Annotated in this window: 51 protein-coding genes (1 of these 51 cut by a window edge); 28 read left to right on the top strand and 23 right to left on the bottom strand. The window is 59.4% G+C overall.

Annotated features, from left to right (window positions below; all coding sequences use genetic code 11):
• The 3 genes from ACG2K1_RS06675 to ppsA form a co-directional block, all read right to left on the bottom strand.
• On the bottom strand, positions 1 to 578 hold the 5' portion of the coding sequence (locus tag ACG2K1_RS06675) for an acetoin reductase (RefSeq protein ID WP_395428553.1). Its footprint begins 199 nt before the window's first position; the window shows 578 of its 777 coding nt (coding positions 1-578); it begins with the start codon at positions 576 to 578; its stop codon lies beyond the left edge, outside the window.
• Between the two features lie 223 nt (positions 579 to 801).
• Complete coding sequence (nrdA, locus tag ACG2K1_RS06680) at positions 802 to 3,081, bottom strand: class 1a ribonucleoside-diphosphate reductase subunit alpha (protein WP_395428554.1); 2,280 nt, start codon at positions 3,079 to 3,081, stop codon at positions 802 to 804.
• A 407-nt stretch (positions 3,082 to 3,488) separates the two neighbouring features.
• Entirely contained in the window at positions 3,489 to 5,876 is a 2,388-nt protein-coding gene (gene ppsA, locus ACG2K1_RS06685; RefSeq protein ID WP_094030873.1) for a phosphoenolpyruvate synthase, read from the bottom strand.
• Between the two features lie 407 nt (positions 5,877 to 6,283).
• Between ppsA and ACG2K1_RS06690 the strand changes: the two genes are divergently transcribed.
• On the top strand, positions 6,284 to 7,102 hold the full coding sequence (locus ACG2K1_RS06690; RefSeq protein WP_009424978.1) for a pyruvate, water dikinase regulatory protein: 819 nt from the start codon (positions 6,284 to 6,286) through the stop codon (positions 7,100 to 7,102).
• A gap of 325 nt (positions 7,103 to 7,427) precedes the next feature.
• Here ACG2K1_RS06690 and ACG2K1_RS06695 read toward each other — a convergent pair whose 3' ends face one another.
• Together ACG2K1_RS06695 and ACG2K1_RS06700 are read right to left on the bottom strand one after the other, a co-directional pair.
• Positions 7,428 to 8,807: a sodium:alanine symporter family protein gene (locus ACG2K1_RS06695; protein ID WP_009424976.1), complete on the bottom strand. Its 1,380-nt coding sequence runs from the start codon at positions 8,805 to 8,807 to the stop codon at positions 7,428 to 7,430.
• A gap of 167 nt (positions 8,808 to 8,974) precedes the next feature.
• Entirely contained in the window at positions 8,975 to 9,625 is a 651-nt protein-coding gene (locus tag ACG2K1_RS06700; RefSeq protein WP_009424975.1) for an HAD family hydrolase, read from the bottom strand.
• A gap of 210 nt (positions 9,626 to 9,835) precedes the next feature.
• On the opposite strand from ACG2K1_RS06700, the gene ACG2K1_RS06705 reads away from it, so the two are divergent.
• The 18 genes from ACG2K1_RS06705 to ACG2K1_RS06790 all read left to right on the top strand — a co-directional run bounded on the left by ACG2K1_RS06705 (position 9,836) and on the right by ACG2K1_RS06790 (position 28,161).
• A complete protein-coding gene (locus ACG2K1_RS06705; RefSeq protein ID WP_395428555.1) occupies positions 9,836 to 11,548 on the top strand; it encodes an AMP-binding protein in 1,713 nt (570 codons plus the stop codon).
• Positions 11,549 to 11,596: 48 nt separating this feature from the next.
• Positions 11,597 to 12,685, top strand: a complete 1,089-nt coding sequence (locus tag ACG2K1_RS06710; protein ID WP_395428556.1) for a methyltransferase — start codon at positions 11,597 to 11,599, stop codon at positions 12,683 to 12,685.
• Positions 12,686 to 12,688: 3 nt separating this feature from the next.
• Positions 12,689 to 13,420 (top strand): glycosyltransferase family 2 protein, encoded by a 732-nt coding sequence (locus tag ACG2K1_RS06715; RefSeq protein ID WP_395428557.1) that lies wholly within the window; start codon positions 12,689 to 12,691, stop codon positions 13,418 to 13,420.
• Positions 13,420 to 14,358 (top strand): glycosyl transferase family 2, encoded by a 939-nt coding sequence (locus ACG2K1_RS06720; RefSeq protein WP_395428558.1) that lies wholly within the window; start codon positions 13,420 to 13,422, stop codon positions 14,356 to 14,358. The genes ACG2K1_RS06715 and ACG2K1_RS06720 overlap by 1 nt, the downstream gene beginning before the upstream one ends.
• A 15-nt stretch (positions 14,359 to 14,373) precedes the next feature.
• Positions 14,374 to 14,814 carry a thioesterase family protein gene (locus tag ACG2K1_RS06725; protein ID WP_009424969.1) on the top strand — a complete coding sequence of 147 codons (441 nt, stop codon included), beginning with the start codon at positions 14,374 to 14,376 and terminating at the stop codon, positions 14,812 to 14,814.
• Between the two features lie 86 nt (positions 14,815 to 14,900).
• A complete protein-coding gene (locus ACG2K1_RS06730) occupies positions 14,901 to 15,494 on the top strand; it encodes an outer membrane lipoprotein carrier protein LolA (protein ID WP_009424968.1) in 594 nt (197 codons plus the stop codon).
• A 149-nt stretch (positions 15,495 to 15,643) separates the two neighbouring features.
• Positions 15,644 to 16,567: a hypothetical protein gene (locus ACG2K1_RS06735; protein ID WP_009424967.1), complete on the top strand. Its 924-nt coding sequence runs from the start codon at positions 15,644 to 15,646 to the stop codon at positions 16,565 to 16,567.
• Positions 16,568 to 16,644: 77 nt separating this feature from the next.
• Complete coding sequence (locus tag ACG2K1_RS06740; protein ID WP_395428559.1) at positions 16,645 to 17,796, top strand: beta-ketoacyl-ACP synthase III; 1,152 nt, start codon at positions 16,645 to 16,647, stop codon at positions 17,794 to 17,796.
• 70 nt (positions 17,797 to 17,866) lie between these two features.
• A complete protein-coding gene (locus ACG2K1_RS06745) occupies positions 17,867 to 18,280 on the top strand; it encodes a hypothetical protein (RefSeq protein WP_009424965.1) in 414 nt (137 codons plus the stop codon).
• 63 nt (positions 18,281 to 18,343) lie between these two features.
• Positions 18,344 to 19,342: a BtrH N-terminal domain-containing protein gene (locus ACG2K1_RS06750; protein WP_395428560.1), complete on the top strand. Its 999-nt coding sequence runs from the start codon at positions 18,344 to 18,346 to the stop codon at positions 19,340 to 19,342.
• A gap of 119 nt (positions 19,343 to 19,461) precedes the next feature.
• Positions 19,462 to 20,358 carry an ABC transporter ATP-binding protein gene (locus tag ACG2K1_RS06755; RefSeq protein WP_009424963.1) on the top strand — a complete coding sequence of 299 codons (897 nt, stop codon included), beginning with the start codon at positions 19,462 to 19,464 and terminating at the stop codon, positions 20,356 to 20,358.
• Positions 20,355 to 21,605: an ABC transporter permease gene (locus ACG2K1_RS06760; RefSeq protein WP_395428561.1), complete on the top strand. Its 1,251-nt coding sequence runs from the start codon at positions 20,355 to 20,357 to the stop codon at positions 21,603 to 21,605. Before ACG2K1_RS06755 ends, ACG2K1_RS06760 begins: the two co-directional genes overlap by 4 nt.
• Before the next feature lie 45 nt (positions 21,606 to 21,650).
• Entirely contained in the window at positions 21,651 to 21,941 is a 291-nt protein-coding gene (locus tag ACG2K1_RS06765; protein ID WP_009424961.1) for a phosphopantetheine-binding protein, read from the top strand.
• Positions 21,938 to 22,972, top strand: a complete 1,035-nt coding sequence (locus tag ACG2K1_RS06770; protein WP_395428563.1) for a beta-ketoacyl synthase N-terminal-like domain-containing protein — start codon at positions 21,938 to 21,940, stop codon at positions 22,970 to 22,972. Before ACG2K1_RS06765 ends, ACG2K1_RS06770 begins: the two co-directional genes overlap by 4 nt.
• Positions 22,954 to 23,694, top strand: coding sequence for a hypothetical protein (locus tag ACG2K1_RS06775; protein ID WP_395428564.1), 741 nt, complete (start codon positions 22,954 to 22,956; stop codon positions 23,692 to 23,694). Before ACG2K1_RS06770 ends, ACG2K1_RS06775 begins: the two co-directional genes overlap by 19 nt.
• Positions 23,695 to 23,799: 105 nt before the next feature.
• Positions 23,800 to 26,118 (top strand): MMPL family transporter, encoded by a 2,319-nt coding sequence (locus tag ACG2K1_RS06780; RefSeq protein ID WP_395428565.1) that lies wholly within the window; start codon positions 23,800 to 23,802, stop codon positions 26,116 to 26,118.
• Positions 26,119 to 26,425: 307 nt separating this feature from the next.
• Entirely contained in the window at positions 26,426 to 26,959 is a 534-nt protein-coding gene (locus ACG2K1_RS06785; RefSeq protein ID WP_009424957.1) for a hypothetical protein, read from the top strand.
• Positions 26,956 to 28,161, top strand: coding sequence for a beta-ketoacyl-ACP synthase (locus ACG2K1_RS06790; RefSeq protein WP_009424956.1), 1,206 nt, complete (start codon positions 26,956 to 26,958; stop codon positions 28,159 to 28,161). Before ACG2K1_RS06785 ends, ACG2K1_RS06790 begins: the two co-directional genes overlap by 4 nt.
• Positions 28,162 to 28,259: 98 nt before the next feature.
• On the opposite strand, the gene ACG2K1_RS06795 is transcribed toward ACG2K1_RS06790, so the two are convergent.
• The 5 genes from ACG2K1_RS06795 to ACG2K1_RS06815 form a co-directional block, all read right to left on the bottom strand.
• The gene (locus tag ACG2K1_RS06795; RefSeq protein ID WP_009424955.1) at positions 28,260 to 28,799 is read right to left on the bottom strand and encodes a hypothetical protein; all 540 of its coding nucleotides are present in this window, start codon (positions 28,797 to 28,799) and stop codon (positions 28,260 to 28,262) included.
• 203 nt (positions 28,800 to 29,002) lie between these two features.
• Complete coding sequence (locus ACG2K1_RS06800) at positions 29,003 to 29,263, bottom strand: acyl carrier protein (RefSeq protein WP_094031205.1); 261 nt, start codon at positions 29,261 to 29,263, stop codon at positions 29,003 to 29,005.
• Between the two features lie 27 nt (positions 29,264 to 29,290).
• Complete coding sequence (locus ACG2K1_RS06805) at positions 29,291 to 29,554, bottom strand: phosphopantetheine-binding protein (RefSeq protein ID WP_009424953.1); 264 nt, start codon at positions 29,552 to 29,554, stop codon at positions 29,291 to 29,293.
• The gene (locus ACG2K1_RS06810; protein ID WP_395428566.1) at positions 29,551 to 30,309 is read right to left on the bottom strand and encodes a lysophospholipid acyltransferase family protein; all 759 of its coding nucleotides are present in this window, start codon (positions 30,307 to 30,309) and stop codon (positions 29,551 to 29,553) included. The genes ACG2K1_RS06805 and ACG2K1_RS06810 overlap by 4 nt, the downstream gene beginning before the upstream one ends.
• Positions 30,306 to 31,058, bottom strand: a complete 753-nt coding sequence (locus tag ACG2K1_RS06815; protein WP_395428567.1) for a beta-ketoacyl synthase chain length factor — start codon at positions 31,056 to 31,058, stop codon at positions 30,306 to 30,308. The genes ACG2K1_RS06810 and ACG2K1_RS06815 overlap by 4 nt, the downstream gene beginning before the upstream one ends.
• Before the next feature lie 178 nt (positions 31,059 to 31,236).
• On the opposite strand from ACG2K1_RS06815, the gene ACG2K1_RS06820 reads away from it, so the two are divergent.
• Genes ACG2K1_RS06820 through ACG2K1_RS06830 form a run of 3 tightly spaced genes read left to right on the top strand, consistent with a single transcriptional unit; the run spans position 31,237 to position 33,720 of the window.
• Positions 31,237 to 31,722: a thioester dehydrase gene (locus ACG2K1_RS06820; protein ID WP_395428568.1), complete on the top strand. Its 486-nt coding sequence runs from the start codon at positions 31,237 to 31,239 to the stop codon at positions 31,720 to 31,722.
• Between the two features lie 40 nt (positions 31,723 to 31,762).
• Positions 31,763 to 32,491: a 3-oxoacyl-ACP reductase FabG gene (gene fabG, locus ACG2K1_RS06825; RefSeq protein WP_009424949.1), complete on the top strand. Its 729-nt coding sequence runs from the start codon at positions 31,763 to 31,765 to the stop codon at positions 32,489 to 32,491.
• A complete protein-coding gene (locus ACG2K1_RS06830; protein WP_395428569.1) occupies positions 32,485 to 33,720 on the top strand; it encodes a beta-ketoacyl-ACP synthase in 1,236 nt (411 codons plus the stop codon). Before fabG ends, ACG2K1_RS06830 begins: the two co-directional genes overlap by 7 nt.
• 228 nt (positions 33,721 to 33,948) lie before the next feature.
• On the opposite strand, the gene trmA is transcribed toward ACG2K1_RS06830, so the two are convergent.
• Positions 33,949 to 35,043, bottom strand: coding sequence for a tRNA (uridine(54)-C5)-methyltransferase TrmA (gene trmA, locus ACG2K1_RS06835; RefSeq protein ID WP_009426342.1), 1,095 nt, complete (start codon positions 35,041 to 35,043; stop codon positions 33,949 to 33,951).
• A gap of 258 nt (positions 35,044 to 35,301) precedes the next feature.
• Between trmA and ACG2K1_RS06840 the strand changes: the two genes are divergently transcribed.
• From ACG2K1_RS06840 to pnp, 3 genes are all read left to right on the top strand, one after another.
• Positions 35,302 to 35,979 carry a response regulator transcription factor gene (locus ACG2K1_RS06840; RefSeq protein ID WP_009426340.1) on the top strand — a complete coding sequence of 226 codons (678 nt, stop codon included), beginning with the start codon at positions 35,302 to 35,304 and terminating at the stop codon, positions 35,977 to 35,979.
• 22 nt (positions 35,980 to 36,001) lie between these two features.
• Positions 36,002 to 37,408 carry a HAMP domain-containing sensor histidine kinase gene (locus tag ACG2K1_RS06845; RefSeq protein WP_009426339.1) on the top strand — a complete coding sequence of 469 codons (1,407 nt, stop codon included), beginning with the start codon at positions 36,002 to 36,004 and terminating at the stop codon, positions 37,406 to 37,408.
• 327 nt (positions 37,409 to 37,735) lie between these two features.
• Positions 37,736 to 39,841: a polyribonucleotide nucleotidyltransferase gene (gene pnp, locus ACG2K1_RS06850; protein ID WP_395428571.1), complete on the top strand. Its 2,106-nt coding sequence runs from the start codon at positions 37,736 to 37,738 to the stop codon at positions 39,839 to 39,841.
• 259 nt (positions 39,842 to 40,100) lie between these two features.
• On the opposite strand, the gene ACG2K1_RS06855 is transcribed toward pnp, so the two are convergent.
• From ACG2K1_RS06855 to ACG2K1_RS06895, 9 genes are all read right to left on the bottom strand, one after another.
• Complete coding sequence (locus ACG2K1_RS06855) at positions 40,101 to 40,709, bottom strand: 4'-phosphopantetheinyl transferase family protein (protein ID WP_395428572.1); 609 nt, start codon at positions 40,707 to 40,709, stop codon at positions 40,101 to 40,103.
• Between the two features lie 656 nt (positions 40,710 to 41,365).
• Positions 41,366 to 41,899, bottom strand: a complete 534-nt coding sequence (locus ACG2K1_RS06860; protein ID WP_395428573.1) for a hypothetical protein — start codon at positions 41,897 to 41,899, stop codon at positions 41,366 to 41,368.
• Positions 41,900 to 41,978: 79 nt separating this feature from the next.
• A complete protein-coding gene (gene pth, locus ACG2K1_RS06865; RefSeq protein WP_009426333.1) occupies positions 41,979 to 42,551 on the bottom strand; it encodes an aminoacyl-tRNA hydrolase in 573 nt (190 codons plus the stop codon).
• Complete coding sequence (locus ACG2K1_RS06870) at positions 42,548 to 42,850, bottom strand: RnfH family protein (RefSeq protein WP_009426332.1); 303 nt, start codon at positions 42,848 to 42,850, stop codon at positions 42,548 to 42,550. Before ACG2K1_RS06870 ends, pth begins: the two co-directional genes overlap by 4 nt.
• Positions 42,843 to 43,274: a type II toxin-antitoxin system RatA family toxin gene (locus ACG2K1_RS06875; protein ID WP_395428574.1), complete on the bottom strand. Its 432-nt coding sequence runs from the start codon at positions 43,272 to 43,274 to the stop codon at positions 42,843 to 42,845. The genes ACG2K1_RS06870 and ACG2K1_RS06875 overlap by 8 nt, the downstream gene beginning before the upstream one ends.
• 130 nt (positions 43,275 to 43,404) lie before the next feature.
• Entirely contained in the window at positions 43,405 to 43,608 is a 204-nt protein-coding gene (locus ACG2K1_RS06880) for a DUF2788 domain-containing protein (protein WP_009426330.1), read from the bottom strand.
• A gap of 92 nt (positions 43,609 to 43,700) precedes the next feature.
• Positions 43,701 to 44,873 (bottom strand): O-succinylhomoserine sulfhydrylase, encoded by a 1,173-nt coding sequence (metZ, locus tag ACG2K1_RS06885; protein WP_094031183.1) that lies wholly within the window; start codon positions 44,871 to 44,873, stop codon positions 43,701 to 43,703.
• Between the two features lie 182 nt (positions 44,874 to 45,055).
• The gene (gene lolD, locus ACG2K1_RS06890) at positions 45,056 to 45,733 is read right to left on the bottom strand and encodes a lipoprotein-releasing ABC transporter ATP-binding protein LolD (protein ID WP_009426328.1); all 678 of its coding nucleotides are present in this window, start codon (positions 45,731 to 45,733) and stop codon (positions 45,056 to 45,058) included.
• Complete coding sequence (locus ACG2K1_RS06895; protein WP_395428575.1) at positions 45,726 to 46,973, bottom strand: lipoprotein-releasing ABC transporter permease subunit; 1,248 nt, start codon at positions 46,971 to 46,973, stop codon at positions 45,726 to 45,728. The genes lolD and ACG2K1_RS06895 overlap by 8 nt, the downstream gene beginning before the upstream one ends.
• 120 nt (positions 46,974 to 47,093) lie before the next feature.
• Between ACG2K1_RS06895 and ttcA the strand changes: the two genes are divergently transcribed.
• Entirely contained in the window at positions 47,094 to 48,023 is a 930-nt protein-coding gene (ttcA, locus tag ACG2K1_RS06900) for a tRNA 2-thiocytidine(32) synthetase TtcA (RefSeq protein WP_395428576.1), read from the top strand.
• 138 nt (positions 48,024 to 48,161) lie between these two features.
• Here the strand turns inward: ttcA and ACG2K1_RS06905 are convergent, their stop codons facing one another.
• The 3 genes from ACG2K1_RS06905 to ACG2K1_RS06915 all read right to left on the bottom strand — a co-directional run bounded on the left by ACG2K1_RS06905 (position 48,162) and on the right by ACG2K1_RS06915 (position 52,714).
• Positions 48,162 to 48,938, bottom strand: a complete 777-nt coding sequence (locus ACG2K1_RS06905) for a TrmH family RNA methyltransferase (RefSeq protein WP_395428577.1) — start codon at positions 48,936 to 48,938, stop codon at positions 48,162 to 48,164.
• A gap of 156 nt (positions 48,939 to 49,094) precedes the next feature.
• Entirely contained in the window at positions 49,095 to 51,878 is a 2,784-nt protein-coding gene (gene gyrA, locus ACG2K1_RS06910) for a DNA gyrase subunit A (protein ID WP_395428673.1), read from the bottom strand.
• Positions 51,879 to 51,988: 110 nt separating this feature from the next.
• Positions 51,989 to 52,714, bottom strand: a complete 726-nt coding sequence (locus tag ACG2K1_RS06915) for an SDR family NAD(P)-dependent oxidoreductase (RefSeq protein WP_395428578.1) — start codon at positions 52,712 to 52,714, stop codon at positions 51,989 to 51,991.
• 62 nt (positions 52,715 to 52,776) lie between these two features.
• Here ACG2K1_RS06915 and coaBC point away from each other — a divergent pair, with 62 nt between their 5' ends.
• Both coaBC and ACG2K1_RS06925 read left to right on the top strand, forming a co-directional pair.
• On the top strand, positions 52,777 to 53,967 hold the full coding sequence (coaBC, locus tag ACG2K1_RS06920) for a bifunctional phosphopantothenoylcysteine decarboxylase/phosphopantothenate--cysteine ligase CoaBC (RefSeq protein ID WP_395428579.1): 1,191 nt from the start codon (positions 52,777 to 52,779) through the stop codon (positions 53,965 to 53,967).
• Between the two features lie 378 nt (positions 53,968 to 54,345).
• Positions 54,346 to 56,166, top strand: coding sequence for an ABC transporter ATP-binding protein/permease (locus tag ACG2K1_RS06925; protein ID WP_395428580.1), 1,821 nt, complete (start codon positions 54,346 to 54,348; stop codon positions 56,164 to 56,166).
• Positions 56,167 to 56,270 lie beyond the last annotated feature (104 nt).

The following is a 56,270-nucleotide window of genomic DNA, read 5'->3' on the forward strand; positions in this document are numbered from 1 at the left end:
TCCCACATCGGGGTGTCGGCTACGCCGGGGCAGTAGGCGTTGACGCGGATACCGTAGGGCGCAAGCTCTTTGGCGGTGGAGTGGGTGAAAGAGCGCACGGCGTGTTTGGTGGCGCAGTAAAGGCTGAGCATTTCGTAGGATTCGTGGCCGGCGATGCTGCAGGCGTTGATGATTTTGCCGATGCCTTCCTGCTTTTTCATCTGTTCGGCGGCGGCCTGGGTGCCGTAAATCACGCCTTTGATGTTGATGCCGAGCACACGGTCGATTTCCGCGTCTTCAATGCCGAGAAACGCACCCACGGATTCGACGCCGGCGTTGTTGACGAATACGTCCAAGCGGCCGAACGCTTTCACTGCTTCGTTCACCAGCCTGAACTGGTCGGCACGCACGGCGGAATTGCCTTCGACGGCGATGTTTTCAAAACCGGCGGCATCAAACTCTGCTTTGGTTTTGGCGAGATTGGCGGCGTTGATGTCGTGCAGGACGATACAAAAGCCGTCTTCGGCCAGACGCTTGGCGATGGCTTTGCCCAAACCTGCGGCGGAGCCGGTTACTGCTGCTACTTTTTTCACGTTCATAGTCGGTACCTTTCTGTCAGTACGGGTGGAAAAAACGGAAACGGTATATTTTGTGCGTACGCTTAAAGCGTTTTTTATCGGTGTTCTGGCGGCCTGAAAAGAGGAAAAATACGGTAGGTTGCATTTCCCGATGATTTTCCGCCTTTCAGACTGCCTTTGCATCAGAAAGGCCGTCTGAACGTCCGAAATGTCGGATGCAAGTATCCGACCTACGCGAAAAACATCAAATCTTACAAGCCCCGCCGGCGCAGCCGTCGTCTTGGATGTCGGTTTGGGTGTCGTCGGCACCGTCGCGGGTGTTGTGGTAGTACAAAGTTTTCACGCCGTATTTGTAGGCGGTGAGCAGGTCTTTGAGCATTTGTTTCATAGAAACTTTGTTGCCTTCGAATTTGCCCGGGTCGTAGGCGGTATTGGCGGAAATCGACTGATCGACGAATTTTTGCATCACGCCGACAAGTTTCAAATAGCCTTCGTTGCCCGGAAGCTGCCACAGGGTTTCGTAGGCGTCTTTCAGGGTTTCAAACTCCGGTACGACTTGTTTCAGGATGCCGTCTTTCGATGCTTTGACCGTTACCAATCCGCGCGGCGGCTCAATGCCGTTGGTGGCGTTGGCGATTTGCGAACTGGTTTCAGACGGCATGAGTGCAGTCAGGGTGGAGTTGCGTAGGCCGTATTTGACAATGTCGGCTCGCAGGCTTTCCCAGTCACACAACAGCGGTTCGCTGCACACAGCATCCAAGTCTTTTTTGTAGGTGTCGATGGGCAATTTGCCTTGAGAATAAACGGTTTGGTTGAACAACGGGCATGCGCCGTATTCTTTGGCAAGGTTCACCGATGCTTTGAGCAGGTAATACTGCATGGCCTCAAAGGTGCGGTGGGTCAGACCGAGCGCGGAATCGTCGCTGTAACGGACGCCGTTTTTCGCCAGATAGTAGGCATAGTTGATGACACCGATGCCGAGCGTACGGCGGTTCATGGTCGCGGTGCGGGCGGCTTCGACCGGATAGTCTTGGTAATCCAACAGGGCATCGAGTGCGCGCACGGTCAAATCGGCAAGCCCTTCCAGCTCGTCCAAGCTGTTTAATGCGCCCAAGTTGAAGGCGGACAAGGTACACAAGGCGATTTCACCGTTCGGATCGTTGATGTTGTCCAGCGGTTTGGTCGGCAGGGCGATTTCCATACACAGGTTGGACTGGTGCACGGGTGCGACGCGCGGGTCAAACGGGCTGTGCGTGTTGCAGTGGTCAACGTTTTGGATGTAGATGCGGCCTGTACCGGCGCGCTCCTGCATCAGTGCGGAGAAAAGGTCGGTGGCGAGCAGGGTGCGCTTGCGGATATTGGGATCTTGCTCGTATTGGGTGTACAGCCGCTCAAATTCGTCTTGGTCGGCGAAAAAGGCTTCATAAAGGCCGGGTACTTCGTTGGGCGAAAACAGGGTGATGTTGCCGCCTTTAATCAGGCGGGTGTAAAGCAGGCGGTTGATTTGTACGCCGTAATCAAGCTGGCGGATGCGGTTGTCTTCCACGCCACGGTTGTTTTTGAGCACCAGCAGGCTTTCGGCTTCGATGTGCCAAAGCGGGTAGAACAGGGTGGCCGCGCCGCCGCGCACGCCGCCCTGCGAGCAGGATTTGACCGCTGCTTGGAACATTTTGAAAAACGGAATGCAGCCGGTATGTTGCGCTTCTCCGCCGCGGATTTCGCTGCCCAAACCGCGAATACGTCCGGCGTTAATGCCGATGCCCGCGCGTTGGGAAACGTATTTCACAATCGCGCTGGTGGTGGCGTTGATGGAATCGAGGCTGTCGTCGCACTCAATAAGCACGCACGAGCTGAACTGGCGCGTAGGCGTACGCACGCCGCTCATGATGGGCGTGGGCAGAGATACTTTGAATGTAGATACCGCGTCGTAAAAACGCTTCACATACGAGAGGCGCGTGTCTTTCGGATATTTGGAAAACAGGCACATCGCCACGAGGATATAGAGAAACTGCGGCGTTTCGTAAATCTGGCGGGTAACGCGGTTCTGCACCAGATATTTGCCTTCGAGCTGCTTCACGGCCGCGTAGGAAAAAGTCATGTCGCGGCTGTGGTCGATGTAGGCGTTGAGTTCGTCAAACTCTTCACGGCTGTAGTCTTCAATGATGTGGCGGTCGTATTTGCCCGCTTCGGTGAGTTTTTTTACATGGTCGAAGAGGTGCGGCGGCTCGAATTCGCCGTAAGCGATTTTACGCAGATGGAAAATGGCCAAGCGCGCGGCCAGATACTGATAATCCGGAGTGTCTTGCGAAATCAGGTCGGCAGCGGCCTTGATGATGGTTTCGTGGATGTCGTCGGTGCGGATACCGTTGTAAAACTGAATGTGCGATTTGAGCTCGACCTGCGAAACGGAGACATTGCTCAATCCTTCCGCCGCCCAGGTTACGACGCGGTGGATTTTGTCCAAATCAATGTTTTCCAAACAGCCGTCGCGTTTGGTTACTTTCATGTTTTCTGCGGCATTCATCGGAAATCCTTAAAACGGTAAAAAATACTAGATATAGTATGAATCGGGGGCTCGGACTACAATATATCGTGTTTCGGCCGTCTGAAACAGGCTTGACAAACCGGCGGCAAAACGCTTTTTCCCGGCAGTGAAAACGGGGAAAACGGCGGAGGTTTGATATGGCGGGAATCTTTGGTGCGGCGCTGATGAAAAAACCGGCAAAGTTAAAAAATGTAAGCGCAAACCGGCCGCGCAGCTACCCGACCCGGTCTGTCCTGTTCCTTATGCATCATCATCCGTATCGTCTGCAAACAATCGAGATTAGGCCGTCTGAACTGCTTTTTCCCGGCACGGGTTTTAGACGGCCTCCCGGCAAAAACGGCCGCATCCGTCTTTCAGGATGCGGCCGTCTGAACGCTACTGCCGGATTATTTGTTCACTTCTTTCGCCAGATACAGCCAGGTTTCGATAACGGTATCGGGGTTCAGCGAAATGGTGTCGATGCCCTCTTCCACCAGCCATTTGGCGAAATCGGGATGGTCGGACGGCCCCTGACCGCAGATGCCGACGTATTTGTTGTGCTTGCGGCAGGCGGAGATGGCCAGATGCAGCATCACTTTAACGGCGGGGTTGCGCTCGTCGAAGGTGGCAGCGATGGGGCCGCCGCTGTCGCGGTCGACGCCGAGGGTGAGCTGGGTCATGTCGTTCGAGCCAATGGAGAAACCGTCGAAGTATTGCAGAAACTGCTCGGCCAGAATGGCGTTGCTCGGCACTTCGCACATCATAATCAGGCGCAGGCCGTTTTTTCCGCGCTCCAAGCCGTTGGCTTTGAGGGCTTTGACGACGGCTTCGGCTTCGGCCAGGGTGCGTACGAAGGGGATCATGATTTCGACGTTGGTCAGCCCCATGTCATCGCGCACGCGCTTGAGGGCTTGGCATTCGAGGGCAAAGCATTCGGCGAAGTCTTCGGAGATGTAGCGCGCCGCGCCGCGGAAGCCGAGCATGGGGTTTTCTTCGTGCGGCTCGTAGCGGCTGCCGCCGATCAAGCCCATGTATTCGTTGGATTTGAAATCGGACATGCGGACGATAACCTTGCGCGGGAACACCGAAGCAGCCAGCGTAGACACGCCCTCGGCGATTTTGTCGACGTAGAAATCAACAGGCGAGGCATAACCGGCGATGCGGCTTTCGATTTCCTCTCGGATGTCTTCGTCCTGTTTGTCAAACTCAATCAGGGCTTTGGGGTGGATGCCGATTTGGCGGTTGATGATGAACTCCATACGCGCTAAACCGATACCTTCGCTGGGCAGGCTTGAGAAGGAGAAGGCCAGCTCGGGATTGCCGACGTTCATCATGATTTTGACGGGCGCTTCGGGCATATTGTCCAAAGCAACATCGGTTACCTCCACCGGCAGCAGGCCGTCGTAAATCAGGCCGGTATCGCCTTCGGCGCAGGAAACGGTGACTTCCTGACCTTCTTTAAGAACGGAAGATGCGTTGCCGCAGCCGACAACGGCGGGAATGCCCAGTTCGCGGGCGATGATGGCGGCGTGACAGGTGCGGCCGCCGCGGTTGGTGACGATGGCGGCGGCACGTTTCATCACCGGTTCCCAATCAGGGTCGGTCATGTCGGTAACGAGTACGTCGCCTTCTTTGACGGTATCCATTTCGGAGGCGTCTTTAACAAGACGCACTTTGCCTTGTCCGACTTTCTGACCGATGGCACGGCCTTCGCACAGCACGGTTTTGTCGCCGCCGATGCTGTAACGGCGCAGGCTGCGGCTGCTCTCTTCCTGCGATTTCACGGTTTCGGGACGGGCTTGCAGGATGTAGATTTTGCCGTCGATGCCGTCGCGTCCCCATTCGATGTCCATCGGGCGGCCGTAGTGTTCCTCGATAATCAGGGCGTATTTGGCCAGCTCGGTGATTTCTTCGTTGCTGACGGAAAACTGTTTGCGCTGCTCGGCGGGCACGTCCACCACCTGAACCGATTTGCCGGCCTGCGCTTTTTCGGTGAACACCATCTTAATGAGTTTCGAACCCATGGTTTTGCGCAGGATGGCGGGACGGCCTTCGCGCAGGGTCGGTTTGTGGACGTAAAACTCGTCGGGGTTCACCGCACCTTGGACGACCATTTCGCCCAAGCCGTAAGACGAGGTAACGAACACGACCTGATCGAAGCCGCTTTCGGTATCGAGGGTAAACATCACACCGGAAGCGCCGTGGTCGGAGCGCACCATGCGCTGCACGCCTGCGGACAGGGCGACGATGTCGTGGGCGAAACCTTTGTGGACGCGGTAGGAAATGGCGCGGTCGTTGTAGAGCGAGGCGAAAACGTGTTTCATCGCCTCTTTGACGTTATCCAGGCCGTTGATGTTCAGGAAGGTTTCCTGTTGGCCGGCAAAAGAAGCGTCGGGCAGGTCTTCGGCGGTGGCGGAAGAGCGCACGGCAACGGAAATCGCGTCGGTGCCCGCTTCGGCCGTCATTTTGTTCCAAGCCTCTTCAACCGCTTTATCCAATTCTTCGGGGAACGGCGTTTCCAAAATCCATTGGCGGATTTCTTTGCCCACGCGCGCCAGCTCGGCCACATCGTTGACATCCAGCGCGGCCAGCGCGGCGGAAATGCGTTCGTTCAGGCCGTTGTGCGCCAAAAACGCGCGGTAGGCATCGGCCGTGGTGGCAAAACCGCCCGGCACGCGCACGCCTTTGCCGCTCAGTTGGCTAATCATTTCGCCAAGGGAGGCGTTTTTGCCGCCGACGCTGTCCACGTCGGTCATACGCAGATTTTCAAACCAGATAACGTAATTTGCAGCCATTTGTGTCGTCCAAATCAAAGGTTATAAAACGTAAAGAATCCAGCGCGGCATTTTAACCAGCCTGCGCCGCCGTGTCATGTGTTTTCTCCTGCCGCAGCCGGTTTGAGGCCGTCTGAAAACAAGGCACGGGCGCAATGTAGCGGCGTGAAACTCCGCATCGGCGCTGTGCCTGTTTTTGTTATTTTCAGTCGTAAGCACCTGTCCGCGCAGCCGCTACGCATCCGGAATCGGCAGGTTTTGCCGCCATATTCCGCCACGCACGGCCGAGCGCGCGGCACAAAAAGCCAAAAACATCCGCCGCGAACAGGCATGTAACGCAGTGTAGTTTTTCCACACGCTTCAATTTCAGACGGCCTCTTGCTATCATCCGCGCCCCTTGTTTCCACCACCGAAAAGCGAGCACAACCATGTCGCGCCGACCCGCCTTCTTCATTTCCGACCGCACCGGCCTCACCTCCGAAAGCATGGGCGAAGCCCTGCTCGACCAGTTTCAGGACATCAAATTCAAGCGCTCCACCTACCCCTTCGTCGACACGCCCGACAAAGCCCGCGCCATGGTGCAGATTATCGAAACCGCCGCACAGCAGACCGAGCTGCGGCCGCTGGTTTTTTCCAGCATCCTCAACGAAGAAATCCGCAACATCATCCGCAGCAGCCCCGGCCTGCACCTGAGCTTTTTCGACGCCTTTCTCGGCGTCTTGGAAAACGAATTGGGCACCAAAGCGCGGCACGAAGCCGGACGCATCCACGGCATCGCCGACACCGCCCGCTACGAAGCGCGCATGGATGCGGTGAACTTCACCCTCAACCACGACGACGGCGTCAGCGACAAAGACCTGAAAGACGCCGACGTCATCCTCATGGGCGTATCGCGCAGCGGCAAAACGCCGACCTGCCTGTATCTCGCCCTGCAATACGGCATCCGCGCCGCCAACTATCCGCTCACGCCCGACGATCTCGACAGCCCCGACCTGCCGCCGATGATCAAGCCCTACCGCAGCAAAATCTACGGCCTCACCATCCAGCCCGAGCGCCTGGCCGACATCCGCGAAGAGCGCCGCCCCAACTCGCGCTACGCCAGCCTCGCCACCTGCAAGCAGGAAGTGGCCGACGCGCAGGCCATGTTCCGCCGCTTCGACATTCCGTTCACCAACACCACCCACAAATCGGTGGAAGAACTCGCCGCCAGCATTTTGCAGGCCTGCAATCTGAAACGCCGTTTTTAAAAAACCGTTGCCGCCGCGCGCGGCAAAAAGGCCGTCTGAAAGCCATATTCGTTGCTTTCAGACGGCCTTTTGTATACCGAAGCCGCCGTTTGTCCCGCATACCGATGCTGCGGCGTCCGCCGAATGTTTGAGGCCGTCTGAAAGCGAAGCTTCAACGAAGTCAAAACGCAAACCCGCTTTCAGACGGCCTTTCCGTGTCAAAACAGCCTTTCGCCTGCCGAACCGCGCCGCTGTCATACCCATAAACATTTGAGGCCGTCTGAAACGCAAACCTGCTTTCAGACGGCCTTTTTGCGTACCCGTGTCAGTCAGGCACAGCGCGGTATCAATACTCCAATTCGCCGCTGGCGCGTTTGGCTTTGAAGTCGCGGGTTTCCTTTACAATCACGCCCGAGAGCAGAAGCAGGGCGATCAGATTGGGCACGGCCATCAGGCCGTTGAAGGTGTCGGCGGCCGTCCACACCAGATCGAGGCTCATCACCGTGCCGAGCATTACGGTGGCAACGTAGATAACGCGGTAGGGCTTCACGAATTTGTCGCCGAAAACGTAGCCGGCGCATTTTTCGCCGTAGTAACACCAGCCGAGGATGGTGGAATAGGCAAAGAAAATCAGGCCGATGGTGACAATCCAGCCGCCCCAGCCCGACAGGAGGGCGTTGAAAGTCTGCGTGGTGAGCGCCGCGCCTTTGAGTTCGGGCAGCATAAACTGGCCGTCCGCGCCCAGCAGCCCCATTACCAACACGATGCCGGTAATCGAGCAGACGACGATGGTGTCGAGGAAGGTGCCGGTCATGGAAACGAGTGCCTGACGCACAGGATGGTCGGTTTTCGCGGCGGCGGCGGCGATGGGGGCGGAACCCATGCCCGCTTCGTTGGAGAACACGCCGCGTGCGACGCCGTAGCGGATAACGGTGCCGACCACGCCGCCGGCCACGGCCTGCCCCGTGAAGGCGTCGCCCAGTATAACTTTCAGCGCGGGCAACAGCAGGTCGAGGTGCGAGAAGACGATAACCAGGCCGCCGAGCACATAAAGCACGGCCATAAAGGGCACGACGATGGAGCTGACTTTGGCGATGCTCTGGATGCCGCCGAGTACGACGAAGGCGGTTATCAGCGTCAGCGCCACGCCGCTAATCCACGGCTCGATGCCGAAGCTGCTGTGCATGGCCTGCGCCACCGAGTTGGCCTGTACGGAGCTGCCGATACCGAAGGAGGCGATGGTGCCGAACAGAGCGAAGAGAACGGCCAGCCATTTCCAGTTTTTGCCCAGGCCGTTTTCAATGTAGTACATCGGCCCGCCCGACATTTCGCCCTTGCTGTTGGTGATGCGGAATTTCACCGCCAGCACGCCTTCGCCGTATTTGGTGGCCATACCGAAGACGGCGGTAATCCACATCCAAAACACCGCACCCGGCCCGCCGGCGGCCACGGCGGTAGCCACGCCCGCGATATTGCCCGTGCCGATGGTGGCCGACAGGGCGGTCATCAGCGCGCCGAAATGGGAAACGTCGCCGTCGTGGTCGCTGCCGTCGTCTTTTTTCGGATGCGGGCGGAACGCCTGTTTCAGTGCGTAAAACAGCATGGAAAACTGCAAACCGCGCAAGGCCAGCGTCAGCCAGATGCCCGTGCCGACCAGCAGCACCAGCATGCCGCGCCCCCATACATAGCTGTTCAGCTCGTTGAGAAAGTTCTCTATTCCTTGCATTTCTTTCCTCCTCGGTTAAATTGTTTACATTTCATCGGGGAGGCGCATTTCAGCACACAACGTTAAATTGTGCAAGGCGCACACCCCTCTCGGCGCATCGGGCGCAAAAACGGCACAGGCCGTCTGAAAACACGTTTTCAGACGGCCTGTGCCGTATGCAGCGGCGTTCAGCCCAGCAGCGCTTCGATGTCCGAAGGACGCGACACGGCGAAATCCGCCGGCCATTCTTCGGTGCGGTCGCCCGCCGCGATATAGCCCCACAGCGCCAGCACGGTTTTCATACCCGCATCGCGCCCGGCCTGCATATCGCGTCGGGCATCGCCGACATAAAGGCATTCCTGCGGCGCCACGCCGATCTGCCCGCAGGCGTAAAGCATAGGCACCACGCTCGGCTTGGCCTCGGCGCAGGTATCGCCGCTCACCACCACCGCAGGCGGCACGGCAAAACCGAGCTTGGGCACAAGACGGTCGGTAAACATAGCGGGCTTGTTGGTGACGATGCCCCAGGCAATGCCCCTGCGCACCAACACGGCCAACAGATTGCCGATTTGCGGAAACAGAACCGTATCGCGGTCGAAACAGGCCTCGTATTCCGCCAGATAGGCCGCACGCCACTCGTCGAAACCCTCATCGCCGCGCGAAATACCCGCACCCAGCGCCAACAGCCCGGCCGCGCCGTGGCTGGCCACCGCGCGGATATCGGACATATCCTTCGGCGGCAGACCGCGTTTGGCCAACAGAGCATTGAGCGCGCCGCCCAAATCGGGGGCGGTGTCGGCAAGCGTGCCGTCCAAATCGAAGAGAACCGCTTTGATCATGATGCTTTCCCGTGTGTGTGATAAAACAGTGTCATTTTAACCTTTACTGCCGTATCTTTTCAAAGGTTAAGCCGCCGCAACGCGCAATCGGCGCCTGCCCGAAACGCGGCGGCAACGGGTTTTCAGACGGCCTCATGTCCGTATTTTCACGCAGCCCGGGCGAAAAACCATTAAAATCGCGCCTTTTTCCCGCCGCACGCCACGCCTGCCATGTACGCACTGACCGAAATCCTTTCCCCTGCCCTGCCGCAAACCGACTTTATCGCCGCACGCCCCGCGTGGACGCGCGAAGCGTTTAACCGCGCCGTTTTCGCCTTGTCAGGCCGTCTGAAAGCGGCAAACGTGCGCTCCGCCGCGCTGTGGTTCGACGATGCCGCGCTGTTTGCCTGCGCCGTGCTCGCCGCATGGCACGCCGGGGCGCGGGTGATGCTGCTGCCGAACACGGCGCGGGAAAGCATCGAATGGGGAGCGTCGTCCGACGTATTTCTCACCGATTCGCACGACGGCAAACTGTTTTCAGACGGCCTCAACCGCAACATATGGCATCTGCCCGAAGCGGCAGAAACCGCGCAGAGGCCGTCTGAAAACCATAACGGCAATACCGGTTGGCGCATTCCGCCCGAAGCCGAAGCCTGGTTGAAAACGTCCGGCTCCGGCGGCGAGGCAAAAACGGTTGTGAAAACCGCCGCGCAAATGCAGGCCGAAGCGGCGGTGCTGGCCGTCTCGCTGTCTTTTGGCCGCAGCGGCGCGGCGGTGGTCGGCAGCGTGTCGCCGCAGCATTTATACGGTTTCACGTTCCGCTTCGCACTGGCCTTGACAATGGGCTGGACAATGGAACGGGCGCAGGCGGTATATCCTGAAAACCTGCTTGCGGCCACGGCGGCACACGCAAAATCCGTGTGGATTGCCAGCCCCGCCGTACTCAACCGTTTGGGCGAAAACCGCGACTGGCTCTCCGCTTCAGGGCGCATCGCAGGCATCGTTTCCGCAGGCGGCGCACTGCCCGAGGCGACTGCGGACTTGCTCGAACACGTCGCCGTGCGCCCGTTTGAAGTGTACGGCAGCACCGAAACCGGCGTGATTGCCTCACGCAGCAGCAGCCGGGTGTGGCAGGCGTTTGACGGCGTATCGTTCGGACAGGACGGCGAAGGCACACTATGGGCGGATTCGCCGTGGTCGGCAGGCCGCTGCCAAACCGCCGACCTCATCGAACGGCAGGACACCGGCTTTCTGCTGCTCGGCCGCAAAGACCGCATCATCAAATTTGAAGACAAACGCGTGTCGCTCACACAAATCGAACACGAGCTGTTGCGCCACCCGTGGATTGCCGACGCACATTGCAGCCTGCACCCGCGCCACCGACGCATCGCCGCATGGGCGGCTCTTACCGGCGAAGGTATCGCCGCCCTGCGCGAACAAGGCCGCGCCGCCGTAATTGATGCCCTCAAACGCCACCTCGCCCAATCGCAGGACACCGCCGCCCTGCCGCGCTACTGGCGTTTCGCCGACACCCTGCCGCGCAACACACAGGCCAAAATCGCCGCCGCCGACTTTCAGACGGCCTTTACCGAACCGCAAACCGCGCCGCGATGGACGCAGCAAAGTACAAACGGCGGCGAAATCCTGTTCACAGGCCGCGTACCGCCCGATCTGGTCTATTTCGGCGGCCACTTCGCCACCTTCCCGCTCGTCCCCGGCGTAGTCGAACTGCAATGGGTGCTCGACCTTGCCGCACGCCAACCGTGGGGCAACCGCCCCGCCGTGCGCGTGGAAAACCTAAAATACCAACAGTTCGTCCGCCCCGGCGGCGACATCGCCGTTACACTGAAATACGATGCCGATAAAGACAAACTGTCGTTCAAAATCAACCGCAGCGACGGCACGCCCTGCGCCTCCGGCCGCATCGTGTTTGAGGCCGTCTGAAACCCGTTTCCATATACATATTGATTTATTCCAAGCAAAGGCAAACCGATGAAACTTTTTCCCGCATTAGAACGACGTTATTCCGAAGAGCATTTGGGCGCAGGCGAAGCACAGCGGCTGGCTCAGGAGATTGCGTTTGCGCCGATTGTGTTCCAAGTGTCGCGGCTGATGGTGAAATACGGCATTTTTGAGCGTCTGAACGAGGCTTCAGACGGCCTCACGCAGGACGAAATCGCCGAAGCGGCGGGCATCGGCTCTTATGCGGCTCAGGTGCTGCTTGAAGCCTCGCTCTCCATCGGCACGGTACATACGCGCGGCGGCCGTTATTTTCTCGGCAAGGCCGGCTGGTTTTTGCTGAAAGACAAGCTGGCGCGCGTGAACATGGATTTTGTCCAGGAAGTCTGTTACCAGGGTATGTTTGATTTGGAAAAAACGCTGGAAACGGGCAAACCCGAAGGGCTGAAAGTGTTCGGCGGTTGGCCGACGATTTACGAAGGCCTCTCGTCGCTGCCGCCTGAAACGCAAAAGGCGTGGTTTGGCTTTGACCATTATTATTCCGACAATTCTTTCGCCCAAGCCCTGCAAACCGTGTTCGGCCGGCCGGTGAAAAAGCTGCTTGATGTCGGCGGCAATACTGGGCGTTGGGCTTTGCAGTGCGTCTCCCATAATCCTGATGTCGAAGTAACGGTTATGGATTTGCCGCAGCAAATCGGCCTGATGAAAGAATCGGTTAAAGGCAAACCCGGCGCAGAGCGCATCCACGGCCACCCTGCCGACCTGCTGGATCCGGCAACGCCCTTTCCCACGGGCTTTGACGCGATTTGGATGAGCCAATTTCTCGATTGTTTCTCCGAAGCCGAAGTAACCGGCATTCTCGAACGTGCCGCGCGTTCGATGGATGAAAACACCAGCCTTTACATCATGGAGCCGTTTTGGGACAGACAGCGTTACGAAACTGCCGCCTACTGCCTCACGATGACCAGCCTCTACTTTACCGCGATGGCCAACGGCAACAGCAAAATCTACCATTCCGAAGACATGATGCGCTGCGCCCGCAACGCCGGTTTGGAAATCGCCGAAATTTCAGACGGCCTCGGCTTGGGGCACAGTATTTTGCGGTGCGTAAAGGCCGTCTGAAACATGAAAATCCTCGTCCTGATTCCCCATTACAACCACCCCGACACCGTCGGCCGCGTTGCCGAAACCATGCGCGGTTTCGGTTTGGACGTACTCATTGTTGACGATGGTTCGCGGCCGGAATGTCGCGCCGTACTGCAAGGCTTGGTTTCAAACGGCATTCATTCCGTCAACGTTATCTTCCGCCCTGTCAACGGCGGCAAGGGTGCGGCGGTGAAAGCCGGTTTGAAATACGCCGAAGAACGCGGCTACAGCCACGTTTTGCAGGTTGATGCCGACGGCCAGCACCATCTTGACGACACGCCCAAGTTGCTTGCCGCCGCCTCCGCGCACCCCGAAGCGGTTATCTGCGGCTGGCCGCAATACGGCAGCGACGCACCCAAAGCACGGCTCTACGGGCGCAAAATCACTGACTTTTGGAATATGCTGCACACTTGGTCGCACGACATCAAAGACGGCATGTGCGGCTTCCGCCTCTACCCGCTCGCACCCGCACTTGCCGTCGTGCGCGAAGAAAGCGTAGGCGACCGCATGGACTTTGACACCGAAATCCTCGTCCGTCTCTATTGGCGCGGAGTCAAACCTGTGTGGATACCCACGCCCGTGCGCTACGCGGCAGGCGGCGTTTCCCATTTCAACGAATGGACAGACAACATACGCATCAGCAAAATGCACGCACGGCTGTTTTGCGGTATGTTGCAGCGGCGTTTTTCCGGCAAAGGCCGTCTGAAATAATGGGTACCGAGGCACAAAACCCCAACCACTGGGCGCAGCAGCAGGAACGCGGCAACCGCCTGTTTCTCGCGTTGACCACGCTGATGGTGCGCTATCTGCCGGGATGGTTGATGCGACCCTGCATTTGGCCGGTGGTGCTGTATTTTTACGCCACTTCGTCCAAACAACGCCGCCATATCCTCCGTTATCAAACGCGCCTTCAGACGGCCTTCCCCACCACCGTCCTACCGCACCGCTTCGCCGTGTTCCGCCAGTTTGTCGCCTTCGGAGAGGCCGTCTGCGACCGCTTTGCCGTATGGCAGCACAAAATCCGCTATCGCGACCTGACTGTCGAAGACCCCGACAACGTGTCCGGCATCGTTGACAGCGGCGGGCGCGGGCAGATTTTTGTCTGCTCGCACTTGGGGAACACCGAAGTCTGCCGTGCACTGGTATCACACCACCAAGGTTTCCGGCTCAATGTGCTCGTACACAGCAAACACGCGCAGGCGTTTAACGATGCGCTCGAAAAAGCCGGTGCCGACCGCATCAAAATGATACAGGTCGGCGACTTGGACGCTGCCTTGATGATGGAATTGAACCGCCGCATCGAGGCGGGCGAATGGATTGCCGTCGCAGCCGACCGCGTACCCGTACGCGGTGCCAAAACCGCTCCCGTACAGTTTCTCGGCCAAAGCGCACAAATGCCGCAGGGCGCATGGCTGTTGGCCGCTTTGCTGAAAACGCAGCTCAACACCCTCTTTTGCGTAAAACGCAACGGCCGCTACCACCTGAAACTGCGCCGCTTCGCCGATACCGCGACATGGAAACGCCACGGCCGCCAAACCGAAACCGCCGCTACCATGCAGCGTTTCGCCGACCTGTTGGCAGAAGAATGCGCCGAAAACCCGCTGCAATGGTTTAACTTTTATGATTTCTGGGGCGACGAGGCCGCCTGAACAGGAAACCGCAACGTGAAAAAACACATCTACTGCCGCCACAGCTTCGAGCTTGAAGTCCCGTTTTTCGACGTGGACGCCATGCACATCGTTTGGCACGGCAACTATGTCAAATACCTCGAAACCGCCCGCTGCGCATTTTTAAGCAGCATCGGCTACGACTACAACGAAATGGGGCGGCAGGGTTACAGCTGGCCGATTGTCAAAATGGACTTCAAATACATCCGCCCCGCCCTGTTCGGCCAAAAAATCCGAGTGGACATGGAAATCGTCGAAATCGAAAGTTGCCTGCGCATCGACTACACCATCCGCGACGCGCAAAGCGGTGAAAAACTGACCCGCGCCTCCACCACGCAGGCCGCCGTATCCGTTACGACAGGAGAAATGCAGTTCCAAACGCCGCAAAGCTGGCTTGATGCCGTACGCCGCCACCCGGCCTTTGCCGAGGCCGTCTGAAATCCGTTTTCAGACGGCCTGCCGCCGCCATATCCTTTTCCACAGACAACAGGCCGTCTGAAACGGCCGCCGCAGAAAGAAAATCCATGAAAAAGTTTATTACCGCCGCCGCGCTCGCGTCCGTCTGCCTGCCCGCGTGGGCCTTTTCCACCGCCGAGCTGGCGCAAACCCTGCAAAAACCCGCCAACGTACAGGGCGCGTTTACCCAGCAGCGTTACCTCAAATCCCTCACCAAACCCATGACCACCCAAGGCAGATTCGTCCTCGTGCCAAACAAAGGGCTGCTGTGGCAGATGCAAAAGCCCTTTGAAACCACCCTGCGCGTGCGTGCCGACGGCATCATGCAGTACAACGGCGGCACATGGAACAATCCCAACCAAAGCAGGCTTTCCGGCCAAAGCCGCCAAATCAAACTCTTTCTCGACCTGCTCGGCGGCAACACACGGGGCTTGGAAAACCAGTTTGACCTCGCCCTCTCCGGTACGGAAAAACAGTGGACACTGCGCCTGACACCGAAAACGGCCGTTACCCGCCAGATTTTCAACCGCATCGACATCAGCGGTGACAGCGTGGTACGCCAAATCGAGCTGGACGAAAAACAAGGCGACCGTACCGTTATGCGCTTCAACCAAGTGCAAACCGACAAACCGCTCGACGGCTTCGCTCGAAGCGCACTGTAAAAAAGGCCGTCTGAAAGCGAAGCTTCAACGAAGTTAAAACGTCCGCACAGCCGGCAGAGCAGCTTTCAGACGGCATAGCTGTTTGTTCTTCAAATACTTTTACAAAAAAGCTATAATACCGCCCTATCAAATAATTTTTGTAAAACACAATGACGGGATATGAAAACAAAAAAGTGCTGCTGGTGCACTACTCGCAAACCGGACAGCTGGACGCATTGGCACGGCACTTCGCCAAACCGCTGCGGCAGAGCGGAATCCGCACCGACTGCGTAAACCTTGTTCCGCAACAGCCCTATCCGTTTCCGTGGCCGTTTTGGCGTTTTTTCGATACTTTTCCCGAAACCGTCCATCTGAAACCCGCCCCCATCGAGCCGCCGCAGATTCCCGACGAAGACTACGACGTCGTCGTCATCGCCTATACGGTGTGGTTTCTCTCCCCGTCGCAACCCGTTACCGCCTTTTTACAACGTGCCGAAACCCGCCGGCTGCTTGCAGGCAAACCCGTTATCACGCTCATCGGCTGCCGCAATATGTGGCTGGCGGCTCAGGAAAAAATGAAAAACCTGCTCACGGCCAACGGTGCGAAACTCATCGGCAACATCGTTAAAACCGATGCCTGCGGCACGGCTGCCAGCTTCGTTACCACTCCCGCCTGGCTGCTCACGGGCGACAAACAGTATTTCCGCCGCCTGCCTGCTGCGGGCATTGCCGAAACCGAACTGGCCGACGGCGTGCGTTTCGGAACAAAGCTGCGCGATGCGCTGGCACAAGGACTCCCGCTGGACGAAACACTATTTCAAAACATGGGGGCGGCCAAAGTCGATGAAAAACTGATTTTCAGCGAAAAGGCCGCAGGCCGCAGCTTCTTCCTGTGGGGCAAGCTGCTGATGGCAGCCGGGCGCGTGTCGCCGCTGCTGCGCCGCGCGTTACTGGCGTTTTATATTTTGTTCCTCATCACGCTGATTCTGACCGTCATTCCCGTGAGCGTGCTGCTGAAAAAACTGCTGCACCCGCTGTTGAAACACCGTTTGGCCGCGCTGAAAAAATACTACGCGCAACCTTCAGGCGAATAAACTGCCCGTTCAGACGGCCTTTGGCCGTCTGAAACTTTCCAAACCACACGATAAACCATTGAAACAACCCAATAACAATGACCAAGCACATACCCGACAACGTCTATATCAACCGTGCCGCCGCTTTTCTGCCCAACGCCCCTGTGGACAACGACCAGATGGAAGCCGTACTCGGCATGGCGGGCGGACTACCCTCGCGCGTGCGCCGCATGATTCTGCGCTCCAACGGCATCGTCTCACGCCATTACGCCATTGACCCCGCTACCCGCCGCGCCACCCACACCAACGCCGAGCTTGCCGCCGAAGCAGTAAAACTGCTTTTGGCGCAAGGCTTTGCAGATACCGTATCCTGCCTTGCCTGTGCCACCTCCTATCCCGACCAAATCATGCCCGGACACGGCGCGATGGTACACGGCCTGCTTGAGATGCCCCCCTGCGAAACCGTCAGCCTCGCCGGCGTATGCGCTTCAGGCATGGCGGCGATGAAATACGCCTACAACGCGGTACGCACGGGCGAACACACCGCCGCCATTGCCGCCGCTTCGGAAAATGCCTCGTCCGTCATGCGCGGCGAGGTATTCCAGAGCGAAACCGATTTGAAAAAACTGGAAAACGCCACACCCGAAATCGGTTTTGAAAAAGACTTCCTACGCTGGATGCTTTCCGACGGCGCAGGAGCGGTTTACCTGTCCGGCCGCCCCAATTCAGACGGCCTCAGCTTCAAAATCCATTGGATTGAGCTACGCTCCTACGCCAACGAAATGCCGCCCTGCATGTATGCGGGTGCGGAAATCATCAACGGCGCATTTACCGGCTGGAAAGCCGCCGGCGCGGAACAGAACCGCCGCGACACCCTGATGGCAGTCAAACAGGATGTCAAACTGCTAAACGAACACATCGTCCGCTACACCGTGGAAAAGCCGCTCCCCCAAATCGCCGCCAAACACAAGATCGCTGCCGCCGACATCGACTGGTTTCTGCCGCACTACTCTTCCGGCTTCTTCCGCGACAAACTGGCTGCCGGATTGGAAGGCATCGGTTTTGCCATTCCACAAGAAAAATGGTTTACCAACCTGAGCGAAAAAGGCAACACCGGTTCGGCTTCGATTTACATCATTCTTGAAGAATTTATGCGCACCGCACCCGTTGGGCGCGGGCAGAAAATCCTCTGCTACATCCCCGAAAGCAGCCGCTTTTCCACCTGTTTCATGCTTTTGGAAGCAGTTTAGAAGCTATCCAGACCCGATTGCCGCGCAACCGGATGCCAATAAGCAAAACAGTCCGAAACGAAGATCCGACATGGAAGTAAAAGACATTCCGCAAGACAACAGCACCTCCTACCACGGCCACCGCAAAGTCATCTACGGAACGCGCGGCGGCCATTACGAGGCCGCCACCAGCAGCGGTTGGGACGACGAATCCTACGCCACCGGCCTTGCCGTATCCGAGCTGGACGCGCAAACCCAAGCCGCCCGGGAAGCCGTTGCGCGGGGCGAATACTCGCCGCTCTACTACCATATGTTCCGCTACCGCCACGACGAAACCAGTCTGGCAGGCGCGGCAGGCGTATGGAAATGGCAGCTTCGCCGCCACTTGCGCCCCGAAATCTTTGCCAAACTGAGTTCCAAAACCCTGCAAAAATACGCCAATGCCCTGCAAATCAACATTAAAGAACTGCAACGCATTGATACCGATGCACCCTGTCGAAAATAAAGCAGAGGCCGTCTGAACGGCATCACGCCGTTCAGACGGCCTCTTTTTTCCGAAGAAAACCCCATGACCGAATTTCCCCACCAGCACACCGCCCACTGCGAAAGCGGTGTCATGTCCACTCTGCTCAAATACCACGGCTGCGAGTTGAACGAAGCCATGATTTTCGGCATTGCACACGCGCTGTCGTTTGTATGGCTGCCGCTAGTCAAGCTCGGCGGAATGCCGCTCGTGTCCTATCGCGCCGCGCCGCGCAGCATCATCCGCAACACCTGCAAAGCACTGGGGCTGAAACTGTCAGTGCGCCGTTTCTCCAGCCCTGAGCGCGGGCAGGCCGCACTTGACGAAGCCTTGGCCGCAGGCCAACCCGCAGGCGTGCAGACATCCGTATTCTGGCTGCCCTACTTTCCACCGCAGATGCGTTTCCATTTCAACGCCCACAACCTGCTCGTGTACGGTAAAGACGGCGGCGACTACCTTGTCAGCGACCCTGTGTTTGAAACCGTTCAACGCTGCCCCGCCGAAGACTTGCAGCGCGCCCGCTTTGCCAAAGGCGCACTGGCCGCCAAAGGCATGATGTACACGCTTGAAGCAGGCGGAAATCCGGCGGCAGTGGCTGCCAAACTGCCTGCCGTTATCCGCAAAGCCATACGGAAAAACGCCAACCATATGCTTGCGCCGCTGTTTTTCGTCGGCGTGAAAGGGATGCGCACCGTCGCCAAGAAAATCGAAAGCCTGCCCGCCCAAAACAACGAAAAATACCAAAAACTGTTTCTCGGCCACTTGGTGCGCATGCAGGAAGAAATCGGCACGGGCGGCGCGGGTTTCCGCTATATCTACGCCTATTTTTTAGAACAGTCGGCACAAATCTGCGGCGAAACGGCTTTTCAGACGGCCTCTGAGCAGATGACCGCCATCGGCGACCAGTGGCGTCAGTTTGCCGCCATGTGCGTGAAACAGTGCAAAAAGCCGTCTGAACATGGCTGCGCCGAAATCTCCGCCCTCTTACGCGGCATCGCCGACCAAGAAGAAGCATTATGGCGGCGGTTGAAACAAATCGGATAAACCGCTTTTTTTGCAGCATCGGCATTCGGTTTTACTCCCAAAACGCCGCCAAGCCGGTTGCCGATATGCCTGAAACCGCTTGAACGGTTCAGACGGCCTCTGCCCACCACCCTTTACCTATGATTCAAATCCAATCCCTCTCCCACCGCTACCCCCGTGCCGACGCACCCGCTCTCGACAACGTATCGTTCGACATTGCCGACGGCGAATGCCTGGGTCTGCTCGGACACAACGGCGCGGGCAAAACCACGTTGATGTCGCTGATGGCAGGTTTGCAGGACGTGTGCAGGGGCGAAATCTTGTTTGACGGCCGGCCGCTGCACCGTCTCTCCCGTGCCGCACGGCAGAAAATCGGTCTCGTACCGCAGGATTTCGCGTTCTATCCGCAGCTTTCGGTATGGGACAACCTGCTGTTTTTCGCCTCGCTCTACAAGATGCGCGACAAAGGCCGTCTGAACCTGCTCATCGGGCAGGCCGGCTTGGAAGAACACAAACACAAAGCCGCCAAACACCTGTCCGGCGGGCTCAAACGCCGTCTGAATTTCGCCGTGGGGCTGATTAACGCGCCGCAACTGGTGTTTCTCGACGAAATTACCGTCGGCATCGACCCGCAATCGCGCCGCTTTATTCTCGACAGCGTTGCCGAACTGACGCGGCAGGGCGTAACCGTGGTGTACACCTCGCACTATCTGCCCGAAATCGAGCAGCTTTGCGGCAAAATCGCGCTGCTGCAACACGGACGGCTGGTGTATCAAGGCAGCTTGGACGAACTTTTGGCTTCACAGACGCAAACCGTGCGCTTCATTACCGAGCCTGCACTGCCGCCTGCAACCTTGGCCGCACTGCAAGCCGTGCCCGCCGACCGGCGCGGCATGATGGAAACCGCGCAGGATGCCGCCGCCGTGTATGCCGCCCTGCAAAAAAGCGGCGTGCATATCCGTTACTTCCAGCAGGGACACGGCTCGCTGGAAGCCTTTTACCTCGACTTTCTCCGCCGCGAAACCGACACGCCATGACCGCCGCTTCCCTGATTAAAGAATTGAAACTCTTGAGCCGCGACCTGCACGGCCTGGCCGTACTGTTTGTGATGCCCATCGTTTTCATGCTGATTATGTCGCTGGCACTGAGCCGCGATGCCGACCCGCACGAAGGCAGCCGCATCGCACTGGTCGGCGCGGCGGGCGACAGCGTCAACGCCAAATTCGCCGCCGCGCTGGAAAAAGAAAACATACGCGTCAGCATGATGCCGTCTGAAAAACTCGCCGCCGCGCAAAACGGGCTGCACGACAAGCGTTTCCAACTGGTACTGCACAACCCCAACCTTGCCGCAGACAAACCCGCCGACAGTAAAACGCTGCAAATCTATATCGCCCCCGATACCGAACCCTCATGGCTGGCGGCAGTCAAAGGCGTTTTGCAGCAGCATTACACCGAAACGCGCGTCAACGCCTACTTTGGCGACAGCGGCATTACCATCGACAACAAAAAACTGCCCGCAAAAATCCGCAAAGAAATCCAAAAGAAAGTGGACGAAAAAAACGCCGAACAGCTTGATGCAGTAAGCGCATTTTTAGGCCGCACCATGTTTCAGGAACATTATTTGAGCGCAGGCAGCGGCACGGTGGCCAAGCCCAACGCCGTACAGCACAGCGTACCTGCATGGCTGATTTTCGGCATGTTCTTCATCATGATACCGCTCTCCAACGTGATGGCTTTGGAGCGGCAGACCAACACGATTACACGGCTGCGGCTGGCCCGAGCAGGCGCGGCGGGGCTGATAGCGGCCAAACTCGTACCGTATTTCCTGATTAACCAGCTCCAATTTGCCGGTATGCTGCTGCTCGGCCGCTACCTGCTGCCCAAGCTCGGCGTAAGCGCGCTGGTACTCAATGGCAGCCTTGCGCCTTACGCGCTCTTGTCTGCCGCCGTATCCGCCGCCGCGCTCGGCTATGCGTTGCTGATCAGCGTGTGCGCCAAATCCACCGAACACGCCGTCGTGCTTGGCGGCGGCGGCATTATCCTGATGGCGGCACTCGGCGGCATCATGGTGCCCGCACACGTCATGCCCGACACCATGCAGCACATCACTTGGGTGTCGCCGATGGCTTGGGGCTTGAAAGCCTTTCAGGAGCTGCTGCTCAACCGCAGCGGCTTAGGCGGCATCACCCCCTACCTCGCCCTACTCGCCGCATTCGCCGCCGCCACACTCCTCGCTGCCACACTGGTTTACCGTCGGCAGCTGCAAACACAGGTGCGGTTTTAAGAACCTGCAAACCGCGCCGCCCAACCGGATACGAAAGCCCTTTTTATGTCCTACACCTTCACCCTTGCTCCGCAAGCACTCGAAACCGAATTGAAAAAACTCATTCTGCAAGAGTCCGGCAAAGCCGACGACATCGCCCCTGAAGACTTCTCCGACGACGCGCCGCTGTTCGGCGACGGCAGCCCTGTCGCCCTCGATTCGCTTGACGCGCTGCAAATCAGCGTTGCCCTGCAACAGCATTTCCAAGTGCGGCTGCAAGGCGACCGCATGGTACGCAAACACATGATGTGCATACGCGGTTTGGCCGCATTCGTGCGGCGGGAACACGGCGCATGAGCTGGCTCTGCGGCACAGCGGCCACTTGCGCGGCCAATCCGCAGGCCGCATTCAGACGGCCTGATACGGTGGAATTCGCTTTTCTCAAGCAAACACAGCAGGCCGCCTATTTTCGCGCCTTCTCCTCCCCCGGCCTCAGCCGCACCGAAATTGCCGGCGAAGCCGAAGCGCACTTGCGCCGTGCCGCCGAAAACGCAGGCTGGCCGTCTGAAGCCTGGCATACCGCGCCCGTATTTATCGGCTCCGGCTCCTACCTGATTTCCGAATACGAAAACCGCTATCTTGCCGGTGAAACCACACCGGAAAACCACCTGCTCCATCTTGCCGCCGACCTGCGCGAACGCAGCGGCAACTGCAACATTTTCAGCTTCGCCACTTCCTGTACCTCATCCGCCCACGCCCTCATCCAGGCCGACCGTTTCCTATCGCTCGGTCTGGCGGAGCGCGCTTTCGTACTCGGCATCGAAAGCCTCAACCGCCTCACACTGCTGCATTTCCACAGCCTCGGCCTGCTCACCGCCGACTACCGCCCCTTCGGCGGCAACGGCCTGATACTCGGCGAAGGCGCAGCCGCGCTTGCCCTCTCCGCCGCAGAGCCGCAAAGCAAAGGCCGTCTGAAACTGGCCGGCCACGCCGCAGGCACAGGCAGCCATTTGGTACAGAGCGATACTGCCGTGCAGGAAAGCGTCATCCGCCGCGCCATTGCCGCCGCAGGCATCACACCCGCCGGCATCGCCCTCGTCAAAACCCACGGCATCGGCACAGCCGACAGCGATGCCGCCGAAATGCAGGTGCTGCACAAAGTATTCGGCACACCGCCGCCGCTTGCCGCACTCAAACCGCAAACCGGCCACACCCTCGGCGCAAGCGCGGCACTCGAAACTGCCCTGCTCGCCCAAGCACTCCGCAGCCGCACGCTTACCGATATCCACGGACACAAAATCCCCCTTTCAGACGGCCTTTTCTGCCTCGCCAACCACTTCGGCTTCGGCGGCAGCAACACAGCAACAGTATGGCAATGGACACCCTGATTCCCGACATCCGCATCACCGCCGCCGCCCGCTTCGGCACCGACGCGGCCGTCAGCGGAAAAATCCTCAAACAAACCCTGCAACAGCGCACCGGCACCGACCCGCGCCGCCTCAGCCGCCTCAGCATCTGCGCCGCCCTCGGTGCAGGCCTGCTCGCCCGCAGCCGCCGCATTTCCCCCGATTGCGCCGTCTGGCTCGGCACGCCGTTCTCCTCGCCCGCCGTATTTGCCAAAATGGCCGGCAACGTGCTCGACCACCACGCCGCCATGCCTTTCGATTTCATCGCCAACCTGCACAACGCCCCCGCCTTCCATGCCGCCGAAGCCCTCGGCTGCCACGGCGCAACATCTACCGTTCCCGCAGGACGCGATTCCGACACCCGCTTCCATCCCCTGCTGCTCGCCGCCGCCTCGCTTCCGATTGGCGGACAAGCCGCCGTCGGCTGGTGCTACGAACACCAGCCGGCCTACCCGCACACCGGCGAAGGCAGCGTCTGGCTGCTGCTCGAACACGGTGCAGACACCGGCGCGCCCCTGTGCTTTTCCAAAAAAACCACGCCGCAGGCCGCAACGGAAAGGTCGTCTGAAACCTACTATTGGCAGCACATTGCCGACCTTGCGGCAACGCTGCACGAACGCAGCCACACCATCGAAGCAGGCAGTTGGACGATACAAACCGGCTGCCCGGCAGATGTCGCCACCGCATACGAACGGATCGGATAAACCGTCCGGACGGCAAAGGCCGTCTGAAAATGCCGCCGCCGAACCGTATTGCCGATTACAGCTAAAATAACGCCTTCCCCTTCCCACCCGCAAAGGCCGTCTGAAATGTCCTTACGCACACTCCGCCGCACCTACACCGCACTGTCCGCCCTACTCTGCCTGTTTCTCATCTATGCCTTTGCCACAGGCAACCGCCTGCAAACCGACCTCACCGCCCTGCTTCCCGCCGACGCGCAGCCCGACGCGCTGCTGACGGCCGCCGACAAAGCGGGCGAAGCGCAGCTCAACACGCAGGTGGTGCTGCTCGCAGGCAGCGCGGATGCGGACACGGCGTTTCAGACGGCCTCCGAAATCGCCCAAACGTGGCGCGGCAGCGGCGTATTCGAGTCGGTCGACAGCAGCATCACGCCCGATTTGGACGCGGTACGCGCGGATATGCAGAAACTGGGCTTGGCGGTATTGCCGCAGGAACAGGCGCGGCTCATCTTTGAAGAACCGAAACGGTATTTCCAAACGCGGGCGGAAGACGCGGCCAACCCGTTTGCCGCCCCCTCGCCCCTGTCTTTGGAACAGGACTGGCTGGGCTTTGGCCGGTTTGTCGCGGCGAAAGCCAACCCGCAGAGCCGTTTGCAATGGAATATGGACAACGGAATGCTCTACACCGAAGCAGACGGCCAAACCTGGGTATGGCTCAGAGGCCGTCTGAAAACGGGCGACAACTTTTCCGGCAACGACGCGCTGCTGCCGCTGATGGCCGAAAGCCGCGCCATCGCGCAAAAACACGGCGCAAAAACCTTGGCCGCAGGCGGCGCGCTGTTTGCCGCCGCGTCCAAAACGGCGGCGGAAGCGGAAAGCCGCATCATGGGTATCGCCGGTACGCTGGCGACTTTCGCGCTGCTGCTGTGGGTGTTCCGCAGCGTCCGCGTGTTCTGGCTGATGCTGCCGCTGGCATCGGGTATGCTGGCGGGGCTGGCGGCGGCGTTGGCGGTGTTCGGAGAAGTGCACATCCTGACCATCGTCGTCGGCACCAGCCTGGTGGGCATGCTGGTGGACTTCCCGCTGCACTGGCTCGCCCCTTCGGTATTCGCACCGACGGCACACACCGACTGGCCATCCGAACGCGCGATGAAACACGTTCTGCCGAGCTTTGCCGTCAGCCTGCTGATTACCGTGTCGGGCTACGCGCTGCTGTGGTTCACGCCGCTGCCCGTGTTGCGCCAAACCGCCGTCTTTTCCGGCTTTTCTCTCTTGGGCGCGTTTGGCGCAACCGTGTTGTGGCTGCCGCCGCTATTTGCCCGTTACCGCGCCAAGGCCGTACCCTTCGCCGCGTTTACCGAAAGGCTGCACGCATACTCCGTCCGTCTGAAACCCCGTTTTCACAAACGCGGCTGGCTCGCGCTCGGCGGCATACTGCTGGCAGCGGGGTTGTGGCGCAGCGACTGGCGCGACGACATCGGCCAGTGGGTCAACATGCCGTCTGAAATGCTGGCCGAAGTCAAACGAATCGGCGATTTGAGCGGCACGGATTTCGGCGGCAAATACCTGGTGGCCGAAGCCGGCAGCGAAGACGCGCTGCTGCAAAAAACCGCCGAACTCGGCCGCGCGCTGCAACCGCTCGTCGCAGAAGGCAAATTCGGCGGCTTCCAATCGCCCGACCAATTCATCGCCCCCTCGTCCGAACAGCAAAAACTGAAAAACCGCCTGCGCGAACTGGCCAAGCTGCGCGAAAACTGGCAACCGCTTGCCGATGCCGGCATTCCGCGCAAAACCATACGCGAAGCCCTCATCCAAGCCGCCGACGCACCGACGCTATCCCTTTCAGACGGCCTCAAAACCGGTTTGGCCGAAGCATGGCGGCCGCTCTATCTGGGCGAAGTGGAAAAAGGCCGCCACGCCGCCATCGTGCGCCTGAACGGCATCGCCGACGAAACCGCCGTACGCGCCGCCGCCCTGCGCATCTCGGGCATACACTGGGCAGACAAACGCGCCCGCCTCAACGAACTCTTCCATCACACACGCAACCAGGCCGCCTGGCTCAAACTCGCCTCCTACGCGCTGGCATGGCTGCTGCTGTGGAAAATGTTCGGCGCGAAACACGGCGGCAAAATCATCGCCGTACCGTTGGCCGCCGCCGTCTGCACCGTCGCCGCCCTCGGCTGGCTCGGCATCCCCGTCAGCCTGTTCGCCATGTTCGGACTACTGCTCGTCTCCGCCATCGGCATCGATTACGCCGTTTATGCCGCCACCGCCAAACACACCGCCGCCGCACGCCTCGGCGGCATGCTGCTTGCCGCAGCCACCACCGCCATCTCCTTCGCCCTGCTCGCCCTCAGCGGCACTCCCGCCGTCGCCGCGTTCGGCATCACCGTTACGCTGGGCGTGGCGTTCAACCTCTGGCTGGCCGGCTCGCTGCTGCGGGATTGACCCGCCCGTATCCGAAACGCCGAAACAGGATTTCAGACGGACAAAAACACGGCAGGGCGTTTGCGGCCGTCTGAAAATCCGAAAAGAAGCCTGCAAAACGGCTGCGGCAAATCGTGTTATAGTGAACCAACACGAAAATCTACGGCGTTGCTGCGCCTTGGCTCAAAGAAAGCGGTTTTCTACGGCATTGGAAATGCCAAGAAAACCTGCCCCGTACTACCTGTACTGTCTGCGGCTTGCTGCCTTGTATCTTTCCGTGTCGTTTCACTATACGATGCCGCCCCTTCCCACCCGTAAAGGAAAAACCATGCGCCTTACCATGCTTGCCGCCGCGCTGCTGCTTGCCGCCTGCGCCGCACCGCTGCCGCAACCGCACAGCCTGCCGCCGCTGCCGCAGTCCGCCCGCTGGTTCAAACTGGAAAAAGCCGATGCCGCCGGACAAACCGTACAAACCAGCCTGCTGGCCGTCGAACCGCTTTCAGACGGCCTCCGCTTTGTGCAGACCGACGCGCTGGGTGCGCCCGTGTCACGCCAGACCGTCAGCACGCAAGGCTGGAAAAACGACGGTTTCGTCATGCCCAACGCCGCCTCGCGCCGCCTGTTCGCCGCCCTGCTGCCGCTGCTTGCCACTGACGATGCCGCCTCTCTGTATCCCGAAATCACAAAAAGGCCGTCTGAAAACAACGGATTCTGCCCCGAAGGCAAAGGCGCGCTGTTCCGCTACAAAGATCGCGATTTGTGGTGCGTTGCTGCCGATGCCGGACAATTCCGCATCGGTTTCCCCGACAACACGCGCTGGACAGCCGCCCCGATAGAAGAACAGGCGCAAGAGCAGCCATGAAAACACCCGTCTACCTCAGCCGCCCCGCCGTTACCAGCGCACTAGGCAGCGGCATACGCACCCACATCGACGCGCTGCTCAACCCGCAGGCCGTGCCGCTGGCCTTTTCCGACCGGTGGATTAAGGGCAAAAACCATGCCTTCGGCGCAGTAAACGAAACCCTGCGCCCGTTTTCAGACGGCCTGCCGCCGGAGCACGTCAGCCGCAACAACCAACTGCTCTGGCACGCGCTCGAACAAATCGAAGACGACATTCGTGCCGCTGTCGCGCGTTACGGCCGCCACCGCATTGCCGTGGTTATCGGCACGTCCACCAGCGGCGCGGACGAAAACATCCCGCTGTTTGAACATATTGCCCGCGGCGGCGGCTGGGCGGACAAACCGTTCAAGCAGCTGCAACACACCATGGGCGCGCCCGCAGAATTTGTCGCCCGGGCTTACGGGCTGCAAGGGCTGCGCTACACCGTGTCCACCGCCTGCACTTCGGGCGCGCGCGCCCTGATCAGCGCGGCGCGGCTGTTGCGTGCCAATCTTGCCGATGCCGTGATTTGCGGCGGCGCAGACACCCTGTCGCCGCTCACCATCAACGGCTTCGCCTCGCTGGAAGTGCTTTCAGACGGCATCGCCAACCCGTTTTCCGCCAACCGCAACGGCATCAACATCGGCGAAGCCGCCGCCGCATTCATCATGACGCGCGATGCCGATTTCGACGGCACAATGCAACTGCTTGGCTACGGTGCAAGCAGCGACGCCTACCATATGTCTTCGCCGCGCCCGGACGGCTCGGGTGCGGCGCAGTCGTTTCAGACGGCATTGCGCGATGCGGAACTGACAGCGCAGGACATCGGCTGGATTAATCTGCACGGCACGGGCACGCTGCACAACGACGGCATGGAAAGCCGCGCCGTGGCCGAAGTTTTCGGTAAGGCCGCGCCCTGCACTTCAACCAAACCCTACACCGGCCACACCCTCGGCGCCGCGGGCGCATTGGAAGCCGCCATCGCCTGGGGCATGGTCTGCCGCGAATACAATCCCGACGGCAAACTGCCGCCGCAGCATTGGGACGGCGTACCCGATCCCGAACTGCCCGCCATCACACTCACCGGCCGCAACAGCGTATGGCCGTCTGAAAAACGGATTGCAGCGAGTTCGTCGTTTGCCTTTGGCGGCAGCAATGCGGTTTTGATTATCGGCGGTATGTGACCGGCGCAAAAAAGGCAGCCTGAAAACGGGATTCCCTCCATTTCCAGGCTGCCTTTACTGTCGCCATTTCATCAAGATTCAGTACCTGCCGGGTGTTTTCACACTTTCAACACCAGCTTGCGGTAAAACCACTCGCCCGCAAACAGCACGCCCATCAGCACATACGACACGATACCCGTGTAAACCGCCCACCAGTCATGCCATTGCAACAACGCCAACGCGGCGGCGGTTGCGCCGTTCAACACAAAAAAGCCGCACCAGATTTGCGTTACCCGCCGCGTGTGGCGCACGCCTTCGGGCGGCAGGTCGGGGTGTTGCAGGCGGGCAAGGCGTTCGATGACGGTTTGTTTGGCAAACAGGCTGCCGCCGAATACGGCAAGCATCAACAGGTTGACGGCTACGGGATACCAGTACATCGAATCAGGCCGTCTGAACAGCAAAACGGCGGCGAAAAAAGCAGACAGCAGCAGCGCGACTATGCGTTGCGCGGCAGTTTGCGGCATGGCGGCGCGTATCAGCCACAGGACGCACATGGCGGCGGCCAGCCAAACGAATGCACCGTTTTCGCGGCCGTAGTACCACAAAAGCGGATAGGCGAGGCTGGCGAACGTGAGCAGGATTTTTGCGGCGGGATTCATGCGGGCGGCTTGATTGGAGAAGGTTCTTGGTTTTATCCGCTTGTGCTTTCACTCGGCGGAACAGGCGTTTGAAGGCCGTCTGAAAGCGCGGTTGCGAGATGGCTTTTCAGACGGCCTTAATGCGTTTTTAAAACGTGTTTCTGTATCGGCAGCGGTCGGAAGGGCTCGTGCGGCCTCTGCGGACAGAAGGCCGTCTGAAAAGTTTACTGCGCGTCCTGAGCCTGATCCTGAACTTTCAATACGGCCTGCACCACGTCGTCAACGGTACGCACGTTGCGGAAATCTTCGGCCTGCAACCTGCGGCCGGTTTCGCGCTTGATGAGGTCGATGAGGTCGATGGCGTCGATGCTGTCGATTTCCAAATCTTCGTAGAGATTGGTTTCGGGCATGATGCGTTCGGGTTCGATTTCAAACAGTTCGACCAACGCTTCAGACAGCAGCGTGCGGATTTCCTGTTCGCTCAAAATTTTGTTGTCGCTCATATTGTTTCCTTATTCTGCCAAGCGGCTTTTGACGAATGCGGCCAAGGTTTTGACGTTGGCGAAATTGTCGCGCAGATTGTCTTTTTCGCCGTCGAGCTGGAAGCCGAAAGTTTTTTGCACGGCCAAGCCCAGTTCGAGTGCGTCAACGGAATCGAGGCCGAGGCCGTCGTCGCCGAAGAGCGGGTCTTCGCTGCCGATGTCAGCGGGAGTCATGTCTTCGAGGCCGAGGCTGTCGATGATGAGTTGCTTGATTTGGTTTTCTAAATCGTTCATGTGGTTTTCCTTGTAAAGTAGTCTTGCAGGTATGCGTTCAAACGCCTTGCGGCGATGGGTAAGGGTTTTTCGGCGAGCCAGTCTTGCGGGTCGATGTCGTCGCCGACGGTAATTTCGTAACGGATTTTCTGCGGCGGTATCTGATACCACGGCTGGCCTTTTTTGAAGTTGGGCGGAGTCATTTTGATGACTACGGGCGTAATCACGCTTGCGCTGCGCAGGCCGATGGATACCGCGCCGCGGTGCATTTTGATTTGTCCGTCCCAACCGGTGCGTGTGCCCTCGGGGAAGATGAGCAGGCTTTGCCCGCTGCGGAATACGGCATCGATTTCTTCGAGCATTTCCATGCTTTCGTCGTTGGGAATATAGCCCGAGGCAAGAATCTGGCTTCTCATGCTGGGATTGTGCAGCAGGTCTTTTTTAACCAATACATTTGGGGCGGGCGCGTGGCTGACCATTAATACGACATCAAGCAGGGAGGGGTGGTTGGCGAGGATAAGCTGGCCGGGGCGGCCGAGTCTGTCTGCGCCGCGAAAACTTACGCTCAATACGCCCGACCATTGCAGATAGCCGACGAAAAAACGCCATACGCGTCCAATCATACGTCGCGCGGCAAGCTGGCGCGGCACGTCGCCCTTGGTGGATTTGAGCGTATAGGGCAGAAGGGCGATTTTGAACAGCACGCCCGCCACGCCGAACAGGATAAAGCCCAACAAGGTTGCGGCGAAACGGCGGAGATAATCAAGGCGGTTCATGCGTTTTTCTGCCACAGCCAGCGGCGGCCGGTGTAATGGCGCGTGTGTTCGAGGCCGTCTGAATGCAAAAAGCGTATCCAGTCCAATGCGCCGTAATAGGGTTTGGCGGATTCAGACGGCCTTTCGCTATCTGCACCGCCTGTTTGGAGCGTCAGGCTGTAACGCCCGCCCGCTTCGACAACCATAGCCAAAGCGTGGGGGAACGGGGCGCGTTCGGCGGAGACACAGTAGCTAGTTTGCAGCGGGTCGTCGGCAACCACGACCAACACGCGTTCCGCGCCGTCGGATAGGAGTGCGAACGCTTCGGCCAATGCGGTTTCGAGGCCGTCTGAAAGCGGAGCGAGCGCGGTGTTTTCATTCATGTCGCTGCGTAGAATCGACCATTGGCCGGCCGGCGCGTTGTGTACCGACAGGCCGAATGAGGTAGGCGATACGGTGTGCGAGCGCAGCAGCTCCGGCCACAGTTCGAAACTGCGGTTGATTTCGCCGTCGTGCGAGGCGTAAACCATCGGACAGCCAGGGTAGCGGTCGGCCAGCTCCCACGCGGCTTCGCACACCAGCCGCGCAGCCGCACCCAACCGCCGCCTCTGCATGGCGGGCAGAAACGCAAGCGCGGGTTTGTGTTCGGGCAGGGTATCGGCATCAAGCTGTCCGGCCGCCCATTGCTGCCATTGCTCTGCCGTTGCCATGCGGTTGCAGGCGGCGTGCCACGCGGCGATATTGAATGAGAACGAACAGGCCGTATGCATGGTGTCGGGACTCCGTTGCGGCGGCGCGGCGGCCGCCCGTATGAAACAAAGAAGGCGGCATTTTAACCGATTTGCCGCGAAACGTAGGCAATAAAATCCGCTAAAAGCCTACGACGCAACGCCGCCATCCATTATAATCGCGGGCTTTATTCTGTTTCGGACACCGCGTCCGCCGCTTATGGAAAAACTGACCTGCCCCATCGAAAATCCCGCCTTTCTGCTGCCGCACAGCGGCCATATGGTGCTGATCGACCGCGTTACGGAATACGGTAGCAATTTTGCTCGCGTCGAGGCCTCGGTGGACGGGAACCACATCCTGCTGCACAACGGCGCGCTGCCCGCAACAATGGGCATGGAAATCATGGCGCAGGCCATCGGCGCTTTCGCCGGCATACAGGCTTTGTCGGCCGGCGAACCGGTGAAACTGGGCTTTCTGCTCGGCACGCGCCGCATGAACCTGTTTGCCGACAGCATCCCCGTCGGCACGAAACTGTCGGCAACGGCAACAGTGTCCACGCAGGATGCGGGCGGAATGGGCGTGTTCGACTGCGAACTGCGCTGGATTGACGCCCCGGAAAACGCGAAACACACCCTGCCTGCCGACGGCCTGCTGGTACAGGCGGCGCTGAACGTTTATGCTCCGAAAAACGCGCAGGCCGTCTGAACGCTTTTCAGACGGCCTGCAAACACCCGAAGGAAACGCCATGAGCGAAACCGTTTTAATCACAGGCTCCAACAGGGGCATAGGCAAAGCCGTTGCGCTGGGTTTGGCGCAAGACGGCTACGACATCGCCGTGCATTGCCGCAGCCGCCGCGACGAGGCCGAAGCCGTGGCGGAACAAATCCGCGCATTGGGCAGGCAGGCGCGCGTGTTGCAGTTTGACGTATCCGACCGCGCCGCCTGCCGCGAAATCTTAACCGCCGATGTGGAAGCGCACGGCGCATATTACGGCGTAGTGTTGAACGCAGGTTTAACCCGCGACAATGCGTTCCCCGCGTTTTCAGACGACGACTGGGACAGCGTGTTGCGTACCAATCTCGACGGTTTTTACAACGTTCTGCATCCGCTGGCGATGCCGATGATACGCCGCCGCAAACCCGGCCGGATTGTCTGCATGGCATCCGTGTCCGGCCTGACGGGCAACCGCGGGCAGGTTAATTACAGCGCGTCCAAAGCAGGCATCGTCGGCGCGGCGAAAGCTTTGGCGGTGGAACTGGCCAAGCGCAAGATTACCGTCAACTGCGTCGCCCCCGGCCTGATTGATACCGAAATCGTGGACGAGAACGTGCCTGTCGAAGAAATTTTAAAAGCCGTGCCCGCCGCGCGTATGGGTACGCCGGAAGAAGTGGCGCACGCCGTACGCTTTTTAATGGACGAAAAAGCGGCATATATCACGCGCCAAGTCATTGCCGTGAACGGAGGTCTGTGTTGAACACCAAAAGAGTAGTGATTACCGGCATCGGCGGCATTACCGCGTTCGGCCGCGACTGGCAGAGCATTCAGACGGCCTTTAAAGCCGAAAAAAACGCCGTGAAATACATGGACTGGCGCGAACGCTTCCCCGAACTGGAAGCACAGTTGGGCGCGCCGGTCGAAAACTACGCCCCGCCGGCGCACTGGACGCGTAAGCAGCTCCGCAGCATGGGGCGCGTGTCGCAGCTTTGCGTCGATGCCGCCGAACAGGCTCTGGCCGATGCGGGTCTGCTTGGCGACGAGCGCATTTCAGACGGCCGCATGGGCGTGGCCTGCGGCTCGTCGGTCGGCAGCACCAAAGACATCGGCGACATGGGCGAGCTGCTGCTGACCGGCACATCGCGCAACTTCAACGCCAACACCTATGTGCGCATGATGCCGCACACGACGGCCGCCAACATCGGCATTTTCTTCGGCCTGAAAGGGCGCATCATTCCCACGTCAAGCGCATGCTCATCGGGCAGCCAAGCCATCGGCTACGCCTACGAAGCCGTCAAATACGGCCTTATCGACATGATGCTGGCGGGCGGCGGCGAAGAGTTCTGCCCGTCGGAAGTGTATGTGTTTGACTCGCTTTATGCCGCCAGCCGCCTCAACGGCGAACCTTCGCTGACCCCGCGCCCCTATGATGCAGGACGGGACGGCTTGGTTATCGGCGAAGGAGCGGGCATGATGGTGCTCGAATCACTCGAATCCGCCCAAGCGCGCGGTGCGAAAATCTATGCCGAAATCGCCGGCTACGGCGCAAACAGCGACGGCAGCCATGTTACCCAGCCGCAAAAAGACACCATGCAAAAATGTATGGAGCTCGCCCTCAACGACGCGGATATCCGTCCGGAGCAAGTCGGCTACGTCAGCGGCCACGGCACGGCCACCGAAAAAGGCGATATCGCCGAAACGCTGGCCACCGAAGCCGTTTTCGGCTTTGTTCCCATGAGTTCGCAAAAAAGCTATCTCGGCCACACCCTCGGCGCGTGCGGCGCACTCGAAGCGTGGTTTGCCATCGAAATGATGAACAGCGGCTGGTTTGCGCCGACGGTTAATCTCGACAACATCGACCCGCGCTGTGGCAAGGTGGATTACATTGTCAGCGGCGGCCGTGAAATCGAAACGGACTATGTGGTCAGCAACAACTTCGCCTTCGGCGGCGTGAACACTTCGCTGGTGTTGAAACGCTGGCGCGGATGAATTTGTCGGATACACGGAAAAGGCCGTCTGAAAATTTCCGGCTTCAATGAAGCCGGAAATTTTCAGACGGCCTCAACGTTTTTCAGACGGCCTCAACGTTTTTCAGACGGCCTCAACGTTTTTCAGACGGCCTCAACGTTTTTCAGACGGCCTCAACGTTTTTCAGACGGCCTCAACGTTTTTCAGACGGCCTCAACGTTTTTCAGACGGCCTCAACGTTTTTCAGAATCAGACAGTCCGCTTTTTCAACAACAGTCCGCTTTCGATATGGTGCGTGAAGGGGAACTGGTCGAACATAGCGGCGGCGGCCACGTCGTGCGTTTTTATCAGGGTGTCGAGGTTGGCGCGCAGGGTTTCGGGGTTGCAGGAGATATAGATGATGTTGTCGAAGCCTTGCAGCAGCGCCAATGTAGCGTCGTCGATACCGGCGCGCGGCGGGTCGACGAAAACGGTGGAGAAGCGGTAGTCGGCGAGGGTGATGTTTTGTTCGTTGAGGCGGCGGAATTCGCGTGCGCCTGTGTAGGCTTCGGTAAATTCTTCCGCCGACAGGCGGGCGATGCGGATGTTGTCCGCTCCGTTGACCGCGATATTCCATTGCGCGGCCTGTACGGAGGTTTTCGATACTTCGGTGGCAAGGACGCGGCCGAAGCGGCGGGCGAGCGGCAGGGTGAAGTTGCCGTTGCCGCAGTAGAGTTCGAGCAGGTCGCCGCCCAAGCCGTCGGCGGCGGCGCACGCCCATTCGAGCATGTCGCGGCAAACGGCGGCGTTGGGCTGGCTGAACGCGCCTTCGGGCTGGCGGTAGCGGTAGGTTTGTCCGCCGACATCGAGCGATTCGGTGACGAAGTCGCGCGAGAGCACGTTTTTTTGGCCTTTGCTGCGGCCGATTAGGGCGATGCCGAGGCGGTTTTGCAGGGCTTCGGCGGCGGTTTGCCAGGCTTCGTCGAGTTTTCGGTGGTAGATGAGGGTGACGAGTATGTCGCCGCTGAGGGTGGACAGGAATTCGCACTGGTAGAGGCGGTTTTTCAGCACGGGTTCGGCACAAACGGCGGTAAGCAGTTCAGGCATCAGCCGGTTGATGCTTGCGGAGGCGGCGGGAAATTCCGTGATGCGGATAACCGATGCGCCGCCTGCTTTTTTGCCGTGTTCGAACATGGCGTAGCTGATGTTTCCGCCGTCGTGCCAGATGCGGAATTCGGCACGCATGCGGTAATGGCGCTCCGGCGAGGGGTAAACGCGCCATTCGGGCATGGGAACGTCTGCGAACAGGCGGCGCAGGAAGACGGTTTTGTCGTTCAGCTGGCTGAGGTAGGCGGGGCTGTGCATAGCGGATTCCGTAGCAGAAAAAGGGGCGGATTATAGCTTTTTCGCGCACGGGGCGCAGAGGCCGTCTGAAAGCGAAGCTTCAACGAAGTTAAAATACACGGCAGCAAAAAGCGGGCGTCGCGCGGATTGTTAAGACGGCCGCATTATTGCAAAAAAGCGCAAACGGCGGGTGCGGGGCGCTATCAAAAAGCGCAAAGCGCGTGTTAAGATAGAATTGTAAAGATTTTTTCCAACCGACAAACACAGAGGATTTGACACATGAGTCGCGTATTATTAGTTGATGACGATGCCGTACTGACCGAGCTGCTGACCGAATATCTCACAGCCGAAGGCTTGGAAGTGCGCAGCGTGCCGGACGGCGAAGCCGGTGTTCATGAAATTCTCTCCGGCCAGTATGATGTGGTGGTACTGGACTCGATGATGCCGAAGATGAACGGTTTGGACGTATTGAAAACCGTGCGTGCGCAAAGCGGCATCCCCATCATCATGCTCACGGCCAAAGGCGATGATATCGACCGCATCATCGGTTTGGAAATGGGTGCTGACGATTATGTGCCCAAACCGAGCACGCCGCGCGAACTCTTGGCGCGCATCAACGCAATTTTGCGCCGCGCGCAGAACCCGCACGACCAGGGCAGCGCGTCAAATAGCCTATCGGTCAGCAATGTGACCCTGCATCCCTCGAAACGCCAGGCAACCGTCGGTGATGCGCCGCTGGAACTGACCAGCACCGAGTTCAACCTGCTCGAAGTGCTGATGCGCCATGCGGGACAGGTGGTCAGCAAGGAAACCCTTTCCATCGAAGCGCTCGACCGCAAGCTGGCCAAATTCGACCGCAGCATCGATGTCCACATTTCCAGCATCCGCCACAAACTGGGCGATGCCTCGCTGATTCAGACCGTGCGCGGTTTGGGTTATCTGTTCGTCAAAAACTGATTATCGGAAGCCGAAGCTCAGCATGAAGCTTTTCCAACGCATCTTCGCCACGTTTTGCGCAGTGATTATCTGCGCCATATTCGTGGCGAGTTTTTCTTTCTGGCTCGTGCAGCAGACGCAGGCCGAAACCCATTTCAACCAGCAGCGCGCCATCGACGAGATTCTGTTGTCCAACGCCGTTACCGCCTTTCGCGCCCGCGGCGAAAACGGCGCGCGCGAAATGCTTCAAGGCTGGCACGAAGGACAGGGGCCGGAAAAAGTCCTCATCATCAGCGGCGACGACCAAGCGGATCTGATCGGCCGCAAAGTCGATCCCAAAAGAATCGAAAAAGCCCGCTCCTTCGCAATCGCCAATCCCGAAAGCAAAAGCGTGCATCTCGAATACGGGCGCTGGGGCGAGGAATACCTGTTTTTCATCCGCAACTGGGACAGCATCGAAGTGCAGCGCCGCCCCAGCCCGCTGTTTATCCCCGGCCTGCCGCTGGAACAGACCTGGCATGAAATCATCATCTTGGGCTTTATCTTTCTTGTCGGCCTCGCGCTTGCCTACATTCTCGCCAACAACATCACCCGCCCCATCCGCATTCTCGGCCGCGGCATGAACCGTCTGGCCGACGGCAACTTTGAAACGCGCATCTCGCAGCAGATGGACAACCGCGACGACGAGTTGTCGCAGCTGGCGGCGCAGTTCGACAAAATGGCGCAGAAGCTGCAACAGCTGGTCGCCAAAGAACGCCACCTCCTGCACCACGTGTCCCACGAAATGCGCTCGCCGCTGGCGCGGATGCAGGCCATCGTCGGCCTGATCCAGTCGCAGCCGCAAAAGCAGGAACAGTATTTGCAGCGGCTGGAAACCGAACTCGTGCGCATGGATGCCCTGGTGGGCGAACTGCTGACCCTATCCCGCCTCGAAACCGCCAACGTCAAATTGGAAAAAGAGCCGCTCAAACTAATTCCCTTCATGCGCAATCTGGTGGACGACAGCCAGGCCGTTGCCGAAAAAAACGGCCAAACCGTCGAGCTGACGCTGGAAAAAATGCCCGACAACGCCGAAATCTGCGCCAACGAAAGCTATCTCTACCGCGCCTTCGACAACGTCATCCGCAACGCCATGAACTACAGCCCCGAAGGCAGCAGCATCCGCGTCGAAATGCGGCAGGACGCGAAAAACTGGCTGATCGACATCACCGACAACGGGCCGGGCGTCGCGGAAAACCAGCTTCCGCACATCTTCACCGCCTTCTACCGCGCCGACAGCAGCGGCAGCAAACCCGGCACGGGCTTGGGTTTGGCCTTGGCAAAACACATCATCGAGCAGCACTGCGGCAGCATCAGCGCCGAAAACATCAGCCCCAACGGCCTGCGCATGCGCTTCGTTCTGCCGAAAAAAAACGGCAAAACGAAAGACGAGCAGCCGCCCGCCGCATAAGGGCTGTTTACATTCGGCCTCGCGGCGGTGTTTTTGGTAAAAATCCGCTTCACAAGCCGAATACCAACCACTCCCGGCCGCCACAAAAAGGCCGTCTGAAAATCCGTTTTCAGACGGCCTTTTTGTGGCATAATCCGTCGGTTTCCCACCCGATGCAAACGCGGTTTTCCCACAGCGTTTTCAGACGGCCGCAAGCATGGCCGCCGTATTTTCAGACGGCCTTTTCCAACCATCTTCCGCACAGCCTGAAACCCTAACCGTGCCTGTCGCACCGGCAGGCACCGTTAGCGTTTTAGACTGGCGGATGTTCCAACGAAAGGAATCCTTATGTTTGACAAACACGTCAAAACCTTCCAATACGGCCAGCACACCGTAACCCTCGAAACCGGCGAAATCGCCCGCCAAGCCGCTGCTGCGGTGAAAGTGGCTATGGGCGATACCGTGGTTTTGGTGGCCGTTACCGCCAACAAGGAAGTCAAAGCCGGTCAGGACTTCTTCCCGCTGACCGTCGATTATCTCGAGCGCACCTACGCCGCAGGCAAAATCCCCGGCGGCTTCTTCAAACGCGAAGGCAAGCAGAGCGAAAAAGAAATCCTCACCAGCCGCCTGATCGACCGCCCCATCCGCCCGCTGTTCCCCGAAGGTTTCTACCACGACATCCAAGTTGTGGCAATGGTGGTGTCCGTCGATCCCGAAATCGATTCCGACATCCCCGCGATGATCGGCGCGTCTGCCGCGCTGGTATTGAGCGGCGTGCCCTTTGCCGGCCCCATCGGCGCGGCGCGCGTGGGCTATCTGGACGGCGGCTATGTACTCAACCCGACCAAAACCCAGCTGGAAAAATCGCAGCTGGATTTGGTGGTGGCCGGTACCGCGCAGGCCGTCTTAATGGTGGAATCCGAAGCCGACATCCTGTCCGAAGACGTGATGCTCGGCGCAGTGGTTTACGGTCACGAGCAGATGCAGGCCGTGATTAAAGCCATCAACGAGCTGGCCGACGAAGTGAACCCCGAAGTGTGGGACTGGAAAGCGCCCGAGCCGAACGTCGAGCTGGTGGCCAAAGTCAAAGAAATCGCCGGCGACACCATTGCCGAAGCCTTCAAAATCCGCTCGAAACAGGCGCGCGGGGCGAAAATTGCCGAAGCGTGGGCTGCCGTTCAGGCTGCCTTAATCAGCGAAGACACCGACACCCTTGCCGCCAACGAAATCAAAGGCATCTTCAAACATCTGGAAGCCGACGTCGTGCGCAGCCAAATCCTGAACGGCCAGCCGCGCATCGACGGCCGCGACACCCGCACCGTGCGCCCCATCAACATCCAAACCGGCGTGCTGCCGCGCACCCACGGCTCGGCGCTGTTTACACGCGGCGAAACCCAGGCGCTGGCCGTCGCCACCCTCGGCACGTCGCGCGACGAGCAAATCATCGACGCATTGAGCGGCGAATATACCGACCGCTTTATGCTGCACTACAACTTTCCACCCTATTCCACCGGCGAATGCGGCCGCATGGGTGCGCCCAAACGCCGCGAGATCGGCCACGGCCGCCTGGCCAAACGCGCACTGTTGGCCGTGCTGCCCTCGCCGGAAGAGTTCAGCTACACCATGCGCGTGGTCTCCGAAATCACCGAGTCCAACGGCTCGTCTTCCATGGCTTCCGTCTGCGGCGGCTGCCTGAGCCTGCTGTCTGCCGGCGTGCCGCTGAAAGCCCATGTGGCCGGTATCGCCATGGGTCTGATTTTGGAAGGCAACAAATTCGCCGTGCTCACCGACATCCTGGGCGACGAAGACCACCTCGGCGACATGGACTTCAAAGTGGCCGGTACCACCGACGGCGTAACCGCCCTGCAAATGGACATCAAAATTCAGGGCATCACCAAAGAAATCATGCAGATCGCGCTGGCACAGGCCAAAGAAGCCCGCCTGCACATCCTCGGCCAGATGAAAGAAGCGGTACAGGGCCCGCAGGAACTGTCGCAGCACGCCCCGCGCCTGTTTACCATGAAAATCAACCCCGACAAAATCCGCGACGTCATCGGCAAAGGCGGCGAAACCATCCGCGCCATCACCGCCGAAACCGGTACCGAAATCAACATCGCCGACGACGGCACCATCACCATCGCCGCCGTCAGCGCCGATTCGGTGGAAGCGGCGAAAAAACGCATCGAAGACATCACTGCCGAAGTGGAAGTGGGCAAAGTGTACGACGGCGTCGTGGTGAAAATCCTCGACAACAACGTCGGCGCCATTGTCGACGTCCTGCCCGGCAAAGGCGGGCTGGTACACGTCAGCCAAATCGCCCACGAGCGCGTGAAAGAAGTCGGCGACTACCTGAAAGTCGGCCAAACCGTGAAAGTGAAAGCGTTGGAAGTAGATGACCGCGGCCGCGTGCGCCTGTCCATCAAAGCCCTGTTGGAAGAACCCGCCGCCGAATAAGCCGCATGGTTTCAGATTCTGAAAACCAAGCAAAACCGCACCTGCGAAGGTGCGGTTTTTTGTTGTCTGAAACAGTGAGGCCGTCTGAAAAGCCGAAAACCGGTTTTTCAGACGGCCTCAATACGGTTCGACACAGCCGATAGGGGGCAGTTCGGGCATACACTTCCTGTTTTCAATAACGAAAAGCGGCCTGACGCACAGGCAAAAAGACTTTCAGACGGCCTGCACGCCGCAGCCCTTCCAACCGGGTTCCATGTCTTTACAACAACACTCCGCCGCTCAGACAACTTTCGTTCCAAGCCCCCGCAAAGCGCCATTGCAGCCGCACGTTTTCACCCTGCCAGACGCAGGCGGCGGCAAAACCGGGCAGGATGGCCGTGACACCGTGCCAACCGCCCTGTCCTGCGGCGTACAGACCGCAAATCTCCAAGCCGCAAAAGCGGTATCCCACCCCCGCCATATCGGCCGGAAAGCCGAGCCCGGCTGCTTTGAGCAAAGCTTCCTTAACACACCACAAGCGGTAGAAATCTTCGGCCTGCCAATGGCGTCGCTGCAAATAGCCGTATTCGGCCTCCGAGCACACCCAAGCGGCCAAGGCGCGGAAATCGCGGCGGCGCAATGCTTCCAAATCGACGCCCGCACGGATATCCGCTTCGCCACACAAGACGGCGGCGCAGCCTTTGCTGTGGCTGAGCGACAAAACGGGGGCGTCGGCCTGCTGTTTGAGCACGCGGCTGACCTGCCAATCGCGGCGTCCGGCAAGCGTGGGAGAGCGGCGCAGGCGTTCGGTATCGGCAGGGCTTAAAGTGATGCCGCCGTATGCGACGGCCAGTTCGGGCGTACCCAAAAAGCAGGTGAGGGTCGGCATGGTTTTTCAGGGATAAGGCCGTCTGAAAGCGAAGATTCACAAAGTTAAAACAGGCATGGGGTTTCAGACAGCATCAATCGGTTTACAGACAAAATCGGGGGAGGCAAGGCAGAGAGCGACGATTTTTTTCAGGTTTGGTTTGTAGGGCATATTGACAATCAACACATCCTAGGGCTGTTGACATTCAGCTTGCGAAGCAGTTTTTTGAGGAAAAATTCGTGTTTGCAAGGAAAAAAGCGCAGCAAGGTTGGACACCTTGCAAGCATTTTTGACGCAGCAGGCGCGGATTTTTACCAAAAATACCGCCGCAAGGCTGATTGTCAACAGACCCTAGGCCGACAAATCATCGTGGCGGGCGTCGCAGTCTTCGGGATAGAAAAACAGAGACGAGACTTGCGGGTAAGGCACATGGCAGTCGAAAGCGGCCGGTTTCTTCATCGTCGTATTTCCATCAGTCATTTGGCGGCCTGACCCGATTCATTCTTCGCGGGTCATGGGTTTCCTTAAATGAAACAGATGGATTGGAAGCAGTCGGAGGTTCGGGTTCAGACGGCCTTTACATGTCGTTATTGAGGCCGTCTGAACCTTTGCACCCCCTCCCAACAACGTCATTCCCGCGCGGGCGGATTGGCAAAGATTGGATCCCAAAAGCGGATTCAGCGCGATATTTCGGAGAACGGCGGCAGCAGTGCGCCCGCGCCGCCGGCGGGTCGGGCTTCGGTGATAAAGCACAGCAGGCGGCCGTCCTCTATGGCAGGCAGCAGGTCGGCGGCGCGGTAGGGCAGGACGATGTCGCCGTCGAGGATTTCGATTTGGCTTGCGCCGTCCAACTGTTTTTTCAGACGGCCATAGGCGGCGGGGTCGGTTTGGTGCAGGCCGGTAAGGGCGTAGATTTTTCCGGCAGGATGTCGGGCTTGGGCAAACAGGGCGGCGAATGCGTCGGCATTTGCGTCTGCCAGCAGTTTGGCAAACGCCGCCGACTGCGCGGATTCGCTTTCCGAGGCCTCGCCGGTGAGACGGCTTTCAAGGCGTTTGCTGTCAGGCAATACGGCGGGCAGGGTCTGCGCGGCGGCGTTTGCGGCGGGCGGAACAGACGGCATACCCGCGTCCTGCGTGCAGGCGGCGAGGGCGGTCAGGGGCAGCAGCCATGCGCCTGCACGGAATAATTTTTTGCCGGATTTTCTGTTCATCGGTCTCTCCAAAAATAGCTCACTATAAAAACGGAAGGCCGTCTGAAAGCACGACAGTAGTACTTTCAGACGGCCTCTGTCATTTGCCGTGCAGGAAGCGGGGGACGGCTTCCCAGTCTGCGGCCATGATGAGTGGGACGGCTTCGAGGGATTTGGCGATGGCGCGGTCGATGAGTTCGCGCTCGGCGGCGGAGGGTTTGTTGAGGACGTAGCCGACGACGAGGTTGCGCTCGCCCGGGTGGCCGATGCCCAGGCGCAGGCGGTAGAAATCGGGGGTGCCGAGTTTGGCCTGGATGTCTTTGAGGCCGTTGTGGCCGCCGTTGCCGCCGCCGAGTTTGAAGCGGATGCTGCCGCAGGGGATGTCGAGTTCGTCGTGGACGGCGAGAATTTCTTCGGCTTTGATTTTGTAAAACTGCGCCAGCGCGCCGACGGCTTTGCCGGAAAGGTTCATATAAGTGTCGGGCTTGATCAGCCACACTTCGCCTTCGGGGCGGGTGACGCGGGCGATGTGGCCGGAGAATTTTTTTTCGTGTTTCCACACGGCTTTCCACTGCCAGGCTAGTTCGTCGAGAAACCAGAAGCCGGCGTTGTGGCGGGTGTGTTCGTATTCGCTACCGGGGTTGCCGAGGCCGGCGATGAGTCGGATGGTCATGGTTTTTTCGCTTTTTTGTCGGCCGCGTTTTCGGCCGCACGGCGGCGGCGGGCGGTTTTGGGGTCGATAAGGAGGGGGCGGTAGAGTTCGACGCGGTCGCCGTTTTGCAGGACGGTGTCGTCTTTGGTTTGTCTGCCGAAGATGCCGAGGGGGGCGGTGAGGTCGGCATGGGGGAAGGCGGCGGCGAGGCCGCTGTTTGAGACGGCCTGCCGCGCGGTGGTGCCTGCGGGAACGGTCAGGCATTGCAGGAATTGTCTGTCCGCCTCGCCGTAGGCGATTTCTATGGTGATGTCAGCCATGGCGTCTGCCCGCTTCGGCCACGAAGGCTTCGACGAGTTTGCCCGCAAGGTGGCCGAACACGGGGCTGATGATGGCGGCAAGCAGGGAGTTGGCGAAGTCGTATTCGAGTTTGAAGGCGATGCGGCAGCAGTCGCCGCCGAGGTCTTCAAACCGCCACGAGCCGCGCAGGGTTTTGAAGGGGCCTTCGAGCAGATCCATGCGGATTTCGCGGCCGGGGATGTTGTGGTTGCGGGTGGCGAAGGATTGCTTTACGCCTTTGTAGTCCATGTACAGGCGGGCTTCAAGCTGGTTTTCCGAACGCGAAAGAACCTCTGTTTTTCCGTACCAGGGAAGGAACTGCGGGTAGTCTTCGACTTTGTCGACGAGGTCGAACATCTGCTCTGCGCTGTGGGGGACGAGGACGTTTTTTTCTACGGTTTTCATGCGGGGAGGCCGGACGGAAAAAGCGGGATTATAGCGGGAATAAAAATGCCGGGCGCGGGTATTGCGGTTTGATGGCGCGGTGTGTCCGACAGGCCGTCTGAAAAATTGCCGGGGCGGGTTTCAGACGGCCTTATTTCTTCATCAGAAAGCCGATCAGCAGTTCTTTGAACAGGAAGCCGAACACGCCGAGGCCGAGGACGAAGAAGAGGATGAACATGCCGAATTTGCCGGCGTTGGATTTTTTGCCGAGGTCGTAAACGATGAAGCCGAGGAAGATAACGAGGACGGTGAGGCAGATACGCATTGCCCAGGCGGTGAATTCCGCTTCGCTCATGGTGTTTTTTCCTTGTTTGATGTGTTTTGTAAGAAGAATTTTGTTTTTTTTCAGACGGCCTTTTGGTGTTTGAGGCCGTCTGAAACGGCGGTTTAGCGGTTCATCGCCTGTTCGAGATCGGCAATCAGGTCGCCGGCGTCTTCGAGGCCGACGGAGAGGCGCAGCAGGCCGTCGGTGATGCCCGCTTCCAGTTTGGCTTCGGGGCTCATGCGGCCGTGGGTGGTTGTCCACGGGTGGGTGATGGTGGAGTGCACGTCGCCGAGGTTGGCGGTTTTGGAGAAGATTTGCACATTGTCAAGCAGCTTCCATGCTGCCTCCTGCCCGCCCTTCACTTCAAACGCCAGCACGATGCCGCCCGCTTTTTGCTGTTTTTCCACCAAATCCGCCTGCGGGTGGTCGGCGAAACCGGAGTGGAAAACGCGCGTGATTTGCGGCTGATCGCGCAGCCAGGCGGCGATTTTGTCGGCGTTGGCACACTGCTGCGCGATACGCAGCGGCAGGGTTTCCACGCCGCTTAGCAGCACCCAGGCATGAAAGGGCGACATGGACATGCCGCAGGCGTTCATATACGTCTGCACCTGCTGCATCAGCTCTTTGCGGCCGACAACAACGCCGCCCTGCACGCGGCCGTGGCCGTCGATGGCTTTGGTGGCCGAGTGCACGGACAAGTCCGCGCCGAATTTTAAGGGCTGCTGCAAAACGGGGGTGAGGAAGGTATTGTCCACCACCAAAAGCGCACCCGCCGCTTTGGCGATCGCGGCGAGTTTTTCGAGGTCTGCCACTTCGTTGAGCGGGTTGGACGGGGTTTCCAAAAAGAGCATTTTGGTGTTGGGACGCACGGCTTCCTGCCAGGCGGCGGGATCGGTTTGCGGCACGAAGCTGATTTCGATGCCGAAGCGGGCGATGTGGTTGGTGAGCAGACCCATGGTGGTGCCGAACAGGCTGCGGCTGCATATCAGGTGGTCGCCCGCGCTGAGGAAGGTGAGGATGGCGGCGTTGATGGCGGCCATGCCGGTGGCGGTGGCGACGGCGGCTTCGCCCTCTTCGAGCAGAGCGATGCGGCGGGCGAAGGCGGCAGTGGTGGGGTTGGCGGTGCGGCTGTAGGTGTAGCCCTGTTTTTCGCCTTTGAAAAGGGCGGCGCCGTCGGCGGCGCTGTCGAACATAAAGCTGCTGGTAAGGAAAAGCGCTTGGTTGTGTTCGTTGAAATGGGTTTGCTCTTTCGCGCCGCGGATGGCGAGGGTTTGCGGGTGGAGGGATTTTTCCATGGGGCTGTCCGTGTGTGAAATCGGGTAAAGGCGGCATTCTGCGCCTGTTTGCGGGGGCTTTCAAGGCAGAGGCCGTCTGAAAGCGGGGTTTCAACGAAGTGAAAAACGGGTTTCAGAAACATCATTCCCGCGTTTATGCCCCGAAGGGGTATAGGCGGGAGCGGCCTATCCTTTCAGACGGCCTATCCTTCCAGCCGTCCGTCGGTCATTGTGAGCACGCGGTCGAAACGGGCGGCGAGTTGGTCGTCGTGGGTGACGACGACAAGGGCGGTGTCCAGCTCCGCTTTCAAATCCAGCATCATGTCGAGGACGTTTTGCGCGTTTTTGCGGTCGAGGTTGCCGGTGGGCTCGTCGGCCAAGAGGCAGGCGGGTTCGGTGACGAGGGCGCGGGCGATGGCGGCACGCTGGCGCTCGCCGCCGGAGAGCTCGCCTGGGCGGTGCTGCACGCGCTCTTTGAGCCCGGCTTTTTCCAGCATGGCAAGGGCGCGGCTGCGTGCTTCGTCTTTGGGCGTTTTGCCGATGAGGAGCGGCATCATCACGTTTTCCAACGCGGAGAATTCGGGCAAAAGGTGGTGGAACTGGTAGACAAAACCGAGACGGCGGTTGCGCAGCGCGCTCAAATCTTTCTGACTCATTTGCGCCAAATCGTTGCCGAGCAGGGAAACTCGGCCGGAGGTAGGTTTGTCCAGCCCGCCCAAGATGTGCAGCAGGGTGGATTTGCCGCTGCCCGACGAGCCGATGATGCTGATGCTTTGCCCTTTGTCCACCTGCAAATCGAGATTGTCGAGCACCTGCACGTCCAAAACGCCGTCGTTGTAGCTTTTGCAGACGGCCTCACAGGCCAATACGGGATTATTCATAGCGCAGCGCCTCCGCAGGTTCGGTTTTGGCCGCCCGCCAGCTCGGATAGAGCGTCACCAGAAGGGACAGGCCGATGGAGATGGAAACGATGGTGGCAACGTCGCTCCACACGATGTGCGAGGGCAGATAGTCGAGGAAATACACTTGCGATTCGATGAGTTTGCGCCCCATCAGACCTTCCGCCCATTTGAGGATGGCGCCGATATTGGCCGCCAGCAGCAGGCCGAACACCGTGCCGAACGCCGTGCCGATCAGCCCCAAGAGCGCGCCCTGCACAAAAAAGATTTTCATGATGCCCGAGGGCGGCAGACCCTGCGTGCGCAGGATGGCGATGGCCGACTGCTTTTCGGTAACGGTCATAATCAGGGTGGAAATCAGGTTGATGGAGGCGACGAGGCTGATGAAGAACATAATCACAAACAGCATTTTCTTTTCCAGCTCGACGGCGTTGAAATAGGATTGGTTGCTGAACGTCCAGTCTCGCACCCAAACCTTGTCCTGTTCGCCCGCGGGCAGCAGGGAGGCGGCCACGGCGGGGGCGTTCTGCGGATCGGCGAGTTTCAGGCGCAATCCGGCAAAACCGCTCTCGAGGCGGTAGAGCGTCTGCGCGTCGTCGATATGGGTGAGCGCCAGCGCGTTGTCGAGCTCGTAGATACCGGTTTTCACCGTGCCCACCAGATTAAACTGCTTCAAACGCGGCACCATGCCTGCGGGCGTAACGTTGCCCTCCGGCGTAATCACGGTGACCTTGCCGCCCGTTTCCACGCCCAGCGCTTCGGCCAAACCGCTGCCGAGGATGATGTCGAACTCACCCGGGCGCAGGCTCTCGAAGCCGCCCGAAGGCATATCCCGCCAATAATCGACCACTTGTTTTTCTTCGGCGGGATCGATGCCGCGTATCTGCACGCCGCGCACTTCGCCGTTGTTGGCCAAGAGCGCCTGATCGGCGATATAGGGCGCCGATCCGACCACGTTTTTATTGCCCGCCACCAGCTTGCGCAAATCCTGCCAGCTGCCCGCGCCCGCGTCGTAAAAACCGATTTCCGCATGGGGCGCGACGCTGAAAAGCTGGCTGCGCACGTCCTTCTGAAAGCCGTTTACCACCGAAATCACCGTAATCAGCGCCATCACGCCGATGGCGATGCCGACGATTGAAATGATGCCGATAAACGACATAAAACCGCTGCGCTTCTTCGCCCGAAGATAGCGCAGCCCGATCCACGTTTCCAGTGAAATCATGGCGTCCTACCGTCAAAATAAAAGGCGGCATTGTACCGTAAAGGCCGTCTGAAAGCGCGGTTTCAGACGGCCTTTGCCGTTTGGGCTATAATCGCGCCTTTTTTGCTAGACCGAATAAAAATGTCCAACAAACCCAAATCCGAACACGAAAACAACAAGCTGCACAAACGCCTGCGCCATGCCGTGGGCGACGCGATCAACGATTTCAACATGATCGAGCCGGGCGATAAAATCATGGTCTGCCTCTCCGGCGGCAAAGACAGCTACGCCCTCTTAGACATCCTACGCCATTTGCAGGCCTCCGCCCCAATCGATTTCGAGCTGGTTGCCGTCAACCTCGACCAAAAACAGCCCGGGTTCCCCGAAGAAGTTTTGCCCACTTATCTCGAAAGCATCGGCGTACCCTACAAAATCGTCGAAGAAGACACCTATTCCACCGTCAAACGCGTGCTCGACGAAGGCAAAACCACCTGTTCGCTGTGCAGCCGCCTGCGCCGCGGCATCCTCTACCGCACCGCCAAAGAGCTCGGCTGCACCAAAATCGCCCTCGGCCACCACCGCGACGACATCATCGCCACGCTGTTTTTAAACATGTTTTACGGCGGCAAACTCAAAGCCATGCCGCCGAAACTCGTTTCCGACAACGGCGAACACATCGTTATCCGCCCGCTGGCCTATGTGAAGGAAAAAGACCTCATCCGCTACGCCGAAATCAAGCAGTTCCCCATCATCCCGTGCAACCTCTGCGGCTCGCAGCCCAATTTGCAGCGGCAAATCATCGGCGACATGCTGCGCGACTGGGACAAACGCTTCCCCGGCCGCATCGAAAGCATGTTCTCCGCATTGCGAAACGTCGTCCCCTCGCATCTGGCCGACACCGATCTTTTCGATTTTGCAGGCTTGCAGTGCGGGCAAAACCTGAAACACGGCGGCGATTTGGCTTTCGACAGCGAAACCCTGCCCGAGAGCTTTTCAGACGGCCGCGACAACGACGAAGTGAAAATCGCCCAACCGCGCAAAGTGTTCAACATCCTCGACAACCGCAAATAGCGGCAAACAGAGCAAAGGCCGTCTGAAAACACTTTTCAGACGGCCTTTACAGTTGGAAAACCGCTGAAAGTGGCCGTCTGAAAAAACCTGCTTCGCAGGTTTTTTCAGACGGCCTTTCCTATCCGCCGCAACAGACGCTTACAGCCGCTGGCGCATCTGCTCGAACAGGCAGACCGTGGCGGCCATCGCCACGTTGAGCGATTCGGTTGCGCCCGCCATCGGGATAACGACCGAGCCGGCGGCGGCGCGGCGCGCTTCGTCGGACACGCCGCTGCCTTCGTTGCCGAACAGCCAGCCGCACGGGCGGCGCAGGTCGAAGGCGTAGAGGCTTTGTGCGCCGGGGTTGAGGGCGGTTACGCGCAGCGGTTCGCGGTAGCGCGGCAGCCATTGCGCCAGCTCGGTGTCGGGATAAAGGCCGAGCAGGAAATGCGCGCCCATTGCCGCGCGCAGGACTTTTGGCGACCAGACGTCGGCGCAGTCGCGGCCGAGCACCACGTTTTTCACGCCCGCCGCCGCCGCGCTGCGCAGGATGGTGCCGATATTGCCGGGATCTTGGATGCGTTCGAGGACGACGCAGTCGCCGCTCTGCGGCGGGGCGGCGGTTTCGGGGATTTCGACCAGGCTGAGGATGCCGCCGCCGTCGGAGAGGGCGGAGGCTTTGGCCAGCAGGCGATCTTCCACGGCGGCGGTGTTTTCGGGCGGCAGGCGTGAGAGCAGGCTTTGTGTTTCGGGGGTGTGCAGGCGGCTTTGCGCGATGAAGACTTGTTGCGGCTGCGCGCCGGTTTGCAGCAGCGCGTCAAGCAGGTGCGCGCCTTCGAGTACGGTTTGGCGGCATTCGCGGCGGTATTTGGCCGACACGCCGAGTTTGGCAAGGTGTTTGAGCCGGGTGTTGTGCGGGGAGAGGATTTGTTTCATGGGTGTTTGTTTTGGAACGGTGTTTTGACTGTGTTGCGACTTCGTTTTCACTTCGTTGAAGCGACGCTTTCAGACGGCCTGTTCTTGGCGGGTGCGGAGTGAAGGGAGAGGCCGTCTGAAAAAGTGTTTTCAGACGGCCTTTTGCCTGCGCGGGGCTTATTCCTCTGCTTCTTCCGCGCCCTTGTTTTCCGCTTCGTTTTCAAGCGCGCCGGTGTCGGCATCACTCTCGTCTTCGGCAGCGGTGTCTTCCGGCTCTTCCGCTACCCGCTCGAGGCTGACCAGTTGCTCGCCTTCGTCCAGATTAATCAGGCGCACGCCTGCTGCGGCGCGGCCGGTTTCGCGGATTTGTTCGACTTTGGTGCGGATGAGGACGCCGCCGCTGGTAATCAGCATCAGGTCGTCGGTTTCGCCAACCAAGGTTGCGGCGACCAAATCGCCGTTGCGCTCGCCGGTGTTGATGGCGATATTGCCTTGTCCGCCTTTGTTTTTGCGGCTGTAATCGGCAATCGGGGTACGTTTGCCGTAACCGTTGGCGGTGGCGGTCAGCACTTGCAAATCGCTTTGTGCGGCTTCTGGTGCAAAGGTAATCAGGCTGACGATTTTGCCGTCGGCAGGCAGGCGCATACCGCGCAGGCCACCGCTGCCGCGACCGGACGGACGCACGCCGTGTTTGCCGCTTGGCAGGGCATTTTCGTTGTCAGCGGTTTCGTCTTCGAGGTCGTCTGAAATTTCGGTTTCGATGTCGGCATCTTCTGCTTCGTCGTTACCGGATTTTTCCCAGTATTCGTTGAAACGGATGGCTTTGCCCAAGTTGGAGAACAGCATGATGTCGTCCGAGCCGCTGGTTTGGGCGGCGCCGACGAGGTAGTCGCCTTCTTTGAGCGCGATGGCTTTGATGCCTTGGCTGCGGACGTTTTTGAAGGCGGAAAGCTGGACTTTTTTCACCATGCCTTGTGCAGTGGCGAAGAAGACATATTGGTCTTCGGGGAATTCACGCACGGCGAGGATGGCGCTGACTTTTTCGCCTTCTTCCAACTGGATAACGTTGTTAATCGGACGGCCGCGGCTGTTGCGTCCGCCTTCAGGCAGTTTGTAAACCTTAATCCAGTGGCACTTACCGAAGTTGGTGAAACACATCAAATAGTCATGTGTGTTTGCAACGAACAAGGTTTCGATGAAGTCTTCGTCTTTAGTCGCCGCCGCCTGTTTGCCGCGCCCGCCGCGACGCTGCGCCTGATAGTCGGTGGTCGGCTGGGTTTTGATATAGCCGCCGTGGGTCAGGGTAACGACCATTTCGCGTTGCGGAATCAGGTCTTCATCAGCAATGTCGCCGCCGAACGGGTTGATTTCGCTGCGGCGTTCGTCGCCGAAATTGGTTTTGGTTTCTTCCAACTCTTCACGAATGATTTGGGTGATGCGTTCAGGCTTCGCCAAAATGTCCAAAAAGTCGATGATTTTTGCCATGATGTTTTTGTAGTCCCCGACGATTTCTTCTTGGTCGAGGCCGGTCAGGTTGCGCAGGCTCATGCGCAGGATGGCGTCTGCCTGAATTTCGCTCAGGTAATAGCCTTGTTCCTGCAAGCCGAGGTTGGCGGGCAGACCTTCGGGGCGCGCCATGCGCAGGTCGAGGTCGGTACGGCTCAGCATATCTTCCACCAAACCGCTGCGCCATGCGCGGGACAGCAGTTTTTCTTTGGCTTCAGGTGCGTCGGCAGATTCTTTAATCAATCGAATCATCTCGTCGATATTGGACAGGGCGACGGCTTTACCTTCGGCGATATGGCCTTCATGACGCGCTTTTTTCAGGCGGAACAGGGTGCGGCGGGTAACGACTTCGCGACGGTGGCGCAGGAATTCCGCCAAAATCTGTTTCAGGTTCAACAGGCGCGGCTGACCGTCAACCAAGGCAACCATATTGATGCCGAAGCTGTCTTGAAGCTGGGTGAGTTTGTAGAGTTGGTTTAAAACGACTTCGGCGTTTTCGTTACGTTTCAATTCGATAACGACGCGCATACCGGATTTGTCGGATTCGTCGCGCAGGTCGGATACGCCTTCCAACGTTTTTTCGCGCACCAGTTCGCCGATTTTTTCCACCAGCTTGGCTTTGTTCACCTGATACGGGATTTCGTCGATGATGATGGCTTCGCGTTCGCCGTTTTTGCCTATGGGTTCGATATGGGTTTTACCGCGCATAACGACGCGGCCGCGGCCGGTTTTATAGCCTTCGCGCACGCCGCTCAAGCCGTAGATGGTTGCGCCGGTCGGGAAATCGGGGGCTTGCAGGATGTTGATCAATTCGTCGATTTCGGTTTCGGGTTCGTCCAAAAGACGCAGACAGGCGTTGATGGTGTCGGTGAGGTTGTGCGGTGGGATGTTGGTCGCCATACCGACGGCGATACCGGACGAGCCGTTGACCAACAGCGCGGGGAAGCGGGTCGGCAACACCAGCGGCTCGTGTTCGCTGCCGTCGTAGTTCGGACCGAAATTGACGGTTTCTTCTTCGATGTCTGCCAGCATTTCGTGGGCGATTTTCGCCATGCGGATTTCGGTATAACGCATGGCCGCGGCGCCGTCGCCGTCAACCGAGCCGAAGTTGCCCTGACCGTCAATTAAGACGTAGCGCATCGAGAAATCCTGCGCCATGCGCACGATGGTGTAGTAAACCGCTAAATCGCCGTGCGGATGGTATTTACCGATGACATCGCCGACGATACGCGCCGATTTTTTGTAGGCGGCGTTCCAGTTGTTTTTCAGCTCGTGCATGGCGTAAAGCACGCGGCGGTGCACCGGCTTGAGGCCGTCGCGCACATCGGGCAGCGCGCGCCCGACAATCACGCTCATCGCGTAATCGAGATAGCTTTTGCGCATCTCGTCTTCAAGGCTGACGGGCAGGGTTTCGAGGGCAAACTTGTGGTCGTGGCGGATGGTATCGTCGGTCATGGCGTGGGGAATGGGAGACAAAAATAACGCGCGATTTTAACACAAAAGGCTTTGAGGCCGTCTGAAAGCGGTTTTCGCACTTTCAGACGGCCTCTGTTTCCGCTGCGGCCTCAGTGCCAAAAATCGCGGATGTCCGCCGCCGCTTCTTCTCCGAAGCGTGCGGACTCGACATAGGCCGCGATTTTCGCCGCCGTTTCCTCCGCACTCTGCAAACCGCCGTCCTCTTTCAGCGCGGCAAAACGCGGCCGCATGGGGAAATCGGCCTCGTCGGCGGCGCGGATTTCGCCCTGCATGGCGGTATCGACCACGCCGGGGGCGAGGCAGGCGATGCGTACGTTTTCGTGTCCTTCCGCCGCCACGCAGCGGGCGTGGTGGTCGAGCGCGGCTTTGGTCGCGCCGTATACGCTCCAACCCGGATAGTTTTTGCGCCCCGCGCCGCTGCCGATGTGCAGGATGTCCAGCGGCACACGCGCAGGCCGCGCCGCCAGAGCCGCATTGGCCAGCAGCAGCGGCGCAGTTACGTTTAAAGCCACGGCAGACAGGGTTTCAGACGGCCTCTGCCGCCCCAGCAAGGCATTGGGCGACACCGTGCCCGCGTTGTTCGCCAGCAGGATGCTACCCGCGTCTGCCAAAAAATCACGCAAGAGGCCGCTTGAAAGCCAAGCCGCCAGAGCCGCGCCGTCGGCCAAATCGATCCGCACCTGCCGCAGCTTGGGCGAAACCATGTCCGCCCTGCCCCGCGCCAAGCCCAAAACCTGCCAACCGCGTTGCAGATACAGTTCCGCCAACGCCCGCCCCAGCCCGCGCGTGTGGCCGGTGATGATGAGTTTCTTCATAAAAAAACACCCCTTTGAAATGGCTATATAATGCGCGCCATTTTACCTGCGGACACCCAACCATGCCCAAACACATCCTGCTCGGCGTCAGCGGCGGCATCGCCGCCTACAAATCCTGCGAACTCGTGCGCCTATTAAAAAAACAGGGACACGAAGTGAGCGTCGCCATGAGCCGCGCCGCCGCCGAGTTCGTCTCCCCGCTCACCTTCCAAGCCCTCAGCGGCAACCCCGTTTTGAGCGAAACGCACGACGGCGCAGCGGCCGACGGCATGGCGCACATTCGCCTCACCCGCGCGGCCGACGCCTTCCTCATCGCCCCCGCCACCGCCAACACCCTCGCCAAAATCGCCAACGGCATTGCCGACAACCTGCTCACCAACCTCGCCGCCGCCCGCAAATGCCCGCTGGCCGTCGCCCCCGCGATGAACGTGGAAATGTGGCGCAATCCGGCCAACCAACGCAATATCGCGCAGCTCGTTTCAGACGGCCTCACCGTCTTCCCGCCCGATGCGGGCGATCTGGCCTGCGGCGAAACGGGCGAAGGCCGCATGGCCGAACCTGCCGCGTTGGCCGACCTGCTGGCCGATTTGTGGACGCCCAAAACCCTGCGCGGCAAAAAAGTGCTCGTCACCGCCGGAGCAACCTTTGAAGCCATCGACCCCGTGCGCGGCATCACCAATCTGTCCAGCGGCCAAATGGGCGCCGAACTCGCCCGCGCCTGCCGCGCCGCCGGTGCACAGGTCACTTTGATACACGGCCAGATGCAGGCCGCCCTGCCCGCCGGTCTGCACGAAACCGTGTCCGCCGTCAGCGCACAGGCGATGTACGAGGCCGTGATGGCGCGCGCGGCAGACAGCGACATATTCGTCGCCGTGGCCGCCGTGGCCGACTACAAAGTGAAAAACGCCGCCGCGCACAAAATCAAAAAAGACGGCAGCGGCGCGCCGCCCGTGATCGAACTCGAAGAAAATCCCGACATCCTCGTCGCCGCCGCCGCCCTGCCGCATCCGCCCTTCTGCGTCGGCTTCGCCGCCGAGAGCCGCAATATTCTGGAATACGCCCGCGCCAAGCGCGTGAAAAAAAACATCCCGCTGATTGTCGCCAACGACGTGGCTGTGGCGATGGGCAAGGCGGGCAACCAAATCACCCTCATCGACGCCGCCCGCGAAACCGCCCTGCCCCACTGCGGCAAAGCCGAAGCCGCCGCCGCCATCGTCGGCCGCATCGCCGAAATGACGGCAGAGGCCGTCTGAAAGCGCGGCTTCAACGAAGTGAAAAGCAAAAGGCTGCCTGAAACCCGTTTTCAGACGGCCTTTCTGCCCCGCAAAGGTAAAAAACCGCCCCGCTTGAATAAGACGGTTTATCATTGCCGCCCTTTTTCCCTAGGGCGCGTTGACATTCAACTTTTAAAGCGGATTTTGCGGCATAAAATGGCAGATACAAGGCGAAAACGCGAGCCAATGCCGTCCATTGGCGAGTGTTTTCAACGCGGCAGATGCCGTTTTAGGACGTAAAAGCCACCAAAATGTTGATTGTCAACACGCCCAAACACAGCAAGGCCGCTCCCGCCTACGCGGGAATGACGTTTCCGAACCCCGCGTTCAGACGACCTCAAACAGAACCGTATCATCATGCACACATCCCCGCTCATCCTCGCCCAAACGCAAAAATGGCAGACCGAACTGGCCGCCTCGCCTCTGTGGCTGCTGCAAACCCTCGCCGGCGTGCTGCTGGCCGCCGCCCTCGCCGCCCTCCTGCTCGGCCGCACCCGCTTCGGCCGCGAGTTCTGGCAGGTGCTCAAACCCTGCCTGAGCAGACGCGGCACGCTGGCGGCGGCGGCCGTCGTCGTCCTGATGATCGTGCTGCTGCTCACCGAAGTGCGGCTTTACGTTCTCAACACCTTTTTATACAGCAGCGCATACAGCGCCATGCAGGACAGGCTGGCCGCCGTGTTCTGGACGGCCGTGTTCATGAACGCCGCCGTGATGCTCATCCGCTCGGTCAACCTCATCATCAACGACTTTCTCGACCAGGCGCTGGCCATCAAATGGGCAGAACAACTCAACCGCGTGCTTACCCGCCGCTGGCTGGCCGGCAAAACCTACCACCGCCTGCAAATGCGCCGCGACGCGCCCGACAACATCGACCAGCGTATCCAGATGGACGCCCAGGAATTCATCGTTTCCACCATCACCTTCCTGCGCGGCATGCTCAATTCCGTGATTTCCACCATAGAATTCACCATCGTTCTATGGGGCTTGGCGGGCATGCTGCCCGTGTTCGGCATCGAAATCCCGCACGGCATCGTCTTTCTCGTCTACATCGCCATCCTCGCCGCCACCGCGCTGGCCATGTGGATAGGCCGCCCGCTCATCCGCTCGAATTACGAAAACGAACACCTCAACGGCGACTACCGCTACTCCCTCGTGCGCATCCGCGACCACTCCGAAAGCATCGCCTTCTACAACGGCGAATGGCGCGAACGGCAGCAGCTTGGCGAACGCTTCCGCGCCATCATCGCCAACCGCTGGCGCATCGCCCGCCAAAGCGTCACCCTCAGCGGCTTCAACGACGTTTTCAGCCAAATCATGCAGCTTCTGCCCCTGATGCTGCAGGCGCCGCGCCTGTTCGCCGGACACATCAAAATCGGCGACGTGCAGCAAACCGTCCAATCCTTCGCCCGCCTGCAAAAATCCATGTCCTTCTTCCGCAACTTCTACAAAGACTTCACCGTCTACCGCGCCCGCCTCGAACGTATCGCCGGCTTTATGGACAGCATGGACGACAAACGCCCCGCACACCAACCCGACACCGAAACCCTTTCAGACGGCCTCATCCTCGACGGCCTCACCCTGCTGCGCCACAACGGCGACGCCCTGCTCTCCGACGTCAGCCTCGCCGCCCGCCCCGGCGACGCCGTCCTCATCCGCGGCCCCAGCGGCTGCGGCAAAACCTCCCTCCTGCGCGCCCTCGCCGGACTCTGGCCTTTCGGCAGCAGCGGCCGCATCGCCCGCCCGCCGAAAGAGAGCATCATGTTCGTGCCGCAAAAAGCCTATATGCCGCAGGGCAGCCTCCTGCAATCCGTCTGCTACCCCGCGCCGCAGGCAGGCCGCGCCGACGTTGCCGCCGCCCTCGAAACCTGCCGCCTCACCCACCTCGTCCCCCTGCTCGACAAGGAAGACAACTGGCAGCAACGCCTCTCCCCCGGCGAGCAGCAACGCATCGCCTTCGCCCGCGTCCTCCTCGCCCGCCCCGCCGCCATCCTCCTCGACGAAGCCACCTCCGCGCTGGACGAGCCCACCGAAGCCCACCTCTACACCACCCTGCGCCGCAGCCTGCCCGAGAGCATCATCGTCAGCATCGGCCACCGCAACACCCTCGAAGCCTTCCACAACCTGTCGCTCTACGTCGGCGGCGGCTGTCCCGACGAACCGGCACCAGAGGCCGTCTGAAAGCGCAGCTCCAACGAAGTTAAAACACAGTCCCGCCCTTTTTTCAGACGGCCTTTAAGGCCGTCTGAAAGCCACCGTCAAGCCGAAACCGCGAAAGGAAAACC

The sequence above is a fragment of the Neisseria sp. 23W00296 genome, assembly GCF_044772855.1.
GTDB lineage: Bacteria > Pseudomonadota > Gammaproteobacteria > Burkholderiales > Neisseriaceae > Neisseria.

What these genes read in the sequence shown, in the direction of transcription:
- ACG2K1_RS06785 (WP_009424957.1), top strand. Translation starts at nt 26,426, where the DNA reads ATGCGCCTTACCATGCTTGCCGCCGCGCTGCTGCTTGCCGCCTGCGCC.
- ACG2K1_RS06870 (WP_009426332.1), bottom strand. Translation starts at nt 42,850, where the DNA reads ATGGCTGACATCACCATAGAAATCGCCTACGGCGAGGCGGACAGACAA.
- ACG2K1_RS06745 (WP_009424965.1), top strand. Translation starts at nt 17,867, where the DNA reads ATGGAAGTAAAAGACATTCCGCAAGACAACAGCACCTCCTACCACGGC.
- ACG2K1_RS06880 (WP_009426330.1), bottom strand. Translation starts at nt 43,608, where the DNA reads ATGAGCGAAGCGGAATTCACCGCCTGGGCAATGCGTATCTGCCTCACC.
- ACG2K1_RS06750 (WP_395428560.1), top strand. Translation starts at nt 18,344, where the DNA reads ATGACCGAATTTCCCCACCAGCACACCGCCCACTGCGAAAGCGGTGTC.
- ACG2K1_RS06720 (WP_395428558.1), top strand. Translation starts at nt 13,420, where the DNA reads ATGGGTACCGAGGCACAAAACCCCAACCACTGGGCGCAGCAGCAGGAA.
- ACG2K1_RS06895 (WP_395428575.1), bottom strand. Translation starts at nt 46,973, where the DNA reads ATGATTTCACTGGAAACGTGGATCGGGCTGCGCTATCTTCGGGCGAAG.
- coaBC (WP_395428579.1), top strand. Translation starts at nt 52,777, where the DNA reads ATGCCCAAACACATCCTGCTCGGCGTCAGCGGCGGCATCGCCGCCTAC.
- ACG2K1_RS06845 (WP_009426339.1), top strand. Translation starts at nt 36,002, where the DNA reads ATGAAGCTTTTCCAACGCATCTTCGCCACGTTTTGCGCAGTGATTATC.
- ACG2K1_RS06820 (WP_395428568.1), top strand. Translation starts at nt 31,237, where the DNA reads ATGGAAAAACTGACCTGCCCCATCGAAAATCCCGCCTTTCTGCTGCCG.
- ACG2K1_RS06840 (WP_009426340.1), top strand. Translation starts at nt 35,302, where the DNA reads ATGAGTCGCGTATTATTAGTTGATGACGATGCCGTACTGACCGAGCTG.
- ACG2K1_RS06790 (WP_009424956.1), top strand. Translation starts at nt 26,956, where the DNA reads ATGAAAACACCCGTCTACCTCAGCCGCCCCGCCGTTACCAGCGCACTA.
- ACG2K1_RS06715 (WP_395428557.1), top strand. Translation starts at nt 12,689, where the DNA reads ATGAAAATCCTCGTCCTGATTCCCCATTACAACCACCCCGACACCGTC.
- ACG2K1_RS06700 (WP_009424975.1), bottom strand. Translation starts at nt 9,625, where the DNA reads ATGATCAAAGCGGTTCTCTTCGATTTGGACGGCACGCTTGCCGACACC.
- ACG2K1_RS06860 (WP_395428573.1), bottom strand. Translation starts at nt 41,899, where the DNA reads ATGAACAGAAAATCCGGCAAAAAATTATTCCGTGCAGGCGCATGGCTG.
- metZ (WP_094031183.1), bottom strand. Translation starts at nt 44,873, where the DNA reads ATGGAAAAATCCCTCCACCCGCAAACCCTCGCCATCCGCGGCGCGAAA.
- ACG2K1_RS06755 (WP_009424963.1), top strand. Translation starts at nt 19,462, where the DNA reads ATGATTCAAATCCAATCCCTCTCCCACCGCTACCCCCGTGCCGACGCA.
- ACG2K1_RS06855 (WP_395428572.1), bottom strand. Translation starts at nt 40,709, where the DNA reads ATGCCGACCCTCACCTGCTTTTTGGGTACGCCCGAACTGGCCGTCGCA.
- ACG2K1_RS06705 (WP_395428555.1), top strand. Translation starts at nt 9,836, where the DNA reads ATGTACGCACTGACCGAAATCCTTTCCCCTGCCCTGCCGCAAACCGAC.
- ACG2K1_RS06905 (WP_395428577.1), bottom strand. Translation starts at nt 48,938, where the DNA reads ATGAAACAAATCCTCTCCCCGCACAACACCCGGCTCAAACACCTTGCC.
- ACG2K1_RS06695 (WP_009424976.1), bottom strand. Translation starts at nt 8,807, where the DNA reads ATGCAAGGAATAGAGAACTTTCTCAACGAGCTGAACAGCTATGTATGG.
- ACG2K1_RS06780 (WP_395428565.1), top strand. Translation starts at nt 23,800, where the DNA reads ATGTCCTTACGCACACTCCGCCGCACCTACACCGCACTGTCCGCCCTA.
- ACG2K1_RS06770 (WP_395428563.1), top strand. Translation starts at nt 21,938, where the DNA reads ATGAGCTGGCTCTGCGGCACAGCGGCCACTTGCGCGGCCAATCCGCAG.
- ACG2K1_RS06795 (WP_009424955.1), bottom strand. Translation starts at nt 28,799, where the DNA reads ATGAATCCCGCCGCAAAAATCCTGCTCACGTTCGCCAGCCTCGCCTAT.
- ACG2K1_RS06875 (WP_395428574.1), bottom strand. Translation starts at nt 43,274, where the DNA reads ATGAAAACCGTAGAAAAAAACGTCCTCGTCCCCCACAGCGCAGAGCAG.
- nrdA (WP_395428554.1), bottom strand. Translation starts at nt 3,081, where the DNA reads ATGAATGCCGCAGAAAACATGAAAGTAACCAAACGCGACGGCTGTTTG.
- trmA (WP_009426342.1), bottom strand. Translation starts at nt 35,043, where the DNA reads ATGCACAGCCCCGCCTACCTCAGCCAGCTGAACGACAAAACCGTCTTC.
- ACG2K1_RS06690 (WP_009424978.1), top strand. Translation starts at nt 6,284, where the DNA reads ATGTCGCGCCGACCCGCCTTCTTCATTTCCGACCGCACCGGCCTCACC.
- pnp (WP_395428571.1), top strand. Translation starts at nt 37,736, where the DNA reads ATGTTTGACAAACACGTCAAAACCTTCCAATACGGCCAGCACACCGTA.
- gyrA (WP_395428673.1), bottom strand. Translation starts at nt 51,878, where the DNA reads ATGACCGACGATACCATCCGCCACGACCACAAGTTTGCCCTCGAAACC.
- ppsA (WP_094030873.1), bottom strand. Translation starts at nt 5,876, where the DNA reads ATGGCTGCAAATTACGTTATCTGGTTTGAAAATCTGCGTATGACCGAC.
- lolD (WP_009426328.1), bottom strand. Translation starts at nt 45,733, where the DNA reads ATGAATAATCCCGTATTGGCCTGTGAGGCCGTCTGCAAAAGCTACAAC.
- ACG2K1_RS06760 (WP_395428561.1), top strand. Translation starts at nt 20,355, where the DNA reads ATGACCGCCGCTTCCCTGATTAAAGAATTGAAACTCTTGAGCCGCGAC.
- pth (WP_009426333.1), bottom strand. Translation starts at nt 42,551, where the DNA reads ATGACCATCCGACTCATCGCCGGCCTCGGCAACCCCGGTAGCGAATAC.
- ACG2K1_RS06735 (WP_009424967.1), top strand. Translation starts at nt 15,644, where the DNA reads ATGACGGGATATGAAAACAAAAAAGTGCTGCTGGTGCACTACTCGCAA.
- ACG2K1_RS06775 (WP_395428564.1), top strand. Translation starts at nt 22,954, where the DNA reads ATGGCAATGGACACCCTGATTCCCGACATCCGCATCACCGCCGCCGCC.
- ACG2K1_RS06730 (WP_009424968.1), top strand. Translation starts at nt 14,901, where the DNA reads ATGAAAAAGTTTATTACCGCCGCCGCGCTCGCGTCCGTCTGCCTGCCC.
- ACG2K1_RS06925 (WP_395428580.1), top strand. Translation starts at nt 54,346, where the DNA reads ATGCACACATCCCCGCTCATCCTCGCCCAAACGCAAAAATGGCAGACC.
- ACG2K1_RS06765 (WP_009424961.1), top strand. Translation starts at nt 21,651, where the DNA reads ATGTCCTACACCTTCACCCTTGCTCCGCAAGCACTCGAAACCGAATTG.
- ACG2K1_RS06710 (WP_395428556.1), top strand. Translation starts at nt 11,597, where the DNA reads ATGAAACTTTTTCCCGCATTAGAACGACGTTATTCCGAAGAGCATTTG.
- ACG2K1_RS06915 (WP_395428578.1), bottom strand. Translation starts at nt 52,714, where the DNA reads ATGAAGAAACTCATCATCACCGGCCACACGCGCGGGCTGGGGCGGGCG.
- ACG2K1_RS06810 (WP_395428566.1), bottom strand. Translation starts at nt 30,309, where the DNA reads ATGAACCGCCTTGATTATCTCCGCCGTTTCGCCGCAACCTTGTTGGGC.
- ACG2K1_RS06740 (WP_395428559.1), top strand. Translation starts at nt 16,645, where the DNA reads ATGACCAAGCACATACCCGACAACGTCTATATCAACCGTGCCGCCGCT.
- ACG2K1_RS06815 (WP_395428567.1), bottom strand. Translation starts at nt 31,058, where the DNA reads ATGCATACGGCCTGTTCGTTCTCATTCAATATCGCCGCGTGGCACGCC.
- ACG2K1_RS06805 (WP_009424953.1), bottom strand. Translation starts at nt 29,554, where the DNA reads ATGAACGATTTAGAAAACCAAATCAAGCAACTCATCATCGACAGCCTC.
- ttcA (WP_395428576.1), top strand. Translation starts at nt 47,094, where the DNA reads ATGTCCAACAAACCCAAATCCGAACACGAAAACAACAAGCTGCACAAA.
- fabG (WP_009424949.1), top strand. Translation starts at nt 31,763, where the DNA reads ATGAGCGAAACCGTTTTAATCACAGGCTCCAACAGGGGCATAGGCAAA.